This is a genomic window from Nocardioides salarius, assembly GCF_016907435.1.
Taxonomy (GTDB): Bacteria; Actinomycetota; Actinomycetes; order Propionibacteriales; family Nocardioidaceae; genus Nocardioides; species Nocardioides salarius.
In genome coordinates this window covers 504,701-561,700 of the sequence record NZ_JAFBBZ010000001.1, presented here as the reverse complement: position 1 = coordinate 561,700, position 57,000 = coordinate 504,701, and the positions used below count along the sequence as shown (strand labels likewise).

General features: G+C 74.1%; 53 protein-coding genes (2 of these 53 only partly in view). 40 read left to right on the top strand and 13 right to left on the bottom strand.

The window, feature by feature from the left end:
* The 4 genes from JOE61_RS02765 to JOE61_RS02750 all read left to right on the top strand — a co-directional run.
* Positions 1–1,904: the end of a DNA polymerase III subunit alpha gene (locus JOE61_RS02765; protein WP_193670387.1), read on the top strand. The gene continues 2,044 nt to the left of window position 1, outside the view; 1,904 of the gene's 3,948 nt are visible here — the last part of the coding sequence; the start codon falls outside the window, past its left edge; its stop codon occupies positions 1,902–1,904.
* A gap of 31 nt (positions 1,905–1,935) precedes the next feature.
* Positions 1,936–2,670 (top strand): methyltransferase, encoded by a 735-nt coding sequence (locus JOE61_RS02760; RefSeq protein WP_193670386.1) that lies wholly within the window; start codon positions 1,936–1,938, stop codon positions 2,668–2,670.
* A 213-nt stretch (positions 2,671–2,883) separates the two neighbouring features.
* Complete coding sequence (dinB, locus tag JOE61_RS02755) at positions 2,884–4,098, top strand: DNA polymerase IV (RefSeq protein ID WP_193670385.1); 1,215 nt, start codon at positions 2,884–2,886, stop codon at positions 4,096–4,098.
* Between the two features lie 195 nt (positions 4,099–4,293).
* Positions 4,294–4,758 carry an SCO2097 family morphological protein gene (locus JOE61_RS02750; RefSeq protein WP_193670384.1) on the top strand — a complete coding sequence of 155 codons (465 nt, stop codon included), beginning with the start codon at positions 4,294–4,296 and terminating at the stop codon, positions 4,756–4,758.
* Positions 4,759–4,836: 78 nt separating this feature from the next.
* Here JOE61_RS02750 and JOE61_RS02745 read toward each other — a convergent pair whose 3' ends face one another.
* The 3 genes from JOE61_RS02745 to JOE61_RS02735 are packed head-to-tail and all read right to left on the bottom strand — an operon-like array spanning position 4,837 to position 9,450.
* Positions 4,837–7,239 (bottom strand): transglutaminase TgpA family protein, encoded by a 2,403-nt coding sequence (locus JOE61_RS02745; RefSeq protein WP_193670383.1) that lies wholly within the window; start codon positions 7,237–7,239, stop codon positions 4,837–4,839.
* Positions 7,236–8,513 (bottom strand): DUF58 domain-containing protein, encoded by a 1,278-nt coding sequence (locus tag JOE61_RS02740; protein WP_193670382.1) that lies wholly within the window; start codon positions 8,511–8,513, stop codon positions 7,236–7,238. The genes JOE61_RS02745 and JOE61_RS02740 overlap by 4 nt, the downstream gene beginning before the upstream one ends.
* A gap of 10 nt (positions 8,514–8,523) precedes the next feature.
* The gene (locus JOE61_RS02735; protein ID WP_193670481.1) at positions 8,524–9,450 is read right to left on the bottom strand and encodes an AAA family ATPase; all 927 of its coding nucleotides are present in this window, start codon (positions 9,448–9,450) and stop codon (positions 8,524–8,526) included.
* Positions 9,451–9,745: 295 nt separating this feature from the next.
* On the opposite strand from JOE61_RS02735, the gene mraZ reads away from it, so the two are divergent.
* The 25 genes from mraZ (at position 9,746) to JOE61_RS02610 (ending at position 36,887) form a co-directional block, all read left to right on the top strand.
* Complete coding sequence (gene mraZ / locus JOE61_RS02730; RefSeq protein WP_193670381.1) at positions 9,746–10,171, top strand: division/cell wall cluster transcriptional repressor MraZ; 426 nt, start codon at positions 9,746–9,748, stop codon at positions 10,169–10,171.
* Positions 10,172–10,526: 355 nt separating this feature from the next.
* The gene (locus JOE61_RS02725) at positions 10,527–10,706 is read left to right on the top strand and encodes a hypothetical protein (protein WP_193670380.1); all 180 of its coding nucleotides are present in this window, start codon (positions 10,527–10,529) and stop codon (positions 10,704–10,706) included.
* 1 nt (position 10,707) lies between these two features.
* Positions 10,708–11,688 carry a 16S rRNA (cytosine(1402)-N(4))-methyltransferase RsmH gene (gene rsmH / locus JOE61_RS02720; protein WP_193670379.1) on the top strand — a complete coding sequence of 327 codons (981 nt, stop codon included), beginning with the start codon at positions 10,708–10,710 and terminating at the stop codon, positions 11,686–11,688.
* The gene (ftsL, locus tag JOE61_RS02715) at positions 11,685–12,338 is read left to right on the top strand and encodes a cell division protein FtsL (RefSeq protein ID WP_193670378.1); all 654 of its coding nucleotides are present in this window, start codon (positions 11,685–11,687) and stop codon (positions 12,336–12,338) included. The genes rsmH and ftsL overlap by 4 nt, the downstream gene beginning before the upstream one ends.
* 40 nt (positions 12,339–12,378) lie before the next feature.
* Positions 12,379–14,190, top strand: a complete 1,812-nt coding sequence (locus tag JOE61_RS02710; protein ID WP_307822768.1) for a peptidoglycan D,D-transpeptidase FtsI family protein — start codon at positions 12,379–12,381, stop codon at positions 14,188–14,190.
* A gap of 56 nt (positions 14,191–14,246) precedes the next feature.
* A complete protein-coding gene (locus tag JOE61_RS02705; protein WP_193670377.1) occupies positions 14,247–15,848 on the top strand; it encodes a UDP-N-acetylmuramoyl-L-alanyl-D-glutamate--2,6-diaminopimelate ligase in 1,602 nt (533 codons plus the stop codon).
* A gap of 138 nt (positions 15,849–15,986) precedes the next feature.
* Positions 15,987–17,075 (top strand): phospho-N-acetylmuramoyl-pentapeptide-transferase, encoded by a 1,089-nt coding sequence (mraY, locus tag JOE61_RS02700; protein WP_193670376.1) that lies wholly within the window; start codon positions 15,987–15,989, stop codon positions 17,073–17,075.
* Positions 17,072–18,547 (top strand): UDP-N-acetylmuramoyl-L-alanine--D-glutamate ligase, encoded by a 1,476-nt coding sequence (gene murD / locus JOE61_RS02695; protein WP_193670375.1) that lies wholly within the window; start codon positions 17,072–17,074, stop codon positions 18,545–18,547. Before mraY ends, murD begins: the two co-directional genes overlap by 4 nt.
* Positions 18,548–18,575: 28 nt before the next feature.
* Positions 18,576–19,844, top strand: coding sequence for a putative lipid II flippase FtsW (gene ftsW / locus JOE61_RS02690; RefSeq protein ID WP_307822767.1), 1,269 nt, complete (start codon positions 18,576–18,578; stop codon positions 19,842–19,844).
* Positions 19,845–19,854: 10 nt separating this feature from the next.
* Positions 19,855–20,955, top strand: a complete 1,101-nt coding sequence (gene murG, locus JOE61_RS02685; RefSeq protein ID WP_193670374.1) for an undecaprenyldiphospho-muramoylpentapeptide beta-N-acetylglucosaminyltransferase — start codon at positions 19,855–19,857, stop codon at positions 20,953–20,955.
* Entirely contained in the window at positions 20,952–22,382 is a 1,431-nt protein-coding gene (gene murC, locus JOE61_RS02680) for a UDP-N-acetylmuramate--L-alanine ligase (RefSeq protein WP_193670373.1), read from the top strand. The genes murG and murC overlap by 4 nt, the downstream gene beginning before the upstream one ends.
* Complete coding sequence (locus JOE61_RS02675; RefSeq protein ID WP_193670372.1) at positions 22,375–23,133, top strand: cell division protein FtsQ/DivIB; 759 nt, start codon at positions 22,375–22,377, stop codon at positions 23,131–23,133. The genes murC and JOE61_RS02675 overlap by 8 nt, the downstream gene beginning before the upstream one ends.
* 355 nt (positions 23,134–23,488) lie before the next feature.
* A complete protein-coding gene (ftsZ, locus tag JOE61_RS02670; protein WP_193670371.1) occupies positions 23,489–24,715 on the top strand; it encodes a cell division protein FtsZ in 1,227 nt (408 codons plus the stop codon).
* A gap of 14 nt (positions 24,716–24,729) precedes the next feature.
* Positions 24,730–25,416, top strand: coding sequence for a purine nucleoside phosphorylase YfiH/LACC1 family protein (locus JOE61_RS02665; RefSeq protein WP_193670370.1), 687 nt, complete (start codon positions 24,730–24,732; stop codon positions 25,414–25,416).
* Positions 25,413–26,108, top strand: coding sequence for a YggS family pyridoxal phosphate-dependent enzyme (locus JOE61_RS02660; RefSeq protein ID WP_193670369.1), 696 nt, complete (start codon positions 25,413–25,415; stop codon positions 26,106–26,108). The genes JOE61_RS02665 and JOE61_RS02660 overlap by 4 nt, the downstream gene beginning before the upstream one ends.
* A 54-nt stretch (positions 26,109–26,162) precedes the next feature.
* Positions 26,163–26,678: a cell division protein SepF gene (locus JOE61_RS02655; protein WP_193670368.1), complete on the top strand. Its 516-nt coding sequence runs from the start codon at positions 26,163–26,165 to the stop codon at positions 26,676–26,678.
* A gap of 61 nt (positions 26,679–26,739) precedes the next feature.
* Positions 26,740–27,030 (top strand): YggT family protein, encoded by a 291-nt coding sequence (locus JOE61_RS02650; protein ID WP_193670367.1) that lies wholly within the window; start codon positions 26,740–26,742, stop codon positions 27,028–27,030.
* 116 nt (positions 27,031–27,146) lie between these two features.
* Complete coding sequence (locus JOE61_RS02645) at positions 27,147–27,905, top strand: DivIVA domain-containing protein (protein WP_227492161.1); 759 nt, start codon at positions 27,147–27,149, stop codon at positions 27,903–27,905.
* A 356-nt stretch (positions 27,906–28,261) separates the two neighbouring features.
* Entirely contained in the window at positions 28,262–28,720 is a 459-nt protein-coding gene (locus JOE61_RS02640) for a TraR/DksA family transcriptional regulator (RefSeq protein WP_193670365.1), read from the top strand.
* Positions 28,693–29,259: a signal peptidase II gene (gene lspA / locus JOE61_RS02635; protein WP_193670364.1), complete on the top strand. Its 567-nt coding sequence runs from the start codon at positions 28,693–28,695 to the stop codon at positions 29,257–29,259. The genes JOE61_RS02640 and lspA overlap by 28 nt, the downstream gene beginning before the upstream one ends.
* Positions 29,256–30,194 (top strand): RluA family pseudouridine synthase, encoded by a 939-nt coding sequence (locus tag JOE61_RS02630; RefSeq protein WP_193670363.1) that lies wholly within the window; start codon positions 29,256–29,258, stop codon positions 30,192–30,194. The genes lspA and JOE61_RS02630 overlap by 4 nt, the downstream gene beginning before the upstream one ends.
* Positions 30,184–30,894 (top strand): GNAT family N-acetyltransferase, encoded by a 711-nt coding sequence (locus tag JOE61_RS02625; RefSeq protein WP_193670362.1) that lies wholly within the window; start codon positions 30,184–30,186, stop codon positions 30,892–30,894. The genes JOE61_RS02630 and JOE61_RS02625 overlap by 11 nt, the downstream gene beginning before the upstream one ends.
* A gap of 132 nt (positions 30,895–31,026) precedes the next feature.
* Positions 31,027–34,599 (top strand): DNA polymerase III subunit alpha, encoded by a 3,573-nt coding sequence (gene dnaE / locus JOE61_RS02620; RefSeq protein WP_227492160.1) that lies wholly within the window; start codon positions 31,027–31,029, stop codon positions 34,597–34,599.
* The gene (locus JOE61_RS02615) at positions 34,584–35,186 is read left to right on the top strand and encodes a hypothetical protein (protein WP_193670361.1); all 603 of its coding nucleotides are present in this window, start codon (positions 34,584–34,586) and stop codon (positions 35,184–35,186) included. The genes dnaE and JOE61_RS02615 overlap by 16 nt, the downstream gene beginning before the upstream one ends.
* Before the next feature lie 21 nt (positions 35,187–35,207).
* A complete protein-coding gene (locus JOE61_RS02610) occupies positions 35,208–36,887 on the top strand; it encodes a hypothetical protein (RefSeq protein ID WP_193670360.1) in 1,680 nt (559 codons plus the stop codon).
* A gap of 98 nt (positions 36,888–36,985) precedes the next feature.
* On the opposite strand, the gene JOE61_RS02605 is transcribed toward JOE61_RS02610, so the two are convergent.
* The 3 genes from JOE61_RS02605 to JOE61_RS02595 form a co-directional block, all read right to left on the bottom strand.
* A complete protein-coding gene (locus JOE61_RS02605; protein ID WP_239553304.1) occupies positions 36,986–38,161 on the bottom strand; it encodes an IS30 family transposase in 1,176 nt (391 codons plus the stop codon).
* A gap of 69 nt (positions 38,162–38,230) precedes the next feature.
* The gene (ybaK, locus tag JOE61_RS02600) at positions 38,231–38,725 is read right to left on the bottom strand and encodes a Cys-tRNA(Pro) deacylase (protein ID WP_193669184.1); all 495 of its coding nucleotides are present in this window, start codon (positions 38,723–38,725) and stop codon (positions 38,231–38,233) included.
* Positions 38,726–38,735: 10 nt separating this feature from the next.
* Positions 38,736–39,401: an LON peptidase substrate-binding domain-containing protein gene (locus JOE61_RS02595; protein ID WP_193669185.1), complete on the bottom strand. Its 666-nt coding sequence runs from the start codon at positions 39,399–39,401 to the stop codon at positions 38,736–38,738.
* A 126-nt stretch (positions 39,402–39,527) separates the two neighbouring features.
* Between JOE61_RS02595 and hisD the strand changes: the two genes are divergently transcribed.
* The 7 genes from hisD to hisF are packed head-to-tail and all read left to right on the top strand — an operon-like array spanning position 39,528 to position 45,152.
* Positions 39,528–40,844: a histidinol dehydrogenase gene (gene hisD / locus JOE61_RS02590; RefSeq protein ID WP_193669186.1), complete on the top strand. Its 1,317-nt coding sequence runs from the start codon at positions 39,528–39,530 to the stop codon at positions 40,842–40,844.
* A gap of 9 nt (positions 40,845–40,853) precedes the next feature.
* Positions 40,854–42,023, top strand: coding sequence for a histidinol-phosphate transaminase (locus JOE61_RS02585; RefSeq protein ID WP_193669187.1), 1,170 nt, complete (start codon positions 40,854–40,856; stop codon positions 42,021–42,023).
* Complete coding sequence (hisB, locus tag JOE61_RS02580; RefSeq protein ID WP_193669188.1) at positions 42,020–42,628, top strand: imidazoleglycerol-phosphate dehydratase HisB; 609 nt, start codon at positions 42,020–42,022, stop codon at positions 42,626–42,628. Before JOE61_RS02585 ends, hisB begins: the two co-directional genes overlap by 4 nt.
* Complete coding sequence (gene hisH / locus JOE61_RS02575; RefSeq protein WP_193669189.1) at positions 42,625–43,284, top strand: imidazole glycerol phosphate synthase subunit HisH; 660 nt, start codon at positions 42,625–42,627, stop codon at positions 43,282–43,284. Before hisB ends, hisH begins: the two co-directional genes overlap by 4 nt.
* A 16-nt stretch (positions 43,285–43,300) precedes the next feature.
* The gene (locus JOE61_RS02570; protein ID WP_193669190.1) at positions 43,301–43,633 is read left to right on the top strand and encodes a hypothetical protein; all 333 of its coding nucleotides are present in this window, start codon (positions 43,301–43,303) and stop codon (positions 43,631–43,633) included.
* Between the two features lie 26 nt (positions 43,634–43,659).
* Positions 43,660–44,394, top strand: coding sequence for a bifunctional 1-(5-phosphoribosyl)-5-((5-phosphoribosylamino)methylideneamino)imidazole-4-carboxamide isomerase/phosphoribosylanthranilate isomerase PriA (priA, locus tag JOE61_RS02565; RefSeq protein ID WP_193669191.1), 735 nt, complete (start codon positions 43,660–43,662; stop codon positions 44,392–44,394).
* Complete coding sequence (gene hisF / locus JOE61_RS02560; RefSeq protein WP_193669192.1) at positions 44,391–45,152, top strand: imidazole glycerol phosphate synthase subunit HisF; 762 nt, start codon at positions 44,391–44,393, stop codon at positions 45,150–45,152. The genes priA and hisF overlap by 4 nt, the downstream gene beginning before the upstream one ends.
* Positions 45,153–45,173: 21 nt before the next feature.
* On the opposite strand, the gene JOE61_RS02555 is transcribed toward hisF, so the two are convergent.
* Positions 45,174–45,779: a flavodoxin family protein gene (locus tag JOE61_RS02555; RefSeq protein ID WP_193669193.1), complete on the bottom strand. Its 606-nt coding sequence runs from the start codon at positions 45,777–45,779 to the stop codon at positions 45,174–45,176.
* A 125-nt stretch (positions 45,780–45,904) separates the two neighbouring features.
* On the opposite strand from JOE61_RS02555, the gene JOE61_RS02550 reads away from it, so the two are divergent.
* Positions 45,905–46,714: a hypothetical protein gene (locus JOE61_RS02550; RefSeq protein ID WP_193669194.1), complete on the top strand. Its 810-nt coding sequence runs from the start codon at positions 45,905–45,907 to the stop codon at positions 46,712–46,714.
* Here JOE61_RS02550 and yaaA read toward each other — a convergent pair.
* On the bottom strand, positions 46,701–47,480 hold the full coding sequence (gene yaaA / locus JOE61_RS02545) for a peroxide stress protein YaaA (protein ID WP_193669195.1): 780 nt from the start codon (positions 47,478–47,480) through the stop codon (positions 46,701–46,703). The two genes, JOE61_RS02550 and yaaA, sit on opposite strands and share 14 nt — an antisense overlap.
* Positions 47,481–47,501: 21 nt before the next feature.
* On the opposite strand from yaaA, the gene JOE61_RS02540 reads away from it, so the two are divergent.
* Positions 47,502–48,962, top strand: coding sequence for an RNB domain-containing ribonuclease (locus JOE61_RS02540; RefSeq protein ID WP_193669196.1), 1,461 nt, complete (start codon positions 47,502–47,504; stop codon positions 48,960–48,962).
* A 43-nt stretch (positions 48,963–49,005) separates the two neighbouring features.
* Here the strand turns inward: JOE61_RS02540 and JOE61_RS02535 are convergent, their stop codons facing one another.
* From JOE61_RS02535 to JOE61_RS02525, 3 genes are all read right to left on the bottom strand, one after another.
* Positions 49,006–49,416: a hypothetical protein gene (locus tag JOE61_RS02535; RefSeq protein WP_193669197.1), complete on the bottom strand. Its 411-nt coding sequence runs from the start codon at positions 49,414–49,416 to the stop codon at positions 49,006–49,008.
* Positions 49,417–49,493: 77 nt separating this feature from the next.
* Complete coding sequence (locus JOE61_RS02530; protein WP_193669198.1) at positions 49,494–50,867, bottom strand: Acg family FMN-binding oxidoreductase; 1,374 nt, start codon at positions 50,865–50,867, stop codon at positions 49,494–49,496.
* Positions 50,868–50,945: 78 nt separating this feature from the next.
* Entirely contained in the window at positions 50,946–51,830 is an 885-nt protein-coding gene (locus tag JOE61_RS02525) for a universal stress protein (RefSeq protein WP_193669199.1), read from the bottom strand.
* Positions 51,831–52,018: 188 nt separating this feature from the next.
* On the opposite strand from JOE61_RS02525, the gene JOE61_RS02520 reads away from it, so the two are divergent.
* On the top strand, positions 52,019–52,738 hold the full coding sequence (locus JOE61_RS02520; RefSeq protein WP_227491807.1) for a response regulator: 720 nt from the start codon (positions 52,019–52,021) through the stop codon (positions 52,736–52,738).
* A gap of 75 nt (positions 52,739–52,813) precedes the next feature.
* Here the strand turns inward: JOE61_RS02520 and JOE61_RS02515 are convergent, their stop codons facing one another.
* Positions 52,814–53,878, bottom strand: coding sequence for a class I fructose-bisphosphate aldolase (locus JOE61_RS02515; protein WP_193669200.1), 1,065 nt, complete (start codon positions 53,876–53,878; stop codon positions 52,814–52,816).
* Positions 53,879–54,058: 180 nt separating this feature from the next.
* Here JOE61_RS02515 and JOE61_RS02510 point away from each other — a divergent pair, with 180 nt between their 5' ends.
* On the top strand, positions 54,059–54,244 hold the full coding sequence (locus JOE61_RS02510) for a hypothetical protein (RefSeq protein ID WP_193669201.1): 186 nt from the start codon (positions 54,059–54,061) through the stop codon (positions 54,242–54,244).
* Here the strand turns inward: JOE61_RS02510 and JOE61_RS02505 are convergent.
* On the bottom strand, positions 54,241–57,000 hold the 3' portion of the coding sequence (locus JOE61_RS02505) for an HAD-IC family P-type ATPase (protein ID WP_193669202.1). Its footprint extends 42 nt past the window's final position; 2,760 of the gene's 2,802 nt are visible here — the last part of the coding sequence; its start codon lies beyond the right edge, outside the window; its stop codon occupies positions 54,241–54,243. The genes JOE61_RS02510 and JOE61_RS02505 overlap by 4 nt on opposite strands.

Sequence of the window (57,000 nt, the reverse complement as noted above, 5' to 3'; positions counted from 1 at the left end):
GCGACATGATCACGCCCTACCTCGAGGTCAAGCACGGGTGGCGCGAGCCGCGCTACCTCCACGACGACCTGCGCCCGATCCTGGCCCCGACCCGGGGCGTGGTCGTCTTCCACGAGCAGGTCATCGAGATCATCGGCTGCTTCACCGGCATCTCCTACGCCGAGGCCGACGAGAAGCGCCGCGCCCTCGGCGACGCCGAGGGGATGGCCCAGACCCGGGCCTGGTTCTTCCCGCGCGCGCTGGGACGCGGCTACCCCCTCCCCGTGGTCGAGGAGGTGTGGAGCGTGCTGGAGGCCTTCGCCTCCTTCGGCTTCTGCAAGGCCCACGCGGCGGCGTTCGCGCTGCCGACCTACCAGTCGGCCTGGCTCAAGGCGCACTGGCCGGCGCACTTCCTGTCCGGGGTGCTGACCCACGACCCGGGGATGTACCCCAAGCGGCTGATCCTCGAGGACGCCCGCCGCCTCGGCGTGGCGGTGCTCGGGCTCGACGTCAACGCCTCCGAGCAGGCCTACGTCGTCGAGCGGGTCGAGCCCACCGGCGCCCACCCCGGACCCGACGTCCCCGACGGCCGCCCCTGGGGCATCCGGCTGGCGCTGGCCGAGGTCAAGGGCATCAGCGAGGCCGAGGTCTCGCGCATCGTCGCGGCCCGGCCCTACCACTCGCTGCCCGACTTCTGGCAGCGCGCACGGGTCTCGCGCCCCGTGGTCGAGCGGCTGGTGCTGGCGGGCGCCTTCGACAGCACCTACGGCATCGGGTCGGCGGGTGGCAGCGACGTACGCCGCCGGGGGGTGCTGACCCGCCGCGACCTGCTGCTGCAGGTCGCCGAGCTCGACCGCCAGGGACGGGCCCTCGAGCGGGCCTCGCGGGGGCGGGGGCTGGCCGGTCGCAAGACGTGGAGCGGCACCACCGCGCGTGCTCACCAGGTGGCCGAGGCCGCGGCCGCGCGCAACAGCACCGACCTCGGGGTGCGGGAGCGGGCGCAGGCGGGGGAGAGCGCCGCCGAGACCGACCGGCGCCGCGACCGGCGCCCGGGCGACCAGGCCGAGGACTACCGCGACGACCGCGGCGCCCCGGTGCGCGAGGGCGTGTGGGGCCGCTCGCTGGCCCAGGCCCGCACCGCCGCACCGCCGCCCCCGGTCGACTCGGTGCAGCTGAGCCTCGACCTCGGCGACGCGCCGGGGGAGGGCGGGGTCTCGGGCCTGCCCGAGATGACCGGCGAGGAGCAGATGCGCGCCGAGCTCGAGATCCTCGGCCTCGACGCCAGCCGGCACGTCGTCGACACCTACGGGCCCTTCCTCGACGCGCTCGGGGTGACCCGCAGCGAGCAGCTGCTGCAGCGGCGCAGCAAGGCCGAGCTGCTGGTGGCCGGGGTCAAGGTCGCCACCCAGACCCCGCCGATCCGCTCCGGGCGCCGGGTGGTCTTCCTGACCCTCGACGACGGCACCGGGCCGGTCGACGCGACCTTCTTCGAGGACGCCCAGGGTCCCTACGCCGCCACCGTCTTCCACTCCTGGCTGCTGGTGGTGCGCGGCGAGCTGCGCCGCACCGGCCACCGCGGGGTCTCGCTGCGCGCCACCGGCTGCTGGGAGCTGCCGGCCCTGCACGAGCAGTGGCGCCGCGGCGGCATCGAGGCGGTGCACGAGCAGATGGCGGTGGTGCCCGAGGGCTTCGGCGGCGTCGGCGTCGAGCTCGCCGGGCAGGGCGCGGCGCAGAGCCGGGCGCCGCGACCGGTGATGGCGCGCCCCGACGGGCCGGGTGCCGCGGGCGGCATGGGGCGCCGGCGCGTGCTGGTGCACTCCAGCGGCTTCCGGCTCTCGCCGTACGCCGACATCAAGCCCGCCGGCGAGGAGACCCGCGACGTGGCACGCAAGCTGTGGCACCGCAGCCCGGGGAGCCCGGGATGATCGGCGTGCCCGTGGCCCTAGGGTGGGTGCCATGTCCGCCAGCGACCGCCCCAGCGAACGTCCCAGCGAGCGCCGGGCGGCGGCCCGCACCGCCGTGGTGTGGGACGCCCTGCGCCCGCTGCTCGAGCAGTCCGGGCCCCTCGACGTCCTCGACATCGGCGGCGGCACCGGCGGCTTCGCCGTGCGCGTGGCCGAGCTCGGCCACCGCGTCACCGTCGTCGACCCCAGCCCCGATGCCCTCGCCTCGCTCGGGCGCCGCGCCCGCGAGCGCGGCGTCGAGGTCGCCGGGCTGCAGGGCGAGGTCTCGAGCCTGCTCGACGTCGCCGGCGCCGACAGCGCCGACCTGGTGCTGTGCCACGGGGTGCTCGAGCACGTCGGCGACCCCGCCACCGCCCTCGGAGTGCTCCGCGAGGCCGTGCGCCCCGGCGGCACCCTCAGCCTGCTCGTGGCCCAGCGCCACGCCGCGGTGCTGGCCCGCGCCATGGCCGGCCACTTCGGCCAGGCGCTCGCGCTGCTCGAGCCCACCGTCGACCCCGGCCGCGCCGGGCACCGCTACACCAGCGACGAGCTCGTCGCGCTGCTGGCCACCGCCGACCTGCACGTCGAGCAGGTCCACGGCGTGCGCGTCTTCGCCGACCTGGTCCCCGGCACCCTGCTCGACCTCGAGCCCGGTTCCACCGCCGCCCTCGTCGAGCTCGAGCAGGCGGTCGCCACGCGTCCCGAGTACCTCCCGCTCGCCACGCAGCTGCACGTGCTCGCCCGCTGAGCGCACCGAGTCGGCGCTACTTCACGCCGAGCCGGCGCTAGTTCCTGCTCCGTGGTTGCGGTGCGCACCTGCTCGCTCCGCTCGCGGTGCTTCTTCGTGTGCGGGTTGCCCGTGGCGCGCCGAGTCGGCGCTACTTCACGTTCCCCCGCTTCGCTCCTCCCGTGAAGTAGCGCCGACTCGGCTTCTTCTCACGTGCTGTGGTGGAGGATCGGCATGACCTCCGCTGGCGCCCACATCAAGCAGCCCACGCCGATCCTCCACATCGACATGGACGCCTTCTACGCCTCGGTGGCGGTGCGGGAGCGGCCCGAGCTGTGGGAGGTGCCGGTCATCGTGGGCGGGGGCTACCGCGGCGTCGTGCTCTCGGCCAACTACCTGGCCCGCGAGCACGGCGTGCGCTCGGGCATGCCGGCCACCCGGGCCCGGCGGATGTGTCCGCAGGCGGTGGTGGTGGCGCCCGACCACGAGCTGTTCGGCCGGGTCTCGACCGCGGTCGTCGAGACCTTCCGCCGGGTCACCCCGCTGGTCGAGGTGGTCTCCCTCGACGAGGCGTTCCTCGACGTCAGCGGGTCCGTACGCCGCCTCGGGCCGCCGGCCGAGATCGCCGAGCAGGTGCGCGCCACCATCCACGACGAGCAGGCGATCACCTGCTCGGTCGGGGTGGCGGCCACCATCTCGGTGGCCAAGCTGGCCAGCAAGCGTGCCAAGCCCGACGGTGTGGTCGTGGTGCCGCCCGAGGGGATCACCACCTTCCTGCACCCGCTCGACGTCGGCGAGCTCTACGGGGTGGGGGAGAAGACCCGCGCCATGCTGCACCGCCTGGGCCTGGTCACCGTCGGCGACGTCGCGCACACCCCGGTGCGCACCCTCCAGCGCGCCGTCGGCGACCACCTCGGTCGCCACCTGCACGAGCTGGCGTGGGGCGACGACCGCCGCGAGGTGGTCGCCGGCTCCAGCGGGGCGTTCGGCCTCGGGGGCGGCGAGCCCGACCGGTCGATGGGGGCGCAGGAGACCTTCGGGCGCGACGTCGACGACCGCACGGTGGTGCTGCGCGAGCTGCTGCGCCTGACCAGCACCGTCACCGGGCGGATGCGGGTGGCCGGCGTCGCCGGGCGCACCGTGACGCTGACCGTGCGCTTCGCCGACTTCACCACCATCACCCGCTCGCGCACGATGAGCGAGGCCACCGACGTGACCCAGGAGGTCTACCGCACCGCCACCGCCCTGTACGACGCGCTGGGACTGCAGCGGGCCCGGCTGCGGCTGGTGGGGGTCCGGGTCGAGGGTCTCGCGCCCCGCGAGAGCGTGCACCACCAGCACGTGCTGGGCGAGCGCGAGCACGGCTGGTCGGAGGCCGACCGTGCCGTCGACCGCGCGGCCAGGCGCTTCGGCTCGGCCGCGGTGCGCCCGGCGAGCCTGCTCTCGTGAGCCGGTCCCATCCGTCCGGGGCGCCGCTGCGAACCACTTGACGACCGGCCCAGGACCCGGTCGCCGACCGGGGTCCTGACCCGCGCAGGGCCAAATTGTGTGAGCCGCCTACCGTGACGGCTAGGGCTTGCCTAGACTTGACGTGCCGACATCGACCAGACGTGTCGGTGCGTGCGTGACCCCATTGGAGGAACGGTGCCACTCTCGGAAGAGGAGCTGCGACTGCTCGAGCAGATGGAGCGAGCCCTCTCCGAAGAGGATCCCAAGTTCGCCTCCACCCTGCGCGGCACGTCGCTGCGCCGCGTCGCCCGCCGACGCGCGGTCGTGGCGGGGGTCGTCTTCGTGGTCGGCATCGTCGTCTTGATGACCGGCGCGATCACCCAGATCTGGCCGATCGGCATCGTCGGCTTCGTGGTGATGCTCGGCTCGGCCACCTTCGGCCTCAACGCCCTGCGCACCCAGACCCAGGCCGGCCCCGCCGCCCAGGCGGGTGCGCCCTCCGACGAGCAGGGCGAGCGGTCCTTCACCGTCATCGACGGTGGCCGCCGCACCCGTGGGCGCCAGCGCCGCGGTGGCGCCGGCGGCTCGAGCGGTGCCGGCTTCATGGACCGCATGGAGGAGCGCTGGCGCCGTCGCCGCGAGGAGAACGGCGGCTTCTGAGCCCCGCCCGACCCGCGACCCGGCTGGTGTGAACCGGCCGACTCGCGACCCGGCTCGTTCGAACCGGCCGGGTCGGCGTCAGCGCACGAGGTCGACGACCCCGCTGCGGTAGCCCAGCGACTCCGTCTCCGGCCCGCTCACCACGTCCGTACGCCGCGTGGGTCGCAGCAGCGTGCGCGGCAGCCAGGTGGCCCGGCGCCGGGCCCGGGGCGTGGTGCCCTCGTGGAGGGCCACGACCACACGGCGGGCGTCGTCCTGCCGGTCGGGGCGCGACTCGTCGGCGCCCGGAGGGGCGTAGCGCAGCCGCTCGACGTCGCCGACGAGCCGGTGCAGCGAGGCGACCGCCTCGGGGGCCTGGCCGGCGCCGTGCCGGGGCCGCGGCCGGTCGTCGAGCGGGCTGCCGAGGTGGCCCACCAGCCCGGCGCCGGTCTCGTGCGGCGAGCGGCGGTCGAGGTAGGGCAGCCCCAGGTCGCGTGCGGTGTCGCGCAGCTCGTCCCAGATCGCCTCGGGGCCGGAGGCGAGGCGGTGCTCGCGGCGGCGGCGGCGTACGGCACGGGGGGCCAGGACCAGCCCGACCAGCGCCAGCGCGCCGAGCAGCCCGCCCAGCAGGGTGCCCCACGGGAAGCCGGGGTCGACGACGCCGGCCTCGTCGTCGGCCTCGGGGTCGAGCTCGTCGGGGGCCGCGCTGGGCTCGCCGTTGCGGTCGGGCAGCTGGTCCTCGGCGCGTCCGCTGGGGCCGCTGGGCTCGGGCTGCTGCAGGTCGACGGCCTCACGGGTGTAGGCCGGGACCGCGCCGGCGCGCGCGGGCGGGGTCGGCTCGAAGCGCACCCAGCCCGAGCCGGCGATGAAGAGCTCGGGCCAGGCGTGCAGGTCGTCGGAGGAGTACTCGTAGACGCCCTCGGCGATGCGCTGGGGCCGCAGGAAGCCGACCGCCACGCGGGCGGGGATGCCGAGCTGGCGGGCCATCACGGCCATGGCGCTGGCGAACTGCTCGCAGTAGCCGGTGCGGGCGTAGTCGCCCTCGAGGCTCAGGAACTCCTCGAGCTCGTCGGTGCCGTTGCCGGGCGGCACGTTGCGCAGCGAGTAGTCGAACTCCTGGCGGAACCAGTCCTGCAGGGCCACGGCCTTCTGGAACCGCGTCGGCGCGCTCGCGGTGACCTGGTTGGCCAGCTGTCGGATCAGCGGCGGCATGTCGGCGGGCAGGTCGGTGTAGGAGGCCGAGACCATGCCGACGGAGGAGGGGGCGTCGGCCAGCTCCTGGGCGGAGAGGTCGAGGTCGACCGAGGTCATCGACCAGCTGGCGCCGGTGAGGTCGAGGTCGGGGTCGCCGGCCAGGAAGTCCATCGTGGACTCGTCGTAGCGCCAGTCGCCCTGGGCCTCGACCCGGCTGACCGGCGCGAAGGTCGGCAGCCAGCGCGAGGAGAACGTGTCGTAGGCCTCGACCCGGTAGTCCAGGGTGCGGCGCGGCACCGACTGGTTGACACCGGTCAGGGCGGGCATGTCGCCGTCGGGGCGGTTCTCGAGCGGGATCTCCCGGTCGCCGGGGCTCCACTCGTTCTGGGAGAAGCGGTTGAGCACCGAGATCCGCAGGTACTCGGGGTCGACCTGGTCGGTGCGCACCGCCAGCAGCGGGGTGTCGTCGGGCCGGTGGAGGTCGCGCACCAGGTCGGTCATCGGGTTGTCGACGCTGATCTTGGTGTCCCCGCCCGGGCCGCGGCCGACGTCGAAGAGCTGCACGTCGAGGGTCGGCACCGCCAGCGGCACCACCACGGCCAGGGCGGTCGCCACCCCGCCGACCGCGAGCGCGTTGAGCCGCACCGTGGCGGTGTGCACGCCCAGGCCCGAGCCCGTGGCCAGCGGGTCGGGGCCGTCGTCGCCGAGGCTGCGTCCCCAGCGGGCGACCTGCTCGCTCTCCTGGAGGTAGAGCATGGTGACGAAGCCGAGCGCGGACAGCGCGAAGACCCACCAGGTCAGGTCGGTGGCGAGCAGGCTGACCGGCACGCTGTAGACGGCCAGCAGCGGCAGGCCGGCCAGCGGCACCCGCCGCAGCCCGCAGGCCAGGAGGTCGACCAGGACCAGGCACAGCAGGCCGCCGCCGATGAGCAGCGGCTCGACGGCGGCCTCGGCGGTGGGCACGGGGGAGGCGTAGACGACCGCGCCCTCGCGTGCCTCCGAGGCCGCGACGAGCAGCGCGTCCCAGGTCGAGCCCACCGGCAGCGGGGAGCCGACGACGACCCAGCTCAGGGCCATGGCCCCGCCCAGCAGCTGCAGCAGCAGCACCGAGAACGCACCCAGGCGCGACCAGCGCCCCACCGCCCCGATGCCCGCGACCAGCAGCGCGAGACCGAGCAGGGGGGACAGGAACAGCGACGGGGCGTCGGTGAAGCCGCGCCACGACAGGATGCAGACCCAGGTGGTCAGCGCGGCGGCGCTCGACTGGGCGAGACCGGCCCCGAGGCTGCTGCGGTTCCGGCTGCTCACGAGCCCACCTCCGTCGTACGCCGCGTGCTCGCGCGCCCGGCCGAGCGTGCCCCGGCGCCGAGCTCCTGCCAGCGGGCCTCGACCCGGTCGCGGGGGCCCACGCCGGCGACCCGCCAGCCCTGCTGGGCCAGCAGCCCGGTGGCCGGGGCGGACCCGGCCCCGGTGCCGACCCAGGCGTCGACGTCGAGGGCCAGCGCGAGCGCGCTGCCGTGCTGGGACTGCATGCGTCGCAGGACCGGTGCGTCGTGCTGCTGCACCGCGCCCAGGACCGCGACGACCAGGCCGCCGTGACCTGCCTCGCCGAGCCAGGCGGTGTCGAGGCGGGGCGCCTCGACGGGATGCAGGACCGCCAGCGCCTCCAGCAGGGGGGCGGTGCTCAGGTCGGCGCGGCGCTCGTGCCAGCCGCTGGCGCGGTCCTCGCCGGCGGCGGTGACCAGGCGCACCGCGAAGCCGCGGCGGGTCAGGTGCACCGCGACGGAGGCCGCGGCGCTGACGGCGGTCTCGAGGGAGGAGGCGATGCCCTCGCCGCGGTGGGCCGCGGCCCGGTTGTCGAGGAACACCGTGGCCCGCGAGTGCCACGGCTGCTCCTCGCGGCGCACCATCAGCTCGCCCACCCTGGCCGAGCTGGGCCAGTGCACGCGGCGCAGGTCGTCGCCGCGGCGGTACTCGCGCACCGTGACGTCCTCGGCGCTGCCGGTGGCGAAGGCACGCGGACGGTTGTCGCCCGACCCGCTCTCGGAGCCGCCGAGCGGGATCGGCGCCAGCACCACGGTGCGGGGGGTGACGGTCAGCGCCGAGGTGGTGTGGAAGGCGCGGCCGAGCTCGACGAGGCCGAAGGGGTCGCTGACCCGCACCGACATGGGCCCGACCTCGAAGCGCCCGCGCACGTCGGAGCGCACCTGGTAGCCGACCTGGCGGTGCCAGCCGTGGCCGATGCCCTCGAGCACGAAGCGGGGGCGGGTGCCGAGCACGTAGGGCACGTGGTCCTCGAGGAGCAGCACCCCGCTGGGGGTGCGGCCCTCGTTGCTCAGCGAGAGCGTCACCCGGGCCTGCTGGCCGGCGGTGACCAGGGAGGGGGAGACGGTGCGCACCAGCGCGAGCCGGTAGCGGCTGCGGCCCAGCACCAGTGCGGTGACCAGGGGCAGCGCGAGCACGAGCACGCCGACCCGGGTCAGGGCCGGCTGGCCGAGCAGGACCGCGCACACCACCGCGGTGACGCCGGCGGCGACGAACGCCCGCCCGCGCACCGTCAGCCCGGCCAGCGCCTCCCTCACCGCGCCCGCCTCAGCGACGGGTGCCGTCGGGCACCGGCACGGCGGCGACGAGCCGCTCGAGGATCTCGTCGGTGCTGCGACCGTTCATCGAGGCCTCCACGCTGGGCAGCAGCCGGTGGGTCAGCACCCGGGGAGCCAGGGTGCGCACGTCGTCGGGCAGCACGTAGTCGCGGCCCTGCAGCGCGGCGTACGCCTTGGCCGCCCGCACCAGGTGCAGCGTGGCGCGGGGCGAGGCGCCCAGCACCAGCTCGTCGGTACGCCGCGTGGCCGAGGTCAGCGCGACGGTGTAGCGCTGCACGGCCTCGGCGACGAAGACCTGGCCGACGATCGCGGTGAGCTTGCGGATCTCGGCGGCGTCGGTGACGTGCTCGAGGTCGTCGAGGGGGTTGCCCCCGGTGTGGCCGGTGATCATCGCCAGCTCGGCGGCCTCGACGGGGTAGCCCATCGAGGTGCGCACCATGAACCGGTCGCGCTGGGCCTCGGGCAGCGTGTAGGTGCCCTCCATCTCCACCGGGTTCTGGGTGGCGATGACCATGAACGGCGTCTCGAGCTGGTAGGTCGCGTTGTCGACGGTGACCTGGCGCTCCTCCATGCACTCGAGCAGCGCCGACTGGGTCTTGGGCGAGGCGCGGTTGATCTCGTCGCCGACCACGATGTTGGCGAAGACGCCGCCGGGACGGAACTCGAACTGGCGGGTGTCCTGGTTGAAGACCGACACGCCGGTCACGTCGGAGGGCAGCAGGTCGGGCGTGAACTGGATGCGGCGCACCGTGGAGTCGATCGAGCGGGCCAGGGCCTTGCTCAGCATCGTCTTGCCCACCCCGGGCACGTCCTCGATCAGCAGGTGCCCCTCGGCGAGCAGCACGACGAGCGCCGAGCTGACGACCTCGGGCTTGCCCTCGATCACGCGCTCGACGTTGGTGCGCACCCGCTCCATGACGCGCGCCAGCGTCTCGAGGTCGGCGCCTCCAGCGTTCGGAGATCCCACGAGCGGTCCCTTCCAGGTGGTGCCGGTGCCCGGCAGTGGGTTTCCACCGTATGCCGTCGCGGCAAGACCGCGCTCCACCGAGTGCGTGGGGCTGGCGACGCCGCGTGGGGGAGGGGAGCGCGCAGAGGGGGAGGGCGGGGGTGCGGAAGGGGTGGAATGTGGTTGACGGTGGAGGGATGTGGAGTAGAGTGGTGGAAAGTGGAGCAAGTGACCGTCCCGGGACTTGTCGACGTGGAGGTGCGATGTGTTCTTCATGGGCACCTACACCCCCAAGGTCGACGACAAGGGACGTCTCTTCCTCCCGGCCAAGTTCAGGGACGCACTGTCGGAGGGGCTCGTGATCACGCAAGGACAGGAGAACTGCCTGACCGTGTGGCCCGAGGCGACCTTCATGGCCGAGGCCCGGCGGGCCCAGGAGACCCCGATGACCAACAAGGACGCCCGCGACTACCGCCGCGTGCTGTTCGCGGGGGCCGAGCAGGGCACGCCCGACAAGCAGGGCCGCATCGGCATCTCGCCGATCCTGCGGGCCAGCGCCGGCATCGAGCGCGACGTGGTCGTGGCCGGCGTCGGTGACCGGGTCGAGATCTGGAACCCCCAGCGCTGGACCGAGTACTCCACCGGAGCCCAGGCCAAGTTCGCCGAGCTCGACGAGGCACCCCCGCTCTGAGCGGACGCTCCACCACGCACCACTCGCACCACCGCACGCAGACCACCAACAGAACAGTGATCCGCAGGGCCCGGTCTCGGCCCGCTCCCCACTCGTCTTCTGGGACACCTTCCCCGGCCCCAGACGACACCCGGTTCTGGGGCACCTTCCCCGGTTCCAGAACCCCTGAAGCACCGGCGAGCGGGCAGGGACCAGACCCTGCGGACCACCTGCACCCCGGATCGCCCCACCGGCGCTCCACCCACGCTCCACCTGCACCACTCCGCACCACCAGCCACCACCCAGCACCAGCCAGCACCAGCCAGCACCACGACGCAGCACCACGACGCAGCACTCTCCTGATGGGGTCGAGACCATGAGCAGCACCCAGGTCGACGGACTGACCGGCGCACCCGGCGCCCGGCCGGCACCCGGCGCCCCCGCGCCCCGGGTGCGCCACCAGGCCCAGGACGCGCTGCGTCTGATGGCGTTCTCGGCGGCCATGTCGCTCAGCGCGGCCGTGGCCTTCACGCTCCTGACGAGCCTGGGCCGCTGACGTGGCCGGCCCCTCGCACGTCCCGGTGCTCCTCGACCGGGTCGTGGCACTGCTCGCTCCCGCGCTCGACCAGCCCGGCGCGGTCCTCGTCGACTGCACCCTGGGTCTCGGCGGCCACTCCGAGGCGGTCCTCGAGCGCCTCGAGCACGCCCGCGTCGTCGGCATCGACCGCGACCCCGCCGCCCTCGAGCTGGCCGGGCAGCGGCTGGCGGCGTACGGCGACCGGTTCCGCGGGGTGCACGCGGTCTACGACGAGATCCCCGAGGTCCTCGACGAGCTGGGCCTCGACCACGTCGACGCGGTCCTCTTCGACCTGGGCGTCTCCTCGATGCAGCTCGACGTGCGCGAGCGCGGCTTCGCCTACGCCGAGGACGCGCCCCTCGACATGCGGATGGGCAGCACCGGCCCCACCGCGGCCGACGTGCTCAACACCTACTCCGCGGCCGAGCTGACGCGGGTGCTGCGCGACTACGGCGAGGAGAAGTTCGCCCGCAAGATCGCCGGGGCCGTGGTCCGCCGCCGCGAGAGCGAGCCGTTCACCACCTCGGCGGCGCTGGTCGAGCTGCTGTACGCCGAGATCCCTGCGCCCGCGCGCCGCACCGGAGGGCACCCGGCCAAGCGGACCTTCCAGGCGCTGCGCATGGAGGTCAACGACGAGCTCGCGGTGCTGCGCCGGGCGCTGCCGGCCTCTATCGAGGCCATCGGCGTCGGCGGCCGGGTGGTGGTGGAGTCCTACCACTCGCTGGAGGACCGCCTGGTCAAGCAGGCGTTCACCGCCGCGACCCGCTCCGAGGTCCCGGTCGACCTGCCCTTCGTGCCCGAGGGGAGCGAGCCGGCCCTGCGGCTGGTCACCCGCGGCTCCGAGAAGGCCGACGCCGCCGAGATCGAGGCCAACCCGCGCGCCGCCTCGGTGCGCCTGCGCGCGGTCGAACGCGTGCGACCCACCACGACCACCACCACCGGAAGGGGAGCCGCCCGATGAGCAGTCTCTACAGCACCCAGGGCGCCGCCCGCAGCAGCCGGATGCCGCGCATCGCCGGGGCCGCCGTCGAGCGCGCCCGGCTCAGCGTGGTGCCGGTCGCCCGCACCCGCGCCGCGAAGGTGCCCTTCGTCAGCCTGGTCACCGTGCTGCTGCTCGGCGGGGTCGTGGGGCTGCTGCTCTTCAACACCTCCATGCAGCAGTCGGCCTTCGCCGCCACGTCGCTGGAGCAGCGCGCCACCGTGCTCTCGGCGCGCCAGGAGGCGCTGGCCACCAAGCTGGAGCGGCTGCGCGACCCCCAGGAGATCGCGCGCCGCGCCCAGAAGATGGGCATGCAGGTGCCGGCCGCGCCGCTCTTCCTCGACCTGGCCGACGGCTCGGTCTCCGGTGACCCCGCCGGCGCGACGCTCGGCGCCCGGCTGCCGCTCGACCCGCTGCCCCCGGCCCGGCCCTCCGAGCTCGACCCGGCCGCGACCGTGGTGACCCCGCCCGAGGGCGTGCTGGGCGACCAGCGTGGCGACGGCGCCGGCGGCGGTGGCGGCGGTAAGAACAAGCAGGACGAGAAGAAGCAGGACAAGGCCGACAAGGCCGACAAGAAGAACGACAAGGACAAGAACAAGAAGAACAAGAAGAAGAACAAGAAGAACGACTGACCCGCCGCCCCACCACGCCCGAGACACACCAGGAGCCCTCGTGCCCCCCACGCGCCCGACGCCGAGCCACGAGGTCGCGGCTCGCCGCGGCCACCCGCACTTCCGCCTGCGGGTCGGGTTCGTCCTGATCGCCATGGTGCTCTCGGTCTTCGCCGGCCGGCTGGTGCAGCTGCAGGGCATCGACCCGAAGGCCTACGCCGAGATGGCGGCGGCCGAGGGCATGGACGAGATGGTGCTGCCCGCCCAGCGCGGCGCGATCCTCGACCGCAACGGCGAGCCGTTGGCGCAGTCGGCCGACGGGCTGATGGTCGTGGCCGACCCGGCCCTGGTCAACACCGACGAGGAGGGCCGCGAGGTCGACCGGGCTCCCGAGCTCGCGAAGTTCCTCTCGGGCAAGCTCGACGTCGACTACTTCACCCTCCTGCAGCGCCTGCGCACCGAGAGCCGGTTCCAGTACGTCGCCCGCGGCGTGCCCGCGGCGACCGCGACCAAGGTGGTCGACCGCGCCGAGGAGCTCGGCTTCGACGGTCTCTCGACCTGGCGCGACCCGGTGCGGGAGTACCCCGCCGACGACGTGGCCGCCAACCTGGTCGGCTTCCTCGGCACCCCGCTGGCCGACGGGACCCCGCAGCCGCTGGCCGGCTTCGAGCGCACCTTCGACGAGCTGCTCTCCGGCACCGACGGCTCGGCCCGCTACGCGATGGCCGCCGGCAACAAGCTGCCGCTCGGCGACAACACGGTCGTGGAGGCCCAGGACGGCCAGGACCTCACGCTGACCGTCGACCGCGAGCTGCAGTGGTACGCCCAGCGCGTGGTGCGCCAGACGGTGCAGCAGTCGCGCGGCGACTCGGGCCTGGCGGTGGTGATGGACTCGCGCACCGGTGAGGTGCTGGCGCTGGCCGACCACCCGACGTTCGACGCCAACGCCCCGCTGGCCTCCGACGAGGCCGACCTGGGCTCGCGCGCGGTCAGCGACGTCTACGAGCCGGGCTCGGTCTCGAAGGTGCTGACGATGGCCGGGCTGCTCGACGCCGGCAAGGTCACCCCGCGCACCCGCCTGACGGTGCCCGGCTCGCTGGCCCGCCAGGACCGCACCATCGGTGACTGGTTCCCCCACGACACGATCCGGCTGACCCTGGCCGGGGTGCTGGCCAAGTCGTCCAACATCGGCACCGTGCTGGCCTCCGACAAGTTCGAGGACGGCCAGATGCGCCGCTACCTGGCGGCCTTCGGGCTCGGCTCGGCGACCGGCGCCGGCGTGCGCGGCGAGTCGGCCGGGATCCTGCCCGACCCCTCGCTGTGGACCAGCCAGACCCAGGACCGCATCGCCTTCGGCCAGTCGGTGTCGGTGAACGCCCTGCAGATGGCCGCCGCCGTCAACACGATCGCCAACGACGGGGTGCGCGTCGATCCGAGCCTGGTGCGCGGCAGCGCGACCACCGACGCGGGGGAGCAGGTCGGCACCGACCAGGCCACCACCACCGAGGTGATCAGCGCCGAGGCGGCCCGCAAGACGGCGCTGATGATGGAGCGCGTCGTCGACCCCGAGGCCGGGGTCGCGCCCGGCGCCCAGATCCCCGGCTACCGGGTGGCGGGCAAGACCGGCACCGCGCAGCGGGTGGGCGAGGAGTGCCGCTGCTACGACGGCACCTTCACCGTCTCCTTCGCCGGCTTCGCCCCCGCCGACGACCCGCGCTTCACCGTCTACGTCGTCGTGCAGAACCCGCGCAACGGCGGCGGTGGCGGCTCGGTCGCCGGCCCCGCGTTCGCCAAGATCGCCGGCTACGCGCTGCGCCGCTACGCCGTCCCGCCCACCGGCACCCCCGCCTCCGACCTGCCCGTCGAGTGGTGACCCGGCCCATATCTCGCGCCGACCCGGCCCGGATCGCGCGCTGCTAGCCTCCCGGCATGCCTCGCCCTGACGTCCCCGCGACCCGGCCCGTCGACCCGCCGCGCACCGCGCTGAGCGAGCTGGCCGACTGGGCGCGCCAGGCCCTGGGCATGGTCGAGCACCGCGGCGACGACCCGGTGCTGACCGGCATCAGCCTCAGCAGCCAGCGCGTGCGCGCCGGCGACCTGTACGCCGCCCTGCCGGGCGCCCGCGCCCACGGGGCCGACTTCGTCGCCGACGCGCTCGAGGCGGGTGCGGTCGCGGTGCTGACCGACCCGGCGGGCGCCGAGAGGGTGCCCGCGGGGGTGCCGCTCCTGGTGACCGACGACCCCCGCCGGATCCTGGGCCGGCTGTCGGCCCGCGTCTACGGCGACCCCGCCGAGCGGCTGACGATGATCGGGGTCACCGGCACCCAGGGCAAGACCACCACCACCCGCCTGCTCGAGGGCGGGCTGGACGGCGCCGGACTGGTGGGCGCGGTGATCGGCACCGTCGGCACCCGCGTGGCCGGCCGCGACGTGCCGACGACGCTGACCACGCCGGAGGCCCCCGACCTGCACGGGCTCTTCGCGGCCATGGTCGAGCAGGGTGTCGACGTCTGCGCGATGGAGGTCTCCAGCCACGCCCTGGTGCTCGGGCGGGTCGACGGGGTCGTCTTCGACGTGGCGGTCTTCCTCAACCTCGGCCGCGACCACCTCGACTTCCACGACACGGTCGAGGAGTACTACGCGGCCAAGGCCTCGCTGTTCACCCCCGAGCGCGCCCGCCGGGCGCTGGTCAACGTCGACGACGAGCACGGGCGCCGGCTGGCGGCCGAGACCGAGCTGCCGGTGGCCACCTTCTCCACGACCGGCGTGCCGGCCACCTGGGGCGTCGGCGACGTCGACGCCTCGCCCAGCCGCTCCGACTTCCGGGTGCTGGGCCCGGGTGACCGGGCCTTCGCCGGCGGGGTGCCGCTGGCGGGCGGCTTCAACGTCTCCAACGCCCTCGCGGCGGTGGCCGCGGTGGGCGAGGCCAGCCCCGGCGACGTCGACCCGGTCGACGTGGCCGCCCAGGTGGCCGCCGGCATCAGCGCGCTGCCGGGGGTCCCCGGCCGCCTCGAGAGCGTGGTGGCGGGCCAGGACTTCGAGGTGGTCGTCGACTACGCCCACAAGCCCGACGCGGTCGAGGCGGCGCTGGGCGCGCTGCGCCCGCTGACCACCGGGCGGCTGGTGCTGGTCATCGGCGCCGGCGGCGACCGCGACACCGGCAAGCGGCCGGTGATGGGCGAGATCGGTGCGCGCCTGGCCGACGTGCTCGTCGTCACCGACGACAACCCCCGCTCCGAGGACCCCGCCGCGATCCGCGCGGCCCTGCTGGCCGGTGCCGAGCAGGTGCCGGGCGACCGGCGCGCCGAGGTGCTCGAGGTCGCCGGCCGGCGCGACGCGATCGCCGAGGCGCTGGGCCACGCCGGCCCCGGCGACATCGTGCTGGTCGCCGGCAAGGGCCACGAGACCGGCCAGGACGTCGACGGCGTGGTGCACCCCTTCGACGACCGCGAGGTCGCCGCCGAGCTGCTGCGCGCCCGGGTCACCCGGGAGCCCGTGGGGGAGCCGGTCGAGCGGGCCGAGCGGGCGTGACGATCGACACCCGCCCGGCGAGGCGTGGTCGAGCCCGCCGCCGGCGTACGCCAAGATGAACGGTGCCGGTGATCCGGCCCGGCCGGTGGCACACGTCGTCGGCACGACACTCTGGACGACGAACGAGGTGCAACGGCGGTGAGGGCGATCCTGCTGGGCGGAGGCCTGGCCCTGCTGATCTCGCTGATCGGCACCCGCTACGCGATCAAGCAGTTCACGCGGTGGGGCTACGGCCAGGAGGTCCGTGACGACGGCCCGACGACCCACCACGTCAAGCGCGGCACCCCCACCATGGGTGGCGTCGTCATCATCGGCGCGACCGTGCTGGGCTACTTCGGGGCGAAGCTGATCACCCTGAGCCCGCCCACCGCCTCGGCGCTGCTCCTGCTGCTGCTCTTCGTGGGCATCGGCGCCGTCGGGTTCCTCGACGACTTCATCAAGATCTACAAGCAGCGCAGCCTCGGGCTGCGCAGCAAGGCCAAGATCGTCGGCCAGACGGTGGTCGGCCTGACCTTCGGCATCCTGGCGCTGAGCCCGGTGCTGGAGGACGACCGCGGCCAGCGGCCGGCGTCGTTCTCGCTGTCCTTCATCCGCGACTTCGACAGCATCGTGCTGCCGGCCGCGGCGGTCGTGGCGCTGATCCTCGTCATGGTGATCGCCACCAGCAACGCCACCAACCTCACCGACGGCGCCGACGGGCTGCTCACCGGGTGCAGCATGATGGTCTTCGGCGCCTACACCATCGTGAACATCTGGCAGAACAACCAGTGGTGCGGCCAGTCCGACATCACCTACGGCAAGTGCTACGAGGTGCGCGACCCGCTCGACCTGGCGATCGTGGCCGCGGCCATCACCGGCGCCTGCTTCGGGTTCTTGTGGTGGAACGCCTCGCCGGCCCAGATCTTCATGGGCGACACCGGCTCGCTGGCGCTGGGCGCCGCACTGGCCGGCCTGGCCGTGCTGACCCGCACCGAGCTCCTCCTGGTCATCGTCGGCGGCGTCTTCGTGATGGAGACGGTCTCGGTGATGCTGCAGGTCACCTGGTTCAAGGCCAGCAGGCGCCTGACCGGCACCCCCAAGCGGCTCTTCCGGATGGCTCCGATCCACCACACCTTCGACATGGCCTGGGGCGAGGTCACCATGGTGATCCGGTTCTGGATCCTCACCGGCCTCTGCGTCGCCGGCGGGCTGGGCATCTTCTACGCCGAGTGGGTGGCGGGCACGTGAGCGCTCCCCGCGACCTCGACGGCCTCGACCAGACCAGCTCCTGGGAGGGGGTGCGCGCGGTCGTCGCCGGCTTCGGCGTCTCCGGCTTCGCCGCCGCCGACAACCTCAACCACCTCGGCGCCAGCGTCACCGCGCTCGACGAGTCGGCCACGGGCAAGGAGGAGAAGGCCGAGCTCCTCGAGGTGCTCGGCGCCACCATCCGCCTGGGCGAGGGCGCCACGGCGGTGCTGCCCGACGACGTCGACGTGCTCGTCACCTCGCCGGGCTGGCGCCCCGACTCGCCGCTGCTGGCGCAGGCCCGCGAGCGCGGGGTCCCGGTCTGGGGCGAGGTCGAGCTGGCCTGGCGCCTGCGCCACCCCGAGCACGCCGCGCCCTGGCTGGCGGTGACCGGCACCAACGGCAAGACCACCACGGTGCAGATGCTCGAGACCATCCTGCGCACCGCCGGGTTGCGGGCCGTGGCGGCCGGCAACGTCGGGCTGCCGATCGTCGAGGCGGTGATGGACCCCACGCCGTACGACGTGCTGGCCGTCGAGCTCTCCAGCTTCCAGCTGCACTACACCAGCTCGATGAGCGCCGAGTCGGCCGCGGTGCTCAACGTCGCCGAGGACCACCTCGACTGGTACGGCTCGATGGCCGACTACGCCGCCGACAAGGGCCGCGTCTACGAGCAGGTCCAGCGCGCGTGCGTCTACAACGCCGACGACCCGGTGACCGAGCAGCTGGTCCGCGAGGCCGACGTGGTCGAGGGCGCGCGGGCCATCGGCTTCACCCTGGGCATGCCCGGGGTCGGGATGCTGGGGCTGGTCGAGGACATCCTGGTCGACCGGGCCTTCATCGAGCAGCGCTCCGACTCCGCCGCCGAGCTGGTCACCGTCGACGAGCTGGCCAGCAGCGCCCCGCACTACGTCGCCAACGCGCTCGCCGCGGCTGCGCTGGCCCGCGCCCACGGCGTCTCCCAGCAGGCCGTGCGCGACGGGCTGCGGGCCTTCCGCCCCGACGGGCACCGCATCGCCGAGGTGGCCCGTCACGAGGGCGTGACCTGGGTCGACGACTCCAAGGCCACCAACCCGCACGCGGCGCTGGCCTCGCTGCGCGCCTACGACAGCGTCGTGTGGGTGGCCGGCGGGCTGGCCAAGGGGGCGCGCTTCGAGGAGCTCGTCGCCGCGGTGCGCGACCGGCTCCGCGCGGTGGTCCTGCTGGGGCGCGACCGGGCGGTCGTCGCCGAGGCACTTGCGCGACACGCACCGGATGTACCCGTGATCGAAGTTGAGGCGCATGAGACTGGTGTGACTGACGATGAGCACGGGCCGATGGGTCGTGTCGTCGAGGCCGCCGCCGGTCTCGCCCAGCCGGGCGACACCGTGCTCCTGGCCCCGGGATGCGCCTCGCAGGACATGTTCACCGACTACGGAGCTCGCGGCGACGCGTTCGCCGCCGCCGTACGGGCCCGCACCGGGCCCCAGGAGTAGCACCCGCAGGACCAGGAGAGGGGCCGAGGTGACCACAGCAGTCCCTGACGACTCCGGCGACATGGGGCTCCCTCGGCGGCTCGGCCACCTGCGTGCCTCGGTGGCCAGCGCCCGCGAGGCGTTCGACCGGCCGCTGACGTCCTACTACCTGCTCGTCGGTGCCTCGGCCCTGCTGCTGACCATCGGGCTGGTGATGGTGCTCTCGGCCTCCAGCGTGTGGTCGTTCAAGGTCTACGACGGCGACTCCTACGCCGTGGTGCGCCGCCAGCTGATGTGGCTCTCGCTCGGCCTGCCGGCGGCGTTCGTGGCCAGCCGGATGCCGCTGCGCTGGGTGCGCGCGCTGGCCTACCCGGCCTACCTCTTCTCGCTGGTGCTGCTGCTGGCCACGGCCTTCGTGGGCACCACCGTCAACGGCAACCAGAACTGGCTCGGTGTCGGTTCCCTGGCCATCCAGCCCTCCGAGGTCGCCAAGCTGGCGCTGGTGCTGTGGGCCGCCCACATCTACGCCAACAAGGAGCGCCGCCTGCACAGCCTGCACCAGCTCGTGGTGCCGGTCGTGCCGGGCCTGCTGCTCGCGACCCTGCTCGTGGTGGCCGGTCGCGACCTCGGCACCGCGCTGATCTTCTTCGCGATCCTGCTCGGCATGCTCTGGGTCGTCGGCGCCCCCGCCCGGTTGTTCTGGCTGGCGATCTCGCTGGTCAGCGTGGCCGCGATCGGCCTGGCCGCCACCGACACCGAGCGGGTCGCGCGCATCACCAACTTCGCCGACCCCTTCCAGGACTACCTCGACACCGGCTGGCAGCCCGCCCACGGCCTCTACGCGCTGTCCTCGGGCGGCTGGTTCGGGCAGGGCATCGGCGCCAGCCAGCAGAAGTGGGGCGACCTGCCCGAGGCGCACACCGACTACATCTTCGCCGTGCTCGGCGAGGAGCTCGGGCTGGTCGGCACCCTCCTGGTCGTCGTCCTCTTCCTGACCATCGCGCTGGCGGCGCTGCGGGTGGCCCGGCACACCCAGGAGCCGTTCGTGCGCTACGCCAGCTTCGGCATCGTGGTCTGGCTCGTGGGCCAGATGATCATCAACGTCGGCATGGTGCTGGCGCTGCTGCCGGTCATCGGCATCCCGCTCCCGCTGATCTCGTACGGCGGCTCCTCGCTGCTGCCCTCGTTGGTCGCGCTGGGCCTGCTGATCGGCTTCGCGCGCAGCGAGCCCGAGGCCGCCCGCGCCCTGACCGCCCGTCGCCGTGGCCGCGCCGCGGGGGTCGCGGCCGGTGCCTCGCACAGCAGCCCCACCGCCTAGATTGAGCCCGATGCGCATCCTCCTCGCCGGTGGCGGCACCGCCGGCCACACCTCGCCCCTGCTCGCCACCGCCGACGCGCTGCGCCGGCTCGACCCGACGGTCGAGATCACCTGCCTGGGCACCCCCCGGGGCCTGGAGAACACCGTGGTCCCCGCGGCCGGCTACCCCCTCGAGCTGGTGCCGCCGGTGCCGCTGCCGCGCAAGCCCGGCGTCGACCTGCTCAAGGTGCCCGCCCGGGTGCGCGCCGCGGTGCGCGAGACCCACGCCGTGCTCGACCGCGTCGACCCGCACGTGGTCGTCGGCTACGGCGGCTACGTCTCGGTGCCGGCGTACCTGGCCGCCCGCAAGCGCCGCCTGCCCGTGGTGGTGCACGAGCAGAACGCGCTGCCCGGCCTGGGCAACAAGCTCGGCGCCCGGGTCGCCTCGCGGCGCGGCGGCCGGGTCGCGGTCAGCTTCCCCGACACCCCGCTGCCGGGCGCGGAGTACGTCGGCCTGCCGATCCGGCGGATGATCTCCACCCTCGACCGCGACGCGCTGCGCGCCGAGGCACGCGCCTTCTTCGGGCTCGACCCCGACCGCCCGACCCTGGTGGTGACCGGAGGCTCCCAGGGCGCGCGGCGCATCAACCAGGCCGTCTCGGGCGCCGCCCGCCAGCTCGGCGAGGCCGGCGTGCAGGTGCTGCACGTCGTGGGCGCGCGCGGGGAGGCCGAGCCCGGTGCGACCACGGCGACCGCGACGCCCTACGTCGTGGAGCACTTCGTCGACCGGATGGACCTCGCCCTGGCCGCCGCCGACCTGATGGTCTGCCGCAGCGGGGCCAACAGCGTCGTCGAGGCCGCCGCCACCGGGGTGCCCGCGGTCTTCGTGCCGCTGCCGATCGGCAACGGCGAGCAGGAGCTCAACGCCCGCCCGGTCGTCGAGGCCGGGGGAGCGCTGCTGGTGCGCGATGAGGACCTGCACGCCGAGTGGGTGGTGGCCAACGTCGTGCCGCTGGCCACCGACGCCGCCCGGCTGGCCACGATGAGCACCGCGGCGCGCCACCTGGTGCCCCGTGACGCCGACGAGGCGCTCGCGCGCATCGTGCTCGAGGCCGGGGGAGCGACGCGATGAGGCTGCCGGTCCCCGAGGTGGTGCCCGGCCTCGACGAGCTCGGCCGCGTGCACTTCGTCGGCATCGGCGGGGCCGGCCTGTCGGCCATCGCGCGCATCATGGCCGCCCGCGGTGTCGAGGTCACCGGCAGCGACGACCACGACACCCCCTTCCTGCCCTCGCTGCGCGAGGCGGGGGTCACCTGCCACCTCGGCTACGACCCCGCCCACCTCGGCGACCTCGGCCCCGGTGACACCGCCGTGGTCACCACCGCCGCGCGCGAGGACAACCCCGAGGTCCTCGAGGCCCGCCGTCGGGGGCTGCGGCTGCTGCCGCGCTCGGCCGGGCTCGCCTCGGTGATGACCGAGCGCCGGGTGCTGGCCGTGGCCGGCACGCACGGCAAGACCACCACCACGTCGCTGCTGACCGTGGCCCTGCTCGCCTGCGGCGCCGACCCGACGTACGCCGTCGGCGGCGTGCTGTCGGCCACCGGGCGCAACGCCGACGCCGGGGCCGGCGACCTCTTCGTCGCCGAGGCCGACGAGAGCGACGGCGCCTTCCTGGTCTACCGCCCCCACGCGGCGATCGTGACCAACGTCGGTGCCGACCACCTCGACACCTGGGGCACCGAGGAGGCCTACCGCGCGGCCTTCGCCGAGTTCGTGACCACCATCGACGCCGACGGCTTCCTGGTCGCCTGCGTCGACGACCCCGGGGCCGAGGCGCTGCGCCCGCTGGCCGCCGCCCGCGGTCTCGAGCTGGTCGGTGTCGGCGAGGGCGAGCACGCCGACCTGCGCGCGCTCGACGTCGTCCTCGAGGGCACCACGTCCTCCTTCACCGTCGTCGACCGCGGCCGCGAGCTGGGCCGGGTGCGCCTGGCCATCCCCGGTCGGCACTACGTGCTCGACGCGCTGGCAGCGCTCGGGGTCGGGCTGCGGCTCGGGATGCCGTTCGAGGGGCTGCGCGACGGGCTCGAGGCCTTCGGCGGCACCGGCCGCCGGATGGAGGCCAAGGGCGAGGCCGGTGGCGTGCGCGTCTACGACTCCTACGCCCACCAGCCCATCGAGATCGCCGGCGACCTCGAGGCCGCGCGCTCGGTGGCGGGGGAGGGCCGCGTCGTCGTGGCCTTCCAGCCCCACCTCGTCTCGCGCACCCGGCTCTTCGGAGCCGCCATGGGCGTCGCGCTGGGCGCCGCCGACGAGGTCGTGGTGCTCGACGTGCACCTGGCCCGCGAGGACGCCGACCCCGAGGTCACCGGCGCGCTGGTCGCCGACCACGTGCCGCTGCCGGCCGAGCGTGTCGCCTTCGTGCCCGACATCGCCGACGTGCCGGCCGCCCTCGTCGACCGGGCCCGCCCCGGCGACCTGGTGCTGACCCTGGGCGCCGGCAGCGTGACCGAGGTCGGGCCCCGCGTGCTCGAGCTGCTGCGGGAGGCGCCAGGTGGCTGAGACCCGCACCCGCGCGAGCACGTCCACCGGCACCGTCGCGGCCTCCTCGCAGCGCCGCTTCGCGCGCCGCCAGTGGTCGCGGCGCTGGCTGCGGCTGCGCTACGTCGTCATCGCGGTGCTGGCGCTCGCACTGCTCGTGGTCGGGGTCTGGTCGGTCTGGTTCTCCTCGCTGCTGGCCGTCGAGCAGGTCGAGGTGGCCGGCGCCGACGTGCTGAGCGAGCAGGAGGTCCGCGAGGCCGCCTCGGTGCCGGTGGGCGACCCGGTGGCCCGCATCGACCTCGACGCGGTGCGTGCGCGGGTCGAGGCGCTGGCCGTGGTGCGCAGCGCCGACGTGACGCGCGCCTGGCCCGACGGCGTGCGCGTCGAGGTCGAGGAGCGGGTCGCCGTGGCGGTGGTGCGCATCGGCTCGACGCTGCGCGGCATGGACGCCGAGGGCGTGGTCTTCCGCGACTACCGCGACACCCCCACCGACCTGCCCCGCGTCGACGCGCTCTCCGGCGTGACCAGCGAGGCGCTGCGCGAGGGCGCCGCCGTCGTGGCCGCGCTGCCCGAGGGGCTGGCCGCCGACGTCGACCACGTCGAGGTCGGCACCGTCGACCAGATCCGCCTGCTGCTGCGCGACGGGCGCGAGGTGGTCTGGGGCAGCAGCTCCGACGCCGAGCAGAAGGCACGCGTCCTCGAGGTGCTGCTCGAGCAGGACGGCCGGGTGCTCGACGTCTCCGTGCCCGCCACCCCCACCACCCGCAGCTGACCCGGCCCGAACTTCGCGCCGACCCGGCCTGAACTTCGCGCCGAGCCGGCCCGGACCTCCCACCGACCCCGGAGCCGGGCGCGGGTGTGAGCGGACCCACGCGGCGCCATCTCAGAAAAGACGCCGACACGCGGTGTGTCGGCGCCGAGCGGGTACGCCGGCTGCCTACTGTCGTGACCACGACGAGGTTGACATAACTATAACCCTCTACCTGAGGGTCAGAGTTGAGAGACACGCCGACCCGTCGCCCCAGGACTCAGCACCACCCCGCACCACACCGCATCACCCAGCACGACCCAGCACGACCCAGCACAGCAACGAAACCAACCGAGCACTCAGCGAGAGGCGAGCCACCGTGGCAGCAGCACAGAACTACCTGGCCATCATCAAGGTCGTGGGCATCGGTGGTGGTGGTGTCAACGCCGTCAACCGGATGATCGAGGTCGGTCTCAAGGGCGTCGAGTTCATCGCCATCAACACCGACGCGCAGGCGCTGCTCATGAGCGACGCCGACGTCAAGCTCGACATCGGCCGCGAGCTCACCCGCGGCCTCGGCGCCGGCGCCAACCCCGAGGTCGGGGCCCGCGCGGCCGAGGACCACGCCGACGAGATCGAGGAGGTGCTCAAGGGCGCCGACATGGTCTTCGTCACCGCCGGCGAGGGCGGCGGCACGGGCACCGGCGGCGCTCCCGTCGTGGCCCGCATCGCTCGGTCGCTCGGCGCGCTGACCATCGGCGTCGTCACCCGGCCCTTCGCCTTCGAGGGACGTCGTCGCGCCAACTCCGCGGAGGAGGGCATCGCCGGGCTCCGCGAGGAGGTCGACACGCTGATCGTCATCCCCAACGACCGGCTGCTCTCCATCAGCGACCGCAACGTGTCGGTCCTCGACGCCTTCAAGCAGGCCGACCAGGTGCTGCTGCAGGGTGTCTCGGGCATCACCGACCTGATCACCACCCCCGGCCTGATCAACCTCGACTTCGCCGACGTGAAGTCGGTGATGGCCAACGCGGGCTCCGCGCTGATGGGCATCGGCTCGGCGCGCGGTGAGGACCGCTCGGTGGCCGCGGCCGAGATGGCGGTCTCCTCGCCGCTGCTCGAGGCGAGCATCGACGGAGCCCACGGCGTGCTGCTCTCGATCGCCGGTGGCTCCGACCTGGGCCTCTTCGAGATCAACGAGGCCGCGGCGCTGGTCGCCGAGGCCGTGCACGCCGAGGCCAACATCATCTTCGGCGCCACGATCGACGACGCCCTCGGCGACGAGGTGCGCGTCACCGTGATCGCCGCCGGCTTCGACGGCGGCACCCCCAAGCGCCGCGACGAGGGCACCGTGCTGCGTCGCGAGCCGCGCGAGCAGCAGAGCCAGAGCCAGGAGGAGACCCGCGAGGCGGCGCGTGCGGCAGCGAGCCGCCGCGACGAGCGCGACAAGGTCGAGGCCGGTGCCCGTCAGGGCTCCGCGCCGCAGCGGCCCGCCGTCGCCCCGCAGCAGACCTTCGCCCCGTCGGCTCCGCAGGCTCCCAAGCCGGCGCCGCGCCAGGTCCAGTTCGACGACGACGACCTCGACGTGCCCGACTTCTTGAAGTGAGCGCCTGAGGGTTCGTGTACAGCTTCCGTGACCACCGTGAGGGCGACGTCCGTGTCGACGTCGCCTTCACCGACTCCAGCGTCGACCTCCAGGGGCTGCGCCCGGGCTTCGCCGAGGCCCTGCCGCTCGTGGAGAGCGCCTGCGGTGTCCGCTTCGCGCGGATGAACCAGGTGCACGGTGCCGACGTCCTGCTCGTCGACGAGCCGGGCCCGGCTCCCACGGAGCAGGTGCCCACGGCCGACGCCCTGGTCACGCTCACCACCGGGCTCGGGCTGATGGTCCGGGTCGCCGACTGCGTGCCGGTGCTGCTGGCCGACGCCGGCAGTGGCGTCGTGGCAGCGGTGCACGCCGGCAGGGCGGGCGTCGCGCTCTCGGTCGTGGCCCGTGCCGTGGAGCAGATGCGCCACCACGGCGCGGTGGCCGTGCACGCGTGGGTCGGCCCGCACGTGTGCGGCGGCTGCTACGAGGTGCCCGAGCAGATGCGCGAGGAGGTGGCAGCGGTGGTGCCGCAGACCTGGTCCGAGACGACGTGGGGGACCCCCTCGCTCGACCTCGGGGCCGGGGTGCGAGCCCAGCTCGAGGCGCTCGACGTCAGCCTCACCGAGGTCGCCCGGTGCACGATCGAGGACCCTGCGCTGCACTCCCACCGGCGCGACGGTGCCACCGCGGGCCGGATGGCCGGCCTGGTGTGGACGTCGTGAGCCGCCGTGCCGAGCTCGCGGCCGGCCTGGCCTCGGTCCGCGAGCGGATCGACGCGGCCCGGGCCTCGGCGGGCCGCGACGACGAGGTCGGCCTGGTCGTGGTCACCAAGTTCTTCCCCGCCTCCGACGTCAGGCTGCTGGCCGACCTGGGCGTGCGCGAGGTGGGGGAGAACCGGCACCAGGAGGCCGAGGCCAAGGCCGCCGAGTGCGCCGACCTCGACCTCGTGTGGCACTACATCGGCGCCCTGCAGAGCAACAAGGCCGCCGCCGTCGCGCGCTACGCCGGCGTCGTCGAGTCGCTGGACCGCCCCAAGCTCGTGCGCGGCCTCGACCGCGGTGCCGCGGAGCGGGCCAGCCCGCTCGACGTGCTGGTGCAGGTCAGCCTCGACCCGCCGGGCGCCGAGCACCGCGCCGGCGCCGCACCCGACGACGTACCCGCGCTGGCGCAGGCCGTCGCGGACAGCGAGCACCTGCGGCTGCGGGGCCTGATGGCCGTCGCACCGCTCGGCGAGGACCCCCGCGCGGCGTTCGACCGGTTGGCCCGGGTGCGCGAGCACCTGCTGGCCGACCACCCCCAGGCAGACCGGCTCTCGGCCGGGATGAGCGGCGACCTCGAGCAGGCCGTCGCCGCCGGCGCGACACACGTGCGCGTCGGCTCCGCAATCCTCGGTTCGAGGCCTGCGGTCCGTTAGATTCACACCACCAGGCGTCCGTCACCGGACGCTCGAGATCCGGAGGGCACCACCATGAGCGGCGCGATGCGCAGGATCGGCGAGTACCTCGGTCTCGTCGAGGACACCGGCCGGTACGACGGCGACCACGGCGAGCACGACCCCAGCGACGACTACACCGCCGAGACCCGTCCCGTGGCCGCCCCCGGCCCTTCCCGACACGAGCGTGCGCGCGAGAACCGCCCCGCACCCGTGGCAGACCTCGCCGAGCGCCGTCGTCCGGCGCCCGGCCCGACCGGAGTGGTGGCCGAGCTGTCCCGCATCACGACCCTGCACCCCAGCACCTACAACGAGGCCCGCACGGTGGGGGAGAACTTCCGTGAGGGCGTCCCGGTGATCATGAACCTCTCCGAGATGGACGACGCCGACGCCAAGCGCCTGGTCGACTTCGCCGCCGGGCTGGTCTTTGCGACGCGTGGCACCATCGAGCGCGTCACCAACAAGGTCTTCCTCCTCTCGCCCGCCAACGTCACGGTGGCGGCCGAGGACAAGGAGCGCATCGCCGAGGGTGGCTTCTTCAACCAGAGCTGAGGCTCGCGCGACCCCGGCCCGGGACGCGAGCCCGGGTCACTGAACAGGAGACGAGACCGACGTGCAGGTCGCCGGTTCGATCATCTACATCATCCTGACGATCTTCTGGATCTTCTTGTGGGTCCGCTTCGTCGTCGACTGGGTGATGGTCTTCGCACGCGACTGGTCGCCACGCGGCCCCGTGCTGGTGGTGCTGGAGGCCGTCTACTCGGTCACCGACCCCCCGATCAAGGCGCTGCGCCGCGTGGTGCCGCCGCTGCGGCTGGGCAGCATCGCCCTGGACCTCAGCTTCCTGATCGTCTTCATCAGCGTCTGGATCCTGCGCAGCGTGGTCGCGGCCACGATGTTGTGAGGCCGGGGTGAACCCGCGTGTCACACCTGTCCCAGTCTTGGGGCTATTGTTCGATCCGACAGGTCGAGGACGCAGTGCGCTCCTCGGGACAACCACGACTACGAATGGGTGAGGTCATGCCGTTGACACCCGAGGACGTGAGCAACAAGCGCTTCACTCCGGTCCGTCTCCGCGAGGGGTACGACATGGGGGAGGTCGACCAGTTCCTTGACGAGGTCGAGGCCGAGCTCGCACGTCTGACCAAGGAGAACGAGGACCTGCGCGCCCGGCTCGCGTCGGCCCAGTCCGGTGGCGACACCGGGCAGCAGCCCGCAGCCGCCGCGGCCCCGGCCCCGGAGAAGCCGCAGGAGAAGGCGCCCGAGCCGGCTCCGGCTCCCGAGCCCACCCCGGCACCGGTCGCGGCCGCCGCCGCGACCCCGGTCGAGACCATCCGCGTCGAGACCGTCCCGCAGGCCTCCAACGCCGCCGCCCGGCTGCTCGAGCTCGCCACCCGCAACGCCGACGAGCTGGTCGACGAGGCGAAGAACGATGCCGACAAGATCATCGGCGAGGCCCGCACCAAGGCCGAGCGGCTCGAGAGCGAGTCGAAGTCGAAGGCCGACCGGCTCGAGTCCGATGCCCGCACCCGCGCCCAGATGCTCGACTCCGAGACCGCCGAGCGTCGTCAGCAGATGTTCGGCGACCTGGAGCGCGAGCGCGACAAGCTCAGCGGCGAGGTGGAGAACCTGCGCTCCTTCGAGCGCGAGTACCGCTCGCGCCTCAAGAGCTACTTCACCCAGCAGCTCGAGGCGCTCGAGGGCACCGGCGACACCAGCAACGAGGAGAGCCCGCAGCCCAAGCGCCTGCGCTCGATCCTCGGCGAGGACGAGGGCTGATCCAGCCCCTCGCCCCAGCACCGCTCCCGACGCGGCCGACCCCGGTGGGGTCGGCCGCGTCGTGCGTCGGTGCCGGTGTGGCGGTTTTGAGGCCCCGGGTCCAGGGGCTACTCTCCGTGCCACCGCTGTCGTCTGAGAAGAGGCGCACGGCCAGGGACGGGTCCCCGCTGGGGTCGCCGGAGGGAGGCGGGCGCCATGGCTCGTGGACGACGGATGCTCGCCGCTGAGGTGGCATCGTCCGCGCGCCGGGCCGAGGGTCGCCCCGGCGACGCACCGCCCGCCACGAGGGCGGCCGCGACGACGACTCTGCACACCAGACCCGCTCCACCACGACCCCGGACAAGAAGGCAGCGCCCGTGACGAGCTCACCCGCGAAGAAGACCGCCCCGAAGAAGACCGCCAAGAAGGCCCCGGCAGCCGCGGAGGCGCTGGTCGTCAAGTCCGACGAGGAGGCCTGGACCCCCGGCGAGCTCGACGAGCTGCTCGGCGAGCTCAACGAGCAGCGCGAGCACAGCGCCGCCGTCGTGGCGGAGATGGAGGCCGAGCTCGACGGGTTGATGCGCGACTCCGGTGACGGAGCCGGGCTCGACCAGGCCGACGTCGGCGCCACGAGCTTCGAGCGCGACCACGAGCTGAGCGTGCTCAACAGCGAGCGCGACAAGCTCGCCCAGATCGACCGGGCCCTGGGGCGCATCGCCGACGGCAGCTACGGGCAGTGCGAGTCGTGCGGTCAGCCGATCGGCAAGTTGCGGTTGATGGCCTTCCCCCGTGCGACACTGTGCATGCCATGCAAGCAGCGCGAGGAGCGGCGATAGACCCGGCCGCAGCACCCGAGGACCGACCGACCCGCCGACGTACCTGGGCGCTCTTCGCCGTCGTCGCCCTGACGGGCTACGCGCTCGACCTGGGCACCAAGGTGCTCGCCGTGAGCCGGCTCGAGGGGGAGCCCGACGTGCCGGTCGTGGGCGACCTGCTGGTCCTGCGGCTGGTGAAGAACCCGGGGGCCGCCTTCAGCACCGGCACCGAGTACACCGTGGTGCTCAGCGTGCTGTCCATCGTGGCCGCCGTCGTGGTGGCCTACCTCAGCGTCCGGCTGCGCAGCCGGTTGTGGGCCCTGGGCCTGGGACTGCTGATGGCCGGTGTGCTCGGCAACCTGACCGACCGGGTCTTCCGTGCCCCCGGACCCATGCGCGGTCACGTCATCGACTTCCTGATGCTGCCCAACTGGCCGGTCTTCAACCTCGCCGACATGGCCATCAACGGTGCCGCGGCGCTGATCCTGGTGCAGGCCTTCCGGGGCGTGCGCCTCGACGGCACCCGCGAGCGCGACGACGAGCAGGAGCGAGCAGCATGACCCGGGTCTCCGACCAGCGTGCCCTGCACGTCCCCGACGCCATGGCCGGTGAGCGGGTCGACGCCGCCATGGCGCGGCTCTTCGGGCTCTCCCGCAGCCGTGCCGCCGAGCTCGTGGCCCAGGGCCACGTGCTCCTCGACGGTGCCACCCCGAGCAAGAGCGACCGGGTGCTGCCCGGCTCGCTCCTCGAGGTCAGCATCCCCAGCGTCGTGGACCCCCTCGAGGTCAAGCCCGAGATCGTCGAGGGCATCAAGATCATCCACGACGACGACTCCATCGTGGTGATCGACAAGCCGGTGGGCGTCGCGGTGCACCCCTCGCCGGGTTGGGGCGGGCCGACCGTGGTCGGCCACCTCGCCGGCGCCGGGTTCCGGATCGCCACCAGCGGCGCCTCCGAGCGCCAGGGCATCGTGCAGCGGCTCGACGTCGGCACGTCCGGCGTGATGGTGATCTGCAAGTCCGAGCACGCCTACTCGGTGCTCAAGAACGCCTTCCGGCACCGCATGGTCGACAAGACCTACCACGCGGTCGTGCAGGGCCACCCCGACCCGCTGGAGGGCACCATCGACGCCCCCATCGGCCGCCACCCCAAGGCCGACTACAAGTTCGCGGTGATGGCCGACGGCCGTGCGTCGGTCACCCACTACGAGACGCTCGAGGCGCACCGCTTCGCGAGCCTGCTCGAGGTCCACCTCGAGACCGGGCGCACCCACCAGATCCGGGTGCACATGAGCGCCCTGAAGCACCCCTGCGTGGGCGACCTGACCTACGGCGCCGACCCGGTGCTGGCCAAGCGGTTCGGCGTCGAGCGGCAGTGGCTGCACGCGGTGCGCCTGGGCTTCGAGCACCCCGACACCGGCGAGCAGGTCCAGTACGAGTCGTCGTACCCCGACGACCTGGCCCGCGCGCTCGACACGATCCGCGATGCCCACTGACACCAGCGACCTGTGGCTGCGCCCGGCCGAGCCGGGCGACGCCGCAGCGCTGGCTGCTGTGCACGTGGCGGCCCGCCGGGCCGCTCCCATGCCCGCCCCGGTGCACGGCGAGGCCGACGTCGCCCGGTGGCTGGCGGCGCGGGTGGAGACCGACGAGGTGTGGGTCGCCGACCTCGCGGACCACGGCGTCGTGGGCTACGCCCGGCTGACCCCCGGCTGGCTCGACGACCTGTACGTCGCTCCGGTGGCGGCGCGGCGAGGCGTGGGCGGCGCGCTGCTCGACCTGGTCAAGGCGCGCGAGCCCGACGGCTTCTGCCTGTGGGTCTTCGCCTCCAACGCCCCGGCCCGGGCGTTCTACGCGGGCCACGGCCTCGTCGAGCTCGAGAGCACCGACGGCTCGGCGAACGAGGAGGGCGCCCCCGACGTGCGGCTGGCCTGGCCGGGCGCCGAGCCGTTGCGGTTCCTGCGCGGCCTGGTCGACGACGTCGACGCCCAGCTGGGCGACCTGCTGGCGCGGCGCGCGGCGCTGACCCGCGCCATCCAGCCCTTCAAGGACACCACGAGGCGCGACCCGGGGCGCGAGCGCGCCGTGGCCGAGTCGCTCGCGACCCGTGCTCCCGAGCTCGGTGTCGAGCGCCTCGAGCGGATCGCGCACGCCATCATCACCGAGTCCCTGGACGCGGCGGCCGAGCGGACCTGAGTGTCGGTGCGCCCTGGCAACCTGTCGGTGTCGGTCGCGTAGGCTGACGTCCTTCCCCCAGGATCGACGTACGACCCCGGTGCCCTGCGCTGGTCGCGCTCGATGCTGCCCCACCGCACCGATCCCGAAGGGATGCTGCTCGCGACCATGGCGACCTCGTCGGACTCCTTCGTGCACCTGCACGTGCACACCGAGTACTCCATGCTCGACGGCGCCGCCCGGCTGGGCGCGCTGACCGAGCGCGCGGCCGAGCTGGGCATGCCGGCCATCGCCATGACCGACCACGGCAACGTGTTCGGCGCCTACGAGTTCTACTCGAAGGCCAAGGCCGCCGGCGTGAAGCCGATCATCGGCATCGAGGCCTACTTCGCGCCCAACATCTCGCGCTTCGAGCGCAAGGGCGTCAACTTCTACGGGGGCGGGCCCGACGACGTCTCCAACCGCGGCGCCTACACCCACATGACGCTGCTCTCGGAGTCGACCGAGGGCATGCACAACCTCTTCCGGCTCTCCACCGGGGCGTGGCGCGACGGCTTCTTCAAGCACCCGCGCATGGACCGCGAGCTGCTCTCGCAGCACGGCAAGGGGATCATCGGCACCACCGGCTGCCCCTCCGGCGAGATCCAGGTGCACCTGCGCCACGGCAACTACGCCGCTGCCCGCCAGGCCGCCGGCGACTTCCAGGAGATCCTCGGCAAGGAGAACTACTTCCTCGAGCTGATGGACCACGGCCTCGACATCGAGAACCGGGTCCGCGACGGCCTGCTCGAGCTCGGCCGCGACCTCAAGATCCCGCTGCTGGCCACCAACGACTCGCACTACGTCATGCGCGAGGACGCCAAGAGCCAGGAGCACCTGCTGTGCATCAACTCCGGCTCCACGATGGACATCCCCGCCGGTGACGGCCCCGGCCAGCGCTTCGCCTTCTCCGGGGACGGCTACTACATCAAGTCCGCCGAGGAGATGCGGGCGCTGTGGGCCGACAGGTACCAGCTGCGCGAGGCGTGCGACAACACGCTGCTGATCGCCGAGCGCTGCGACGTGGAGTTCTCCGAGGGCGTGGGCAAGTACATGCCCAAGTTCCCCTGCCCGCCGGGGGAGAACGAGGACTCCTGGCTGGTCAAGGAGGTCGAGCGCGGGCTGCAGTTCCGCTACCCGAACGGCATCCCCGACGAGGTCCGCAAGCAGGCCGAGTTCGAGCTCGGCGTGATCACCCAGATGGGCTTCCCCGGCTACTTCCTCGTCGTCGCCGACTTCATCAACTGGGCCAAGAACAACGGCATCCGCGTCGGCCCCGGCCGCGGCTCGGGCGCGGGCTCGATGGTCGCCTACGCGCTGCGCATCACCGACCTCGACCCGCTGGTGCACGGGCTGATCTTCGAGCGCTTCCTCAACCCCGACCGCGTCTCCATGCCCGACTTCGACATCGACTTCGACGAGCGCCGGCGCGGCGAGGTCATCAAGTACGTCACCGAGAAGTACGGCGACGACCGGGTCTCCTACATCGTCACCTACGGCACCATCAAGGCCAAGCAGGCCGTCAAGGACTCCTCGCGCATCCTGGGCTACCCCTTCGCGATGGGCGACCGCATCACCAAGGCGATGCCCGCGGCGGTGATGGGCAAGGACGTGCCGCTGCAGCAGATCTTCGACCCCGAGCACGCCCGCTACGGCGAGGGCGGGGAGTTCCGCCAGCTCTACGACGCCGACAACGACGTGCAGAAGGTCGTCGACACCGCCATCGGCATCGAGGGCCTCAAGCGCCAGTGGGGCGTGCACGCCGCCGGCGTGATCATGTCGAGCGAGCCGCTCGAGGACGTCATCCCGCTGCTCAAGCGCCCCGCCGACGGCGCGATGATCACCCAGTTCGACTACCCCACCTGTGAGGGCCTCGGCCTGATCAAGATGGACTTCCTCGGGCTGCGCAACCTGACCGTCCTCGACGACGCCATCAAGAACATCGAGGCCAACCGCGGCGAGACGGTGGTCCTCGAGGACCTCGAGCTGACCGACGAGAACACCTACGCCCTGCTGCAGCGCGGCGACACGCTGGGCGTCTTCCAGCTCGACGGCGGCCCGATGCGCGCGCTGCTGCGCTCGATGCGCCCCGACACCTTCGAGGACATCTCCGCGGTCGGCGCGCTCTACCGCCCCGGCCCGATGGGTGCCGACTCGCACAACAAGTACGCGCGCCGCAAGACCGGTCGTGAGCCGGTCGAGCCGATCCACCCCGAGCTCGCCGAGGCGCTCGAGGACGTGCTGGGCGAGACCTACGGCCTGATCGTCTACCAGGAGCAGGTGATGGCGATCGCCCAGAAGCTCGCGGGCTACACGCTGGGCCAGGCCGACATCCTGCGGCGCGCGATGGGCAAGAAGAAGAAGGCCGAGCTCGACAAGCAGTTCGCCGGCTTCTCGGCCGGCATGAAGGAGCAGGGCTACTCCGACGCCGCCATCAAGACGCTGTGGGACATCCTGCTGCCGTTCTCCGACTACGCCTTCAACAAGGCGCACTCGGCGGCGTACGGCGTGGTGTCCTACTGGACCGCCTACCTCAAGGCCAACTACCCGGCCGAGTACATGGCCGCGCTGCTGACCTCGGTCAAGGACGACAAGGACAAGTCGGCGATCTACCTCAACGAGTGCCGACGCATGAAGATCCAGGTGCTGCCGCCCGACGTCAACGAGTCGGCCGCCAACTTCACCCCGGTCGGCAACGACGTGCGCTTCGGCCTGACCGCGGTGCGCAACGTCGGGGCCAACGTCGTCGACGGCATCGTCTCGGGGCGCGAGCAGAAGGGCCGCTACACCGACTTCAACGACTTCATGGACAAGGTGCCGGCGCTGGTGTGCAACAAGCGCGTCATCGAGTCGCTGGTCAAGGCCGGGGCCTTCGACGAGATGAAGCACCGCCGCCGAGCGCTGGTGGCCATCCACGAGACCGCCGTCGACCAGTACGTCGACATCAAGCGCAACGAGGCGATCGGCCAGGACTCCCTCTTCGGCGGGATGGACGACGACGCGGGCGGCTCCTTCGGGATCTCGGTGACGGTGCCCGACATCGACGAGTGGGACAAGACCACGCTGCTGGCCCACGAGCGCGACATGCTCGGTCTCTACGTCTCCGACCACCCGCTGCTGGGCCTGGAGCACGTGCTGGCCAACGGCTCCGACTGCACCATCGGCCAGCTGATGCTCGACGAGGACCGCACCGACGGCTCGCCGATCACCATCAGCGGGCTGGTCACGTCGGTGCAGCGCAAGATCACCAAGCGCGGCGACGCGTGGGCGATGATCACGCTCGAGGACCTCGACGGCGGCATCGACGTGCTGCTCTTCCCCAGCGCCTACCAGCTGGCCTCGACGCTGCTGGTCGAGGACGCGATCCTGACCGTCAAGGGCCGGCTCTCGCGCAGCAAGGACCAGCCCGAGATCCACGGCCAGGAGGTCTCGGTCCCCGACATCTCCGACGGCCCGTCGGGCCCGGTCGTCATCTCGATGCCCTCGACGCGCTGCACCGGCCCCGTGGTCGAGCAGCTCAAGGACGTGCTCGGCACCCACCCTGGGATGACCGAAGTACGGTTGCGACTCATGACGCGGGAGGCGACGAAGGTGATGAGGCTCGACGACCGGCTGCGGGTCACTCCGACCCCGGCGCTGTTCGCCGACCTCAAGGCGCTGCTGGGTCCGGGATGCCTGACCAGCTGACCCACTCGTCGTCGCACCACTACCCGTTCGGCTCCTCGCTCGCGCAACCGGGCGACGTACGCCGGGCGCGGGCGGGGCTGCGCGCGAGCCTGCTGCAGGCGCTGGGCGTCGTGCTGGTCTTCCTCGTCGCCGGGGCCGCGCTGGGCTGGGTCTGGGAGCGCTGGTGGGAGCCGTCCACGGGCACGGTCTTCCGCAAGGAGTGGTTCCCCGTCGACGCCGAGGGCCGCTACGACCTCGACGCGCTGCGCAACGAGTTCGCCGGCACCGCGCAGTACGTCGTTCTCGCGCTGGGCGGGGGAGTCGTGCTGGGCGCGCTGTCCAGCCTGGCTCTCCTCGGCCGGGAGCTGCTGGCCCTGGTGGTGGTGCTGGTGGCCTCGGTGCTGGCGGCCGTGGTGATGTGGCAGGTCGGCGCGGTGCTCGGTCCGGCCGACCCGCAGGAGCTGGCCCGCACCGCGGGTCGTGGCGCGAGCCTGCCCAGCGACCTGAGCCTCGACAGTCTGGGGGCGCTGGTGGCCTGGCCCCTGGGGGCGCTCGTGGGCCTGAGCGGCGTGTACTTCGCCCTCCCGCTCGGTGCACGGGAGCGCTAGTGCCGCGGGTACCCTCCGCGGGTGACGAACCACCAGCCCCCTGAGAACCAGCCGAACCCCGAGCCGCACCAGCCCCACGAAGCCTGGCAGGGCGGCACCCCGGAGTACCTCGAGTCCGGCGGGGGTCGTCGCCCCGCCAGGGGTGGCCGGCGTCGGCGTCCGCTGCTGCTCGCGGGCCTGGGCGTGCTGGGGCTCGGAGTCGCCGGTGGCGTCGCCTTCGGTGCGTGGTGGTACCTCGCCGACGGCGGGTCCGCCGCCGAGGCGCTGCCCGCCGACAGCCTGGGCTACGTCGGGCTCACCCTCGACCCGAGCGGTCAGCAGAAGCTGCAGGCGCTCGAGACGCTGCGCAAGTTCCCGGCCCTCGCCGAGGAGCTCGACCTCGAGGGGGATGCCAGCGACGTCGACCTCAAGGAGCGCCTCGTCGACCTGGTCCTCGAGGATGCTCCCTGCACGGGACTCAGCCACGGCGAGGACGTCGAGCCGTGGCTCGGGGACCGGCTCGGCGTGGCGGCCGTGGACCTCGGGGGCGACGCGCCCGCTGCCGTCGTGGCGGTCGAGGTCACCGACGCCGAGGCCGCCGACGAGGGCCTCGCGGAGATCGACGCGTGCGGCGACGACTCGGGGGAGGCGAGCTTCGCCTGGTCGGTCGAGGGCGACTGGCTGCTGGCCACCGAGGATGCCGAGAGCCTGGGGCGCGTGCAGGACCTGGTGGCCGAGGGCACGCTGGCCGACGACGAGGACTTCCAGCGCTGGACCTCCGCCGCGGGTGGGGAGGGGCTGGTGACGCTGTACGCCGCGCCCGCCGCAGGCCCCTACCTGGCCGGGCTGGTGGAGAGGGACCCTGCCCTCGCCGAGGACCTGGGCCTGAGCGTCCCGGGGCAGGACGAGCTGCCCGAGCAGGTCGAGGAGGCGCTCGGCGACTTCGCGGGTGCCGGTGCCCAGCTGCGCTTCGCCGACGGCGCGCTCGAGCTCGAGGGGGCGGGGTCGATCGGCGAGTCGGGCTACCTGCGTGCGTTGAGCGGCGACGTCTCCGAGCTGGTGGGCTCGCTGCCCGCCGACACCGGGCTCGCCTACGCGATGGGGGTGCAGGAGGGCTGGTTCGACGAGCTCCTCACCTACCTGGCCGACACCTCGCAGGGTCTCGTGGAGGCCGACGAGCTCGCCGACGAGCTGGTCAGGCTCACGGGTCTCACCGGCTCCGACCTCGAGGCCGCCGTGGGCGGAGGCGTGGCCCTGGCCATCGGTGGCGGCGTGGACCCGGCCGAGATGCTCGGTCCCGACCCGACGTCGTTCCCGCTGGCGCTGAAGGTGGACGGTGAGGTGGACGACGTCGAGAAGGTCGTCGAGGCGCTCTCCGACCAGCTCGGCCCCGACGCCGGGCTGGTCGGTCTCGCCGAGGGCGACGCCGGTGTGGCGGTGGGGCTGGACGGCCCCTGGCTCGACGAGGTCGCCGATGGCGGCGAGCTGGGTCGCAGCGAGCGGTTCCGCACGGTGCTGCCCGACGCCGATCGGGCCGAGGGGATCAGCTACCTCGACCTGGATGCCGTGCGCGCCGTGGTCGCCGAGGCGCTCGAGCAGCTCGGAGGACCCGACGAGGCCACCGAGGTCCTCGACGACCTCGCCCCGCTCGCCGCCTTCGGCGCGGCGAGCTGGCTCGAGGACGACGTCCTCCGGCTCCGGGTGCGCCTAACCACCGACTGACCTCCTGCGCCAGCGGGAAGTCTGGGCCGGCTCGGCGGGAAGTTCGGGCCGGCTCGGCGGGAGATTCGGGCCGGCTCGGCGGGGCGAATTCCAGGTAGTCACGCAACACCGTGGTTGGTGGGTGGTTGTGAGAGTAGTTGGTCAAGGACTTCGGCGGGTGTGAGGAAGCCGTGGCGTTTGCGGGGTCGGGTGTTGAGCTGAGTGGCGATGTTGTCGAGTAGGCCGGGTCCGTAGAAGGACAGGTCGCCGCCTTTGGGCAGGTATTGGCGCAGCAGGCCGTTGGTGTTCTCGTTCGAGCCGCGTTGCCAGGGCGAGTGCGGGTCGCAGAAGTAGACGTCGAGGTCGGTGGCTTTGGTGATCTCGACGTGGTTGGCCATCTCGCTGCCCTGGTCCCAGGTCAGCGAGCCGCGCAGCTGTTCGGGCAGGGTCGCGATTTTGGCCACGAGCGCTTCTTGGACCGCTGCGGCGCCGTGGTCACCAGGCAGGTGCAGCAGCATCACGAACCCGGTGGTGCGCTCGACCAAGGTGCCGACCGCGGACCCAGAAGCGGTCGAGCCGAGGATCAGGTCGCCTTCCCAGTGCCCGGGCACCGCACGGTCCTCGACCTCGGCGGGGCGTTCGCTGATCATGATCATGTCGGGGATCCGGCCGCGTCTCTCGGCCTCACGGCGGTGGGGTTTGCGCATCGAGCGTCCGGTGCGCAGATGGGTGGTCAGCTCGCGCTTGAGCCCGCCGCGGGCCTGGACGTACAGCGACTGGTAGATCGTCTCGGGCGACACCCGCATCTCCGCATCGTCGGGGAAGTCCAGTTTGAGTCTGCCAGCGATCTGCTCGGGGCTCAGGTCCTGCTCCAGGCGCTCCTGGACCGCCCGGCGCAGCCGCAGGTTGGTGGCCAGCTTCGCGCTGCGCGCAGCGCTACGACCCCGATCGATCTTGGCCTGAGCCACCGAAGCCCGGTACCCGCGCCCGGTCTGGCCACGGGCCAGCTCACGGCTGATCGTGGCCGGGCTGCGACCGACGCGACGCGCGACCTCTCGCATCCCATGGCCGGCGTGGGTCAGCGCCGCGATCTCCTCCCGCTCGAACCACGACAGGTATCGGCCCACCGGCGGATTCACGGGAACAGGGTTCACCCCGCCAGCCTTGCTGAAGACCCGCTTCGCAGTGGTCGCCGACATGCCCGCCACGCGAGCAGCCGACTTCACCCCCAGACCAGAACGGATCGCCTCCCAAAACGGACGGTCCAACTCCCTGGGCCTCATCGGACGTGCCATAACGCAGCTCCTCAGTCATCTGAGGTGTTGCATCACTTCCTAGAACCCAGGCGGGAGATATGGGCCGGGTCAGCGGGAGACGGGGGCGGTGGTGGCCCGGGTGAGGGCGACCAGGTCGGTGGGGGAGAGCTCGAGGTCGAAGCCGCGGCGCCCGCCGGAGACCAGCACCGTGGGGTGCTCCAGCGCGCCGGCGTCGACGACGGTCGGCAGCGCCTTCTTCTGGCCCAGCGGCGAGATGCCGCCGACGACGTACCCGGTGACCCGCTCGGCGACGGCGGGGTCGGCCATCACCGCGCGGCTGCCGCCCAGCGCCCGGGCCAGCGCCTTGAGGTCGAGCTGGGCGCTGACGGGCACCACCGCGACCGCGAGCCGCCCGTCGACCTCGGCCAGCAGCGTCTTGAGCACCCGCGCCGCGTCGACGCCGAGGGCCTGCGCCGCCTCCAGCCCGTACGACGTCGCGCGGGGGTCGTGCTCGTAGGTGTGGGCCACGTGCTCCACGCCGGCGCGCGCCAGCGCCAGCGTGGCCTGGGTGGTGGGGGAGCGGTCGCGGGAGCGGCGGGCCACGCCGACCCGCCTAGTTGGGCGACCAGCGCGTGCGCGCCACGTCGGTCGCGGGCAGGGAGGGGATCACGTTCATCGCCCGCAGCTCCTGCTGCAGCAGGTCGGTGACCAGCACCAGCCGCTCGCCGGCGTCGTCGGCCTCGAGCAGCGCCTGGCGCTCGGGCATGGGCAGCGGCGCGCAGGCCGCCAGCGTCCACGACAGGTACGACGGGTCGCGGGGCAGCGCCCCGCTGTAGGGGTCGGCGCGCAGGTCGGCCAGCGCGGCGCGGTAGGCGGTGAAGACGGCGCGGGCGCGCTCGACGACGTGCTCGTCGACGGCGCCGGCCGGCTCGGGACGCTCCTCGACGTGGCCCACCGGGAAGAGGCCCGAGGTCTCGAGCCGCTCGAGCGCGATCCGCTCGAGACCGACGGCCACGCACGAGAAGGTGCCGTCGTCGTGCGGCTCGACCTCGGTGAGCAGCACCTTGACCCCGATCCGGTAGAGCGACTGCGCGCCGTGGTCGCCGACCTCGTAGCCCTCGCGGATGCCCACGGTGCCGAACAGCCGCTGCGTCGGGTCCTCCACGCGCAGCAGGTGGTGCACCAGCGCCCGGTAGCGGTCCTCGAAGACGGTCAGCGGCACGCTGACGCCCGGGAACAGCACGGAGCCCAGCGGGAACATCGGCAGCGTGTCGTCCACGTCCACCAACCTAGCCCTCCGGCGTGCACCGTGCTGGTCACCGTGTTGGTCGCGAGCTGGGCGCCGTGCTGTCCATCACCGCCGCTGAATCGGTGCGGGTGGGCGCGCGCTCGTAGACTCGGGGGCATGATCCGCCGCATCGACCTGCGCAGTGCCGCCACCGGCCGCGCGGCAGGGGAGCCGTTCGACTACCGCACGGCCCTGCCCCGCGCCGACTTCGACGTCGAGGCCGCCGTGCCCGCGGTGCATGCGATCACCGAGGCGGTGCGCACCGGCGGTCTCCCCGCGATCCAGGAGATGTCGGCGAAGTTCGACGGGGTCGAGCGCGACGACGTGCGGGTGGCCCCCGAGGCGATGCGCCGCGCCCTCGAGGAGCTCGACCCGGCGATCCGCGCGGGGCTCGAGGAGTCCATCGCGCGGCTGCGCAGGACCTGCGCGAACGAGCTCGAGCGCGACGCCGTCACCGACCTGGGCCCCGGCGCCCGGGTGACGCACCGCAAGGTGCCGATCGACCGGGTCGGCCTCTACGTGCCCGGCGGCCTCGCGCCGCTGGTCTCGAGCGTGCTGATGAACGTGGTGCCCGCCCAGACCGCGGGCGTGCGCTCGCTGGCGCTGGCCTCCCCGCCGCAGAAGGACTTCGGCGGCGAGGTGCACCCCACCATCCTCGCGGCCTGCGAGATGCTCGGCGTCGAGGAGGTCTACGCCGTCGGCGGCGCCCAGGCGATCGCGATGTTCGCCTACGGGGTCGGCCCGTGCGAGCGCGTCGACATGGTCACCGGCCCGGGCAACATCTACGTGGTGACCGCCAAGCGCCTGCTCAAGGGCGTGGTGGGCATCGACTCCGAGGCCGGCCCGACCGAGATCGCGGTCCTGGCCGACGACACCGCGCAGGCGGCGTACGTCGCGGCCGACCTGGTCAGCCAGGCCGAGCACGACCCGCTGGCCGCGAGCGTGCTGGTGACCACCTCCGAGCGGCTCGCCGACGAGGTCGACGCCGAGCTCGACAAGCAGGTCTCGGTGACCAAGCACCAGGAGCGCATCCGCACCAGCCTCGGCGGGCGCCAGTCGGGCATCGTGCTGGTCGACGACCTCGAGCAGGGTCTCGAGGTCGTCAACGCCTACGGCGCCGAGCACCTCGAGATCCACACCGACGACGCGTCCGAGGTCGCGGCGCGGGTGCGCAACGCCGGCGCGATCTTCGTGGGCCCGCACGCCCCGGTGAGCCTGGGCGACTACTGCGCCGGCTCCAACCACGTGCTGCCCAGCGGCGGCTGCGCCTGCCACTCCTCGGGGCTCTCGGTGCGCGCGTTCACCAAGTCGGTGCACGTCGTCGACTACTCGCGCGAGGGCCTGGCCGAGGTGGCCGACCACGTCGTCACCCTCGCCGACGCCGAGGACCTGCCCGGTCACGGCGCCGCCGTGCGCGTGCGCTTCGAGAGCTAGGGGCCGGCGATGGTCTTCCCCCCGCTGCGCGAGGAGCTGCAGGGGCTGGCGCCGTACGGCGCGCCCCAGGTCTCCCTGGAGCGCGCCCCGGTGCAGCTCAACACCAACGAGAACCCCTACGGCCCGTCGCCGGCCTGCGCCGACGACGTGGCCGAGGCGGTGCGTGCCGCCGCGACGACGCTGAACCGCTACCCCGACCGCGAGCACGTCGAGCTGCGCGCCGCCCTGGCGGCCTACCTCTCGCGCGACACCGAGCCCACCCGGGGCTTCTCGATCGACCCGGCGCAGGTGTGGGCGGCCAACGGCTCCAACGAGGTCATGCTCCAGCTGCTGCAGGCCTTCGGCGGGCCGGGCCGGCGCGCGCTGAGCTTCGCCCCGACCTACTCGATGTACCCCGAGTACGCCCGCGACACCGCCACCGAGTGGGTGCAGGGTCGCCGCGAGGACGACTTCACCCTCGACCTCGAGGCCGCCCGCGCGCTGGTGCTCGAGCAGCGGCCCAGCGTCGTCCTGCTGCCCAGCCCCAACAACCCCACCGGCACCGCCCTGGCACCGGAGGCGGTGGGCGTGCTGTGCGAGGCCGCGGCCTCCTACGAGCCGTGCGGCCTGGTGGTCATCGACGAGGCGTACGGCGAGTTCCGCCGCGCGGGCACGCCGAGCGCGCTCGAGCTGCTGCCCGAGCACCGCAACCTCGTGGTGACCCGCACCATGAGCAAGGCGTTCGCGCTGGCCGGCGCCCGGCTGGGCTACCTGGCCGCCGACCCGGCGATCTGTGACGCCATCCGCGTGGTGCGCCTGCCCTACCACCTCTCGGCGGTGACCCAGGCGGTCGCGCTGGCCGCGCTGCGCCACGCCCCCGAGCTGCTCGGCCGGGTCGACGACCTGCGCGCCGAGCGCGACCGCACGGTCGCCTCGCTGCGCGCCAAGGGACTCACGGTCGCCGACAGCGACGCCAACTTCGTGCTGTTCGGCTGCTTCGCCGACCGCCACGCCACCTGGGAGCAGCTGCTCGAGCGGGGCGTGCTGGTGCGCGAGACCGGCCCCGAGGGGTGGCTGCGCGTCTCGGTGGGCACCCCGGAGGAGATGATGGCCTTCGACGCCGCCCTCGACGAGGTGCTGGCGCTGGACTCCCCGCAGACCCCGCTGACCCCGCCGACCCAGGAAGTGAGCAGCCGATGAGCCGCACCGCACGCATCGAGCGACAGACCAGCGAGTCCAAGGTGCTCGTCGAGGTCGACCTCGACGGGTCGGGCCGCCACGACATCTCCACCGGGGTCGGCTTCTACGACCACATGCTCACCGCGTTCGCGCGCCACGCGCTGGTCGACCTGACCGTCCAGGTCGAGGGCGACGTGCACATCGACGCCCACCACACCGTCGAGGACGCCGCGATCGCCCTGGGCCAGGCGCTGCGCCAGGCGCTGGGCGACAAGGCCGGCGTACGCCGCTTCGGCGACGCGACCGTGCCGCTCGACGAGGCGCTGGTCCAGGCCGTCGTCGACGTCTCCGGCCGCCCCTACTGCGTGCACACCGGCGAGCCCGAGGGCCAGCAGTACGTCTCGCTGGGCGGCAGCGGGGTCGGCTACCTCGGCTCGCTGACCCGCCACGTCTTCGAGACGATCGCCTTCCACGCCCACCTCGCGCTGCACGTGCGGGTGCTGGCCGGGCGCGAGCCGCACCACATCGTGGAGACGCAGTTCAAGGCGTTCGCCCGGGCCTTCCGCGACGCGGTCGCGATCGACCCGCGCGAGAGCGGCATCCCCTCGACGAAGGGCGCGCTGTGAGCGATCGCCCCACGGTGGCGGTCCTCGACTACGGCTCGGGCAACCTGCGCTCGGTCGTGCGGGCCGTCGAGCGCGCCGGCGCCGAGGTCGAGCTGACCTCCGACTTCGAGGCCTGCCTGGCCGCCGACGGCCTGCTGGTGCCCGGCGTCGGGGCGTACGCCGCGTGCATGGCCGGGCTGCGCGAGGTCAAGGGCGAGCGGATCATCGGGCGGCGCCTGGCCGGGGGCCGCCCGGTGCTGGGCATCTGCGTGGGCATGCAGGTCCTCTTCGCGCGCGGCATCGAGCACGGCGTCGAGAGCGAGGGCTGCGACGAGTGGCCCGGCCTGGTCGAGCGGCTGCAGGCACCGGTGGTGCCGCACATGGGCTGGAACACCGTCGAGGTGCCGGAGGGCTCGGCGATGTTCGCCGGCGTCGAGGGCGAGCGGTTCTACTTCGTGCACTCCTACGGCGTGCGCGAGTGGGAGCTCGAGACCAACGACCGCACCCGCGCCCCGCTGGTGACCTGGGCCGAGACCGGCGCCCCCGAGCAGGACGGCGACCGGTTCGTCGCGGCGGTCGAGAACGGACCGCTGTGGGCCACCCAGTTCCACCCCGAGAAGTCGGGCGACGCCGGCGCGGCGCTGCTGCGCAACTGGGTCGCCACCCTGCGGTCCTGAGCGCGGGCACCGGGCGATGAGCAAGGAGCGGGCGCGCCGGCGCGAGGCGCGCGAGCACGAGCAGGCGCTGCTGGCCGCGGCGCGCGCGGCCGAGGCCGAGCGTCGCGAGCGGCGCGCGGCGCGACGCCGGGCGGTGGCCTCGTGGCTGCCCGAGCGCTCGCGCACCGGCCGCCCGACCGGCATCGTCGCCGAGCGGGAGCGCCGCCAGCGCACCACCACCGTGGTGCTGGTCGTGGTGCTCAACGTCCTCGTCGCCCTGCTCACCGACGGCTGGGCCTGGCCGGCCCTGTCGCTGGTCGTCTCCGCCCTGGCCGCCCCCGTCCTGCACACCCTGCTGTTCCGCCGCTGAGGCGGCTCCACCACCCGGAAGGTCCCATGAGCGACTACCTGCAGCTCCTCCCCGCCGTCGACATCACCGAGGGTCGCGCCGTCCAGCTCGCCCAGGGCGTCGCCGGCTCCGAGCGCGTGTACGGCGACCCGGTCGCCGCCGCGCGCCGCTGGCAGGACGCGGGCGCCGAGTGGCTGCACCTGGTCGACCTCGACGCGGCCTTCGGACGCGGCACCAACCGCGACCTGCAGGCCCAGATCGTCGGCGCGCTCGACATCGACGTGGAGATGTCGGGCGGCATCCGCGACGACGAGTCGCTGGAGGCCGCGCTGGCCACCGGCTGCCGCCGGGTCAACATCGGCACCGCCGCGCTCGAGTCGCCCGAGTGGTGCGCCAAGGTGATCGCCGAGCACGGCGACCGGATCGCCATCGGCCTCGACGTGCGCGGGCGCACCCTGGCCGCGCGCGGCTGGACCCGCGAGGGCGGCGACCTCTACGACGTGCTGGCCCGCCTCGACGCCGAGGGCTGCGCGCGCTACGTGGTCACCGACGTCAACAAGGACGGGATGCTGCAGGGGCCCAACCTGCAGCTGCTGCGCGACGTCTGCGCGGTCACCGACCGCCCGGTCATCGCCTCCGGCGGGGTCACCGAGCTCGCCGATATCGAGGCGCTGATGTCGCTGGTCCCCGACGGTGTCGAGGGCGCGATCGCCGGCACCGCCCTCTACGAGGGCCGCTTCACCCTCGAGGACGCGCTCGCCCTGACCAGGGGCGCCTCGTGAGCCTCGCGGTGCGCGTCATCCCGTGCCTCGACGTCGACGGGGGCCGGGTCGTCAAGGGCGTGAACTTCCAGGGCCTGCGCGACGCCGGCGACCCGGTCGAGCTGGCCAAGCTCTACGACGCCGAGGGCGCCGACGAGCTGACCTTCCTAGACATCTCCGCCTCCCACGAGGGCCGCGCCACCACGATGGAGATCGTGGCGGCGACCGCCGAGCAGGTCTTCATCCCGCTCACCGTCGGCGGCGGCGTGGGCTCGGTGGCCGACGTCGACCGGCTGCTGCGCGCGGGCGCCGACAAGATCGCGGTCAACACCGCCGCGATCCGCCGCCCCGAGCTGGTCGCCGAGATCGCCGACCGGTTCGGCAACCAGGTGCTGGTGCTCTCGGTCGACGCGCGCCGCGCGAGCGGCACCGGCTCGGGCTTCGAGGTGACCACCCACGGCGGGCGCACCTCGGCCGGGCTCGACGCCGTCGAGTGGGCGCACCGGGCCGCCGAGCTGGGCGCGGGGGAGATCCTGCTCAACGCCATGGACGCCGACGGCACCCGCGACGGCTTCGACCTCGAGCTGATCGAGGCGGTGCGCCGCGAGGTGAGCATCCCGGTGATCGCCTCGGGAGGCGCCGGGGCGCCCGAGCACTTCGCGCCCGCGGTCGACGCGGGCGCCGACGCGGTGCTGGCGGCCTCGGTCTTCCACTTCGGCACGCTCACCGTGGGCCAGGTCAAGGACGCCCTGGCCCAGGGCGGCCATCCCGTCCGCTGACTCCCGCGTCGGTCTGCGGGCCTACCCGGCGGGGTAGCCCGACCCGCGCAGCAGCCCGCTGAGGTGCGCGGCGTTGGCCGCCGCGGTGCGCGTGGTCGACGCGGTGCCCTCGGGGGTCTCCTCGAGGTCGTTGTAGTCGGTGCCGTGCATCGCCTCGCCCACCCAGTACGTCGCCGCCTGGGCCGGGATGGTCATCCCGACGTCGCTGAGCCCCTGGAGCAGCTCGGCGGTGGTGTGGTGGGCCCCGTCCTCGTTGCCGACCACGGCCACGAGGGCGACCTTGTCGAAGAGGACCGGGCGCCCGGCGTCGTCGGTCTCGGCCAGCTCGGCGTCGAGGCGCTCGAGCACCATCTTCACCACCGACGAGGGCTGGCCCAGCCAGATCGGGGTGGCCAGCACGAGCACGTCGCAGGCGAGGATCTTCTGCCGGATGGCGGGCCACTCGTCGCCGTCGCCCTCGTCGGTGGAGACGCCGAAGCGGACCCGGTGGTCGACGACGCGCACCACCTCGCCGCTGCCGCCGTGCTCCTCGAGCACGGCGAGCACCTCGCGGCCCAGCTTGTCGGCGCTCGACGGGGCCGGCGAGCTCTTCAGCGTGCAGTTCAGGACGAGTGCGCGGAAGGTCATGGCCCCACCGTGCCTCGCGGGCCGTCGTGAGACTTCACCCTCCGCGGTGGTCAAGTCGGCCCGCGCGGGTCGCGGGTGCGGCATGATGGAGCGGTCCGAGCAGCGCCGATCCGTGGGGGGTCCCGGTGGCAGAGCCCGACTCGCCCGGTGGCGAGCCCTCGCCCGCGCCCCCGGACGCTCCCTGGCAGTGGTCCTCGGTGCGCGAGCGAGCCACGACCGCCGCGCCCGTGCGGGTGCTGCCCTCCGCGGTGGGCGCCGAGCTGGTGGCCGCGCTGCGGCCCCCCGAGGTGCCCCTGCCCGCGCCGGGCGCCGAGGGCGTCGCGGTGCGTCGCGAGCGGCGTACGACGTGGGGGCTGCGGGTCGCCTGCGCCGCGTTCGTGACCCTCGCCGGTGCGGGGCTGCTGGCCACCGACGTCGGTGCGGGGCTGCGCGACGACGTGCTCGCCCAGCTGCCCGACCTGCTCGTGCCCGGGGCGGACGGTGGGACCGAGGGGACCGAGGGGACCGAGGGGACCGAGGGGACCGAGGGGACCGAGGGGGCCCCGGTCGCGGGCGCGGCCCGGGTCACGCCGGGCGCGAGCCCGCCGACCACGGTGGTGCCGGGCACCGTGCTGGCCCCGGCGCCCGCCGGCCCGCCGGCCCAGGCCCCCGCGCCTGGTCAGCCGTCCGCCCCGCCGCCCGCGCCGACGCCGCCCCCCGGACCGGCTCCGGCACCGCCGGCGCTGCCGGCGCCTCCGGCACGCGACGGCGCCGTCTCGCGGGTGCTCGACCCGGTGGTGGGCGGTGTCGCCGACGTCGCCGGCAGCGCCACGGGCGGGGTCACCACCCCGGTCACCGCGGCCGTGGTGCCGCTCACCGACGCGGTCACCGACCTGCTCGACGGCGTCGTCGACCCGGTGCTCGGGCTGCTCGGCGGCGTGCCTACAGGTCGCTGACCACCACGTCGAGCTGGGTCCCCTTCGGGCCCGGGTCGCCGGCCTCGACGTGCCAGCCCAGGTCGCGCAGCGCCTCGGCGAGACGTGCGGGCGTGCGCGGGTTGGCGCCGTCCTCGAGCAGCGCGCGCACCAGCCGGCCCTTGGTGGCCTTGTTGAAGTGGCTGACCACCTTGCGGGTGCCGTCGACCTCGTGCAGCACCCGCACGGTCGCGACCCGCGACGCCAGGTCGGGGGTGGGACGCCAGAACGCGGCGTAGGTGCTGGAGCGCAGGTCGACGAGCAGACCGCCGCCCAGCGCCTCGGCGGTGGCGGGGCCCAGCACCTCGCGCCAGGCCCCCGCGACCGGGCCGACGCCGGGCAGGCTGGTGCCGCCGGACAGCCGGTAGGCCGGGATGCGGTCACCCGGACGCACCAGCCCGAAGACGCTGGAGGTGATCGCCAGCCGGCTGGTGGCCCGGCGCCGGGCGGCGGGGCTGAGGGTGGTGACGTCGAGGGCGTCGTAGACCACCCCGGCGTACACCGCGTCGGCGCGCGCGGTGGGGTTGGTGCGCAGCCCGCGGTCGAGGTCGACGAGGTCGAGCTGGGTGCTGCCGACGTCGAGGACCCGCGCCGCCACCTGCGGGTCGCCTGAGCACAGGTCGACCAGCGCGTCGAGCAGCCGCTCGCGTGTCGGGGTGAGGCCGGGGAACGACAGGGAGGCCAGGTCGAGGGGCTTGCCGCGCCGTGGAGCGGACTTGCCCTCGCTGGGGGGCAGCAGGATCAGCATGGTGGTCGTTATGGTGCCTGCATGCCCAGCAACCGCGTGCTCCGGGTCCGTACCCATGACGACGGCGTCGCCGCGCACCGGCTGCGCGAGGGCGTCGAACAGCTGAGGAAGGAGCTGGGGGTCACCCCGCACTTCCCGCCCGAGGTCGAGGAGGCGGCGGCCAGGGCCGCCGCCGAGCCCCGGCTGCCCGACCTCGACCGCACCGACCTGCCGATGCTGACCATCGACCCCGAGGGCGCCCGCGACCTCGACCAGGCGATGCACATCGAGCGCGACGGCGACGGCTTCGTGGTGCACTACGCGATCGCCGACGTGGCCGCCTTCGTCAGCCCCGGCGACCCGGTCGACCTCGAGGCCAACCGGCGCGGCGAGACGCTCTACGCGCCCGAGTCGAAGGTGCCGCTGCACCCACCGGTGATCAGCGAGGGCGCCGCGTCGCTGCTGGCCGGCGAGACCCGGCCGGCGCTGCTGTGGACGATCCGGCTCGACGCCGACGGCGAGGGCACCGACGTACGCGTCGAGCGGGCGCTGGTGCGCTCGACCGCCCAGCTGACCTACCAGCAGGCGCAGGCCGGCCTCGACGACGGCACCGCGCCCGAGACGGTGCGGCTGCTGGCCGAGGTGGGGCCGTTGCGCCTGGCCCGCGAGGCCGCGCGGGGCGGGGTCTCGCTGCCGCTGCCCGAGCAGGAGGTCGAGGTCGAGGGCGAGCACTGGCACCTGGGGTTCCGCGAGCGGCTGGCGATGGAGGACTGGAACGCCCAGATCTCGCTGCTCACCGGCTACGGCGCCGCCGACCTGATGGTCTACGCCCGCGTCGGGCTGCTGCGCACCCTGCCCCCGCCCGACCCGCACGACGTGCGGCGCCTGCACCGCACCGCCCGCGCGCTGGGCATCGAGTGGCCGGCCGAGATGCTCTACCCCGACTTCATCCGCACCCTCGACCCGCTGCTGCCCGCGCACGCCGCGATGGTCGACGCCAGCACCCGCCTGCTGCGCGGCAGCGGGTACGTCGGCTTCAACGGCGAGCTGCCCGAGCAGCCGCTGCACGCGGCGCTGGCGGCCGAGTACGCCCACGTCACCGCGCCGCTGCGTCGTCTCGGCGACCGGTACGCCGGTGAGGTGTGCGTGGCCCTGTGCGCCGGCACCGAGGTGCCCGTCTGGGTGCTGCAGGCCCTCCCCGGCCTGCCCGAGACGCTGCGCACCTCGGCCCAGCGGGCCGGTGCCTACGAGCGCGGGGTGCTCGACCTCGTCGAGGCCGGGGTGCTGGAGGAGCGGGTCGGCGAGGTCTTCGCCGGGGTCGTCGTCGACGTCGACGAGAAGGAGCCCACCCGCGGCTCGGTCGTCGTGCAGTCGCCGGCGGTCGAGGGCCGGCTCACCAGCACCGGGGCGGAGCTGCCGCTCGGCACCGACGTACGCGTGCGGCTCGTCACCGCCGACGTGCAGCAGCGCCGGGTGGCCTTCGAGCTGGTCGAGGTGGGCTGAGCGCCCCTCCCGGGGTCGTGGTCCGGGTCGCGTCAGCCGGGGCTCATCGCGCCGGGTGGGCGCTGACCTCCGAGGCGAGGGCGTCGGGGTCGGCGACGGTCAGGGTCACGCCGGGGTGCACGATGCGGCCGGTGGGGTCGATCCCCTTCACCGGGGAGCGCAGCTCGAGGCAGACGGCGGCGTCGCCGTTGGTCGCGAAGGTGACCCCCTTGTCGGTGAACGACAGGTGCGGCGGCCCGACGGTCTTGAGGTAGGCGAAGCCGCCGCTGCGCTGCACGCCGGTGATGTTCTCGATGGGCGTGCGCAGCCGCCACGGCCCGAAGCGCACCCGCAGCTCGGGCGCGGGCGCGCCCGGCTCGTCGACCTCCACCCACGCCGTGCGGGGGGTGATGGCCAGGGCCAGGGCCGGCAGACGGTAGGCGGGGCTGAAGGCGAAGGGGTAGCGGTGGGCCATCGGCCCATCCCAGCACGTCGCCCGGGCGTGCGGCACGCCCGCGCGGGGGACCGGAGGCGTCCCGGGCCGACCGCCGCTCAGTGCAGCAGCACGTCGGCGAGCGGACGTCGCGGGCTCGGCGCGAGCCGCTCGCGCGAGCTCTCCTGCCACCCGACCCGCACCAGCAGCTGCGGCACCAGGGCGCTGCCCAGCACGTCGCGCTGCAGGGCCCGACGGGTCTCGGGGCGCTCCACCACGTGGCTCAGCGGGACCATCGACAGCAGACCGGTGGTGGCGCTGAGCGAGGTCCGGCTCAGCGCCTCGCCGGCGCGCAGGTGGTCGAGCGGTTCGTCGGTCGGCGTGGCCAGCACCAGCACGCCGTCGGCGCGGTCGATGCCGCCGGGGTCGACGACCGGCCGGTCGTCGAAGCGGGTGGCCGGCCCCTCGGTGGCCTCCCGCGGGACTCCGTCGTGGGTGCTGCGCTGCACCCAGGCCCGCTGCTCGGCCTGCACCGCGGGGTCCTGCGACAGGAGGTCCCGGGCCTGCTCGACGAGCTCCTCCAGCCGGTGCCGGCGGCCCGGGTCGACCACGGGTACGACGGCACAGCCCGCGCGGGCGCCGATGCCCGCCAGGTGCTCGAGCCGGGGCGCGGGCACCTCCCAGCTGGTGAAGCGCCTGCGGTCGGTGACCCGGGCCGTGATGGCCTCCAGGTCGGCTCGTGCGTCCGCGTCCGTCGGCGGCGTGCCGGGCTGGTCGGGCCCCGCCTCGAGGCTCACCCGGGCCAGCAGCGTCGAGCCGGGCCCGGCGGGCAGCCGCTCGACCGTGCAGCCCTGCCCGAGCGCGCGGGCGGCCACCTGCAGGTGGTGCAGGGCGGCGCCACAGCTGATGCGCAGGCTGCGCCCGTCGGGGTCCGCGGCCGCCAGCTGGCGCGCGGGGTCGGCGTACAGCTCGATGACGGAGCCGGTGGCCCGCCACAGCCAGGGCTGGGTGTTGTGCACGCTCGGGGCGCGACAGGCCAGCTGCAGCAGCCGGCGCGTGAGGGTGTCGAGGCCGTCGTCGGCATCGCCGGCGGTGCCCGTGAGCACTCCCACGACGTCGCTGCGGCTCACCACCCCGACCACGTGCCCCTGGTCGTCGACGACGGGCAGGCTCGTCACGCTCGACGAGCCCAGCAGGTCGGCCGCCGTCGCCAGGTCGGTGTCGGGGCCCAGGCGCGCGGGCACCGGCGCCATCACGTCACCGACGACGGCGGGCGGCGCGCCGGGCCCGGGCGTGCCGCCGGCGAGCGCTGCGTGCGGGACCCGGCCCCGGATCACGTCGACCTCGTGCAGCAGGCCCTGCAGCCTGCCGGCGGCGTCCACGACCGGCAGCGAGCTGACGTGGTGGCGTGCGAGCAGCGCCAGGGCGTCGTCGACCCCGGCGTCGGTCGTGGTGGTGAGCGGTGGTGCGGTCATGACCTCGGCGACCCGCATGGTCGGCTCCTCTGGTGGGCCCCTCGTGGGGCGGTGCGGTGCTGGGGGTTCCAGGCTCCGCCGTGGGCGGCGCCCGCGTCAGGGCCCAAGGTCCTCGCCGGCAGGGACACGTGCCGGCCCCGGCGCACGGTCGCGCTCGGGGCGGCTCAGCACGACGGGGCACTCGGCCCACGGCAGCACCGCGCGCGCGACGGGCCCGAGGTATGTCGCCGGTCCGCCGCGGTGCTCGCGCCGGCCGAGCACGAGCAGGTCGGCGGTGCGCGCGGCCGCCAGCAGCCCCGAGGACGGGTGCCCCTCGTCCACCGAGACCTCGACGTCGCACGCGTCGCCGCCGCACTCGGCCAGCACCTCCTGGGCGCGGCGGCGCAGCGCGTCGGGCCCCGCCACCGGGTCGGGCGCCAGCGAGCCGGGTCGGTGCACCAGCACCCGCAGCACCGCCCGTCCGAGTCGCGCGCGGCGTACGGCCTCGGTCAGGGCGGCCCGGTCGGGCCGGTCCGGGTCGAGCCCGACGGCCACCAGCGAGCGTCGCGGCGCGCTCCACGACGGCGGCACCACGCACATCGCGACGTCGGTGAGGTCGGCGAGGGCCGCGGAGACCGAGCCGGTGGAGTGCCACGAGCTGCTGTCGCGGCGTCCTGTCACGACCAGGCGGGCGGCGGGCGCGGCCGCGACCAGGACCTCCGGCGGGTGGCCCACCGCCTGCTCGGTCTCTACCCGCACGCGGTCGCCGACCTCGTCGAAGCACGCCGCCGCGGCGGTGCGCAGCGCCGTGCGGCCCTGCTCGCGCGCCAGCGTGGTCGGGGCGACCTGCAGCAGGTGCACCGTGGCTCCACCGCGGACGGCCTCCCGGGCGGCCCAGCGTGCCGCCGACCCGGGGTCCGAGCCGCCGACGGCCACGAGGACGCGTGGGCGCGGCGGGGCGTGCGTCGGGTCCGCGGTGGCCGGCGGTGAGGTGGGTGCCATCCGACCACGGTGCCGTCCGGGGCCCGGGCCGGGCAGGGCCGTTGGTCGCGGGACCGGGGGGCCGGAGGTCCGCGGGCCGCGCACTCCTGGGCCGCGCACTCCGGAACTGCGCACTCCGGGACCAAGGTCCTGCCGGGTGGTGCCGCTGGGCCGGGGCAGACCGGCCGGGTCGCGCCTAGGTTCGGGTCATGTGGGAAGTCGACGGTCCTGGCCGGGCAGGCGAGCACGGGGAGCGCCCGGTGATCCGGGTCTACCTGCTCGACGACCACGAGCTGGTGCGCCGCGGCACGCGTGAGCTGCTGGAGAGCCAGGGCGACATCGTGGTGGTGGGCGAGTCGGGCCTGGCCCAGGAGGCCGCCCGGCGGATCCCGGCGCTGCGTCCCGACGTCGCCGTCCTCGACCAGCGCCTGCCCGACGGGTCCGGCGTCGAGGTCTGCCGCCAGGTGCGCTCGGTCGACCCCACGATCGCGGCCGTCATCCTGACCTCCTACGACGAGGACGAGGCGCTCTTCTCCGCCATCATGGCCGGCGCCGCCGGCTACGTGCTCAAGCAGGTCAAGGGCAACGACTTCGTCGAGACCGTGCGCCGGGTGGCGGCCGGTCAGTCGATGCTGGACCCGGCGGTCACCGCGCAGGTCCTCGCCCGGCTGCGCGACGGGCCCCCGGAGGACTGGGTGACCAAGCAGCTGACGCCCAAGGAGCACCAGGTCCTCGACCTGGTCGGCGAGGGCCTGACCAACCGCCAGATCGCCGAGCGCCTCGAGCTGGCCGAGAAGACGGTGAAGAACTACGTCTCCACGGTGCTCGGCAAGCTCGGCGTCGAGAGCCGCACCCAGGCCGCCATCATCGCCACCCGGCAGCACGAGACCGGGCGCCGCCGGCCGGGAGGTTCATCGGCCGGCCGATGAACCACCTGGGTGGCCGATGAAGCTTCATCGTCCACTCAGGAGATCCGTCGGCCGGCCGATGAAGCTCCGCGGCCCTCACCCGGCCACCGGGGCGGCCGGTTCGGAGGCCCTGTCGTAGCGGCCCCGGCGGGCGGCGCCGGTGAGCCGTGCCCGCTCGGCGAGGACCGCCTGGGCGGCGGCCACGTTGGCCGGCTCGCCGCGCCAGGCGTCGAGCACCGGGGCCTGCAGCGCCCTGCCGTAGGAGAAGCTCAGCTGCCAGGGCTGCGGCGCAGGGAGCCGGTTGAGCGCGTCGAGCCGGGCGGTGGCTTCTTGCGGGCTCTGGCCGCCGGAGAGGAAGACGATGCCGGGCACCGAGGCCGGCACGGTGTCGCGCAGCACCGCGACGGTGCGCTCGGCGACCACGTGGTCCTCGATCGTCCCGGTCTCCGGCGAGAGGGTCCCCGGCAGGACCATGTTGGGCTTGAGCAGGGTCGCCTCGAGGGTGACGTGCTGGCGGGCCAGCTCGGCGTAGACCTCCCGCAGGACCTGCGCGGTCACCTCGGCGCAGCGCTCCAGCGAGTGCGCGCCGTCCATCAGCACCTCGGGCTCGACCACCGGCACCAGCCCGGCCTCCTGGGCCAGTGCAGCGTAGCGGGCCAGCGCGTGGGCGTTGGCGCTCACGCACGCCGGGGTCGGCAGGGTGGCGTCGATGCGCAGCACCGCTCGCCACTTGGCGAAGCGCGCGCCCAGGGCGGCGTACTCGGCGAAGCGCTCGCGCAGCCCGTCGAGCCCCTGGGTGACCAGCTCGCCGGGCGAGCCGGCGAGGGGTACCGTGCCCCGGTCGACCTTGATGCCGGGGACGATCCCGGCGCCGGCGAGCAGCTCGGGCACCAGCGCCCCGCTGCTGGTGCGCTGGCGGATGGTCTCGTCGTAGAGGATGACGCCGCTGACGTGCTCCTCGAGACCGGGGGTGGTGAGCAGCAGCTCGCGCAGGGCCAGCCGGGTCGCCCCCGTCGACTCGACACCGATGCGCGCGAGGCGTTTGGTCATCGTGGGCTGGCTCTCGTCGATGGCCAGCAGGCCCTTGCCCGGGGCCACGAGGGCCCGGGCCGTGGCGGTCGGTGCGGCTGTCGGTGCGGCGGTCGGCGCGGTGGTCGGCATGGGTGCTCCCTGTGCTCGGTCGTGGGTCGCTCCCCAGGTTGTCGCCGACGGGGCGGGGCGCCCACGGTCGTCCGACCCGCCGCGGGGGTCCGTTGGGCCCTGGTGGGGGAGCGGGCCGCCGGCGCACCGTGGGTGCGGGCCGGGTCGACGGCCCCGGACGGCACGAGGAGGGCGAGGCACGTGGCGGGCAGCAGCGGTGGCGGGGCGGCAGGAGGCGGCGCGATCTACGGCCTGGGCGTGTTCGGCGCCTGGGTCTACTTCTGGAAGGACGCCCCCGACGGGTTCTGGTGGCACGTCCTGGCGGTGCTCGAGGGCGTCGTGTGGCCGGCGTTCATGGTGTACGACGCCTTCTCGGCGCTCGACTAGGTGGGGACCCCGGTCGGCGCCGGGGTCGGTGCGCGGGGCGCGCCGCGGCTCCTCAGCCGCTTGTCGGCGGCGATGACCAGGCCGGCCAGCGCGGCGACCGCCGCGATCCGCGCCCACGTGCTGGCCGGGAGCGGCGCGGTGTCGAAGACCGCGTTCATGGCCGGCAGGTAGGTCAGGGCCAGCTGCCCCAGCGCCTGGAGGCCCACGCCCACGAGCAGCCACCGGTTGGTGAACAGGCCCAGGCGCCAGGCCGAGAGCCTGGGGGAGCGGCAGCTGAAGAGGTAGACGGCCTCGACGACGACGAAGACGTTGAGCGCGGCCGTGCGCGCCTCGGTGAGGCCGGCCCCGCGGGACTGCTCCCACTGGAAGAGCCACCACGACCCGGCGACCAGCAGTGCCGAGACCAGCAGGATGCGGGCCGTCAGGGCGCGCGTGAGCAGCGGCTGGTCGGGGTCGCGGGGCGGGCGGGTCATGATGCCGTCCTCGCGGGGCTCGAAGGCGAGCATCAGCCCCAGCAGCACCGCGGTGGTCATGTTGATCCACAGGATCTGGGTGGGCAGGATCGGCAGGGCGGTGCCCAGCAGCACGGCCACCAGGATCACCAGGCCCTCGCCGATGTTGGTGGGCAGCGTCCAGGCGATGAACTTCGTCAGGTTGTCGAAGGCCCCGCGTCCCTCCTCCACCGCGGCCTCGATGGTCGCGAAGTCGTCGTCGAGCAGCACCATGTCGGCGGCGTCCTTGGCCACCTCGGTGCCGCCGGTGCCCATCGCCACCCCGATGTCGGCCTGGCGCAGCGCGGGCGCGTCGTTGACCCCGTCGCCGGTCATCGCCACGACGTGGCCCTGGCCCTGCAGCGCCTCGACCAGGCGCAGCTTCTGCTCGGGGGAGACCCGGGCCAGCACGACGGCGCCGTCCACCGCGGCCGGCAGCTCCTGGGCGTCGAGGGCCGCCAGGTCGGTGCCGGTGAGCACCGGCACGGGGCCGGTCGCCGACTCGTCGAGCAGCCCGACGTGCCGGGCGACGGCCGTGGCCGTGGCGGCGTGGTCGCCGGTGATCATCTTGACCGAGACCCGGGCGGCCAGGCAGGCCGCGACCGCCCGGGCGGCGGCGGGCCTCGGCGGGTCGAGCATCGCCTGCAGCCCGGTGAGCACCAGGTCGCCCGGCACCGCTTCGGCGTCGAAGGTGGCCGGATCGCCGCGCTCGGCGCCGGTCAGCGGGCGCACCGCCGTCGCCAGCACCCGCAGCCCCTGCTGGGCCAGGGCGTGCGCGGCCCCGAGCACGAGCGTGCGGTCGACGGGGCCGCTCGACCCGTCGGCTCGCAGCTGTCTGGTGCACCGCTCGAGCACCTGCTCGGCGGCGCCCTTCACCACGACCACCTGCTGGTCCGGGTCGTCGGCGGTGAGGTCGCGGTGCAGCGTGGCCATCCAGCGCCGGTCGGAGGAGAACGGGACCGTGGCCTCGCGGGGGGCGAGGGCCTCGACCCGGTCACGGTCGAGGCCGGCCTTGGCGCCGGCGACCAGCATCGCGCCCTCGGTGGGGTCGCCGACGACCCGCCACCGCCCGTCGCGGCGGGCCAGGGCGGCGTCGTTGCAGGCGACTCCCACCAGCAGCGTCCACCACAGCGCCGAGCGGGGCAGCGGCGTCAGCGTGGCGCCCCGGTCGTCGCGCAGCACCCCGTCGGGGGCGTAGCCCGAGCCGGTCAGCTCCACCTCCCCCTCCTGGGTCCACACGGCACGCACGGTCATCTGGTTCTGGGTCAGGGTGCCGGTCTTGTCGGAGCAGATCACGGTTGTGCTGCCCAGCGTCTCGACCGCGGGCAGGCGGCGTACGACGGCTCGGCGCCGCGCCATCCGCGCCACCCCGATGGCCAGGGTGATGGTGACCGCGGCGGGCAGCCCCTCCGGGATGGCACCCACGGCGAGGGCCACCGCGGCGGTGAAGGTCTCGGCCATCTCCTGGCCCCGCAGCAGGCCGATCAAGAAGGTGGCCGCCGCCAGCGCCACGATGGCCACCGTCAGGAGCTTGCTGAACCAGGCCAGCTTGCGGGTCAGGGGCGTCGAGAGGCCCTCAGCCGCCCCGACGAGGCGGTGGATGTCGCCCAGCTCGGTCTCGGCGCCGGTGGCGACCACGACGCCGCTGCCGCTGCCGGTGGTGACCAGGGTCCCCGAGTAGGCCATGTTGCGGCGGTCTGCCACCGCCACCTGGCCGGGGAGCACCACCTCGTGCTTGGCCACCGGAGCCGACTCGCCGGTCAGGGCCGACTCGTCGACCCGCAGCTCGTCGGCCCGGGTCACGCGCAGGTCGGCGGGCACCTTGGCGCCCTCCTCGAGCACCACGAGGTCGCCGGGCACCAGCTCGGCCGAGGGCAGGCTGCGCACCTGTCCGTCGCGCACGACGCTCGCCGTGGTGCGCACCATGGCCCGCAGGCCCTCCAGCGCCGCCTCGGCGCGGGACTCCTGCACGAAGCCGACCGCGGCGTTGACGACGACCACACCGAGGATCACCGAGGAGTCGACCAGCTCCCCGAGCGCGGCGGTGACGAGCACCGAGGCGAGCAGCACGTAGATCAGCGGGTTGTGCAGCTGGCGCGCCAGCCGGAGCAGCGGCCCGGCGCTCCTGGTGACCGGCAGCGCGTTGGGCCCGAACCGGATCAGCCGCTGCGCGGCCTCCGCCTCGCCGAGGCCCCGGGCGGGATCGGTGGCGAGCAGCAGCACCACCTCATGGGCGGGGAGCCCGTGGGCTGCGTCGGGTGGGGT

Excerpts from the sequence above, each read along its gene's own strand:
- lspA (WP_193670364.1), top strand. The coding sequence starts at position 28,693 with ATGCAAGCAGCGCGAGGAGCGGCGATAGACCCGGCCGCAGCACCCGAG.
- JOE61_RS02520 (WP_227491807.1), top strand. The coding sequence starts at position 52,019 with ATGTGGGAAGTCGACGGTCCTGGCCGGGCAGGCGAGCACGGGGAGCGC.
- JOE61_RS02725 (WP_193670380.1), top strand. The coding sequence starts at position 10,527 with ATGAGCAGCACCCAGGTCGACGGACTGACCGGCGCACCCGGCGCCCGG.
- ftsL (WP_193670378.1), top strand. The coding sequence starts at position 11,685 with ATGAGCAGTCTCTACAGCACCCAGGGCGCCGCCCGCAGCAGCCGGATG.
- JOE61_RS02615 (WP_193670361.1), top strand. The coding sequence starts at position 34,584 with ATGCCTGACCAGCTGACCCACTCGTCGTCGCACCACTACCCGTTCGGC.
- JOE61_RS02760 (WP_193670386.1), top strand. The coding sequence starts at position 1,936 with ATGTCCGCCAGCGACCGCCCCAGCGAACGTCCCAGCGAGCGCCGGGCG.
- JOE61_RS02645 (WP_227492161.1), top strand. The coding sequence starts at position 27,147 with ATGCCGTTGACACCCGAGGACGTGAGCAACAAGCGCTTCACTCCGGTC.
- hisD (WP_193669186.1), top strand. The coding sequence starts at position 39,528 with ATGATCCGCCGCATCGACCTGCGCAGTGCCGCCACCGGCCGCGCGGCA.
- JOE61_RS02535 (WP_193669197.1), bottom strand. The coding sequence starts at position 49,416 with ATGGCCCACCGCTACCCCTTCGCCTTCAGCCCCGCCTACCGTCTGCCG.
- JOE61_RS02555 (WP_193669193.1), bottom strand. The coding sequence starts at position 45,779 with ATGACCTTCCGCGCACTCGTCCTGAACTGCACGCTGAAGAGCTCGCCG.
- priA (WP_193669191.1), top strand. The coding sequence starts at position 43,660 with ATGAGCGACTACCTGCAGCTCCTCCCCGCCGTCGACATCACCGAGGGT.
- JOE61_RS02705 (WP_193670377.1), top strand. The coding sequence starts at position 14,247 with ATGCCTCGCCCTGACGTCCCCGCGACCCGGCCCGTCGACCCGCCGCGC.
- JOE61_RS02630 (WP_193670363.1), top strand. The coding sequence starts at position 29,256 with ATGACCCGGGTCTCCGACCAGCGTGCCCTGCACGTCCCCGACGCCATG.
- JOE61_RS02525 (WP_193669199.1), bottom strand. The coding sequence starts at position 51,830 with ATGGCACCCACCTCACCGCCGGCCACCGCGGACCCGACGCACGCCCCG.
- JOE61_RS02530 (WP_193669198.1), bottom strand. The coding sequence starts at position 50,867 with ATGCGGGTCGCCGAGGTCATGACCGCACCACCGCTCACCACCACGACC.
- JOE61_RS02585 (WP_193669187.1), top strand. The coding sequence starts at position 40,854 with ATGGTCTTCCCCCCGCTGCGCGAGGAGCTGCAGGGGCTGGCGCCGTAC.
- dinB (WP_193670385.1), top strand. The coding sequence starts at position 2,884 with ATGACCTCCGCTGGCGCCCACATCAAGCAGCCCACGCCGATCCTCCAC.
- hisB (WP_193669188.1), top strand. The coding sequence starts at position 42,020 with ATGAGCCGCACCGCACGCATCGAGCGACAGACCAGCGAGTCCAAGGTG.
- JOE61_RS02515 (WP_193669200.1), bottom strand. The coding sequence starts at position 53,878 with ATGCCGACCACCGCGCCGACCGCCGCACCGACAGCCGCACCGACCGCC.
- JOE61_RS02605 (WP_239553304.1), bottom strand. The coding sequence starts at position 38,161 with ATGGCACGTCCGATGAGGCCCAGGGAGTTGGACCGTCCGTTTTGGGAG.
- murC (WP_193670373.1), top strand. The coding sequence starts at position 20,952 with ATGAGGCTGCCGGTCCCCGAGGTGGTGCCCGGCCTCGACGAGCTCGGC.
- dnaE (WP_227492160.1), top strand. The coding sequence starts at position 31,027 with ATGCTGCTCGCGACCATGGCGACCTCGTCGGACTCCTTCGTGCACCTG.
- JOE61_RS02735 (WP_193670481.1), bottom strand. The coding sequence starts at position 9,450 with ATGGAGCGGGTGCGCACCAACGTCGAGCGCGTGATCGAGGGCAAGCCC.
- yaaA (WP_193669195.1), bottom strand. The coding sequence starts at position 47,480 with ATGCTGATCCTGCTGCCCCCCAGCGAGGGCAAGTCCGCTCCACGGCGC.
- JOE61_RS02655 (WP_193670368.1), top strand. The coding sequence starts at position 26,163 with ATGAGCGGCGCGATGCGCAGGATCGGCGAGTACCTCGGTCTCGTCGAG.
- murG (WP_193670374.1), top strand. The coding sequence starts at position 19,855 with ATGCGCATCCTCCTCGCCGGTGGCGGCACCGCCGGCCACACCTCGCCC.
- JOE61_RS02625 (WP_193670362.1), top strand. The coding sequence starts at position 30,184 with ATGCCCACTGACACCAGCGACCTGTGGCTGCGCCCGGCCGAGCCGGGC.
- JOE61_RS02540 (WP_193669196.1), top strand. The coding sequence starts at position 47,502 with ATGCCCAGCAACCGCGTGCTCCGGGTCCGTACCCATGACGACGGCGTC.
- JOE61_RS02570 (WP_193669190.1), top strand. The coding sequence starts at position 43,301 with ATGAGCAAGGAGCGGGCGCGCCGGCGCGAGGCGCGCGAGCACGAGCAG.